The organism is Pseudomonas sp. ZL2, assembly GCF_054788455.1.
The window spans coordinates 1-57,050 of the sequence record NZ_JBGOGX010000055.1 but is presented as its reverse complement, the minus strand read 5'-3'; the positions used below and the strand labels follow the sequence as shown (position 1 = coordinate 57,050).

Below are 57,050 nucleotides of genomic sequence, written 5' to 3'. Positions count from 1 at the left end.
TTACTACGATCTATACCGGCGTTCGTACCGGTGGCTGGAAAGCCTGGGCTGACAACGCTGAACTCAAGCGCCGAGGTGAAAAACGCATTCTCAAGCGTTTTCCCATGGATCCGACGATCCGCTGGGCACAGTGGAAGGTGCAGCCAGGTGTCTACCGTTGACGCTTGTTGCCAATTGAGTAACCAGGCTGTAATAGAGACAGTCTTGACATCTGTATAAGAGTGAACCCATGCAGAAGCAGCAACTGACCCTAGACAACGTATTGACCGGCCGTGCCGTGCCCTTCACCCGACCGGGTTCAGCCAGCGCCATCGCCAAGCTACCGCGCGACGGTGAGGTAGCAGTGACCGCGCTGGGCCTGGCCGGCGACGAGCAGGGTGATTTGCGCGTGCATGGCGGGATCGAAAAGGCCATCCACCACTATCCGCGTGAGCACTATGCCGCCTGGGCTGCGGAGTTGGGCGAGCAACCGCTGCTGCAAGCACCGGGCGCTTTCGGCGAAAACCTCAGCACGAGTGGCTGGACCGAACAGACCGTCTGCCTGGGCGACCGTTTTCGCGCTGGCAGCGCCCTGCTGGAAATCTCCCAGGGTCGCATGCCGTGCTGGAAGCTCAATGACCGCTTTGGCGTGAAGGACATGTCGCTGCGGGTGCAGCAAAGCGGCCGCACCGGCTGGTACTACCGGGTGTTGGAGGAGGGCGTGCTGGCCGCCGGTATGGACATCGCGCTGATCGAGCGGCCGCATCCGCAGTGGTCGGTGGCACGCTTGTCGTCAGTGCTGTTCGACAAGCAGGTCGACCTTGAGGTCATTCGCCAGTGCCTGGAACTGCCGTTGGCTGCCTCCTGGCGCCGGACACTTTCGCGGCGTCTGGAAAAGTCCGAAGTCGAGGACTGGGCACCGCGTTTGCAGGGGCCTGTACAGGGATGACGTAGCAACTCACAGCTGCGTGGTTACATCCTTGGAATCTTTTCCGCGGCTGCGGTCTTTAGAGTGTGCCGCCAGTCGGCACCTCTCGATTCCACAGGATCTGGAATACCCCATGAAGAAAGTCATGCAATCGCTGCTGGGTGCAGTCGTGCTCGGCCTGGGCACTGCTGTGTTTGCGGCAGGTGGTTATGTTGGCGCTGGCGTGAGCCTTGGCAGTGGCTACGAGCCGGATGGGCGCGGCGGCTTCAAGGGCACCGGCAGCAATGCCGGTGGCGATTACGAGATGCAGGCGGACGGCTCGCTCAAGGGCACCGGACGCAACTGGGGCAGCGGTTACGAGCCTGACGGCAGGGGTGGCCTGAGCGGTACCGGGAGTAATCGCGGCAGCGGCTTCAGGGACGACGGCCAAGGCGGCTACGAAGGTACCGGCAGTAACTATGGTGAACACTACAAGCCAGATGACAGCACGCGCTATTCCGGCAGCCGCGAAGCATTCGGCGGTGGCTGGCAGGCCGACGGCAGGGGCGGTTACGAGGGCACCGGGTTGTATACCGGACGCGGTTACAAGCCGGATGGCAACGGCGGCTATGAAGGCACCGGCAGGAACAAAGGACGGGGCCTGGAGCCGGATGGCCGGGGTGGCTACATCGGTACCGGTGCCAATGAAGGCAGCGGCTGGCGCTCGGATGGCAAGGGCGGGTTCAAGGGGACTGGTGAGGCGAAGGGGGAGCGCTGGGGCTTGGGGAGTTAAGTCTGGGTTTATCACGGGTCAAGCCCGCTCCTACAGTGTAGGAGCGGGCTTGACCCGCGATTGCAATCAGGCAGCCGTACCCAGCTTCTTCACCGCCTGACCCTTGGCAGCCTGCTTGCGGCACGCTTCACCAAAGGCCTGGAACATCTTCACCGAGTCCGGGTTTTTCGCCGCTTGCCATTCCGGGTGCCATTGCACCGCGAAGAGGAAAGGCGACAGGCTCGGGGCATGGATGGCTTCGACCAGGCCGTCTTCGGCGCGGGCCAGGGGTTCGATGCCTTCGCCGAGGTTTTTCAGGCCCTGGCCGTGCAGCGAGTTGACGCGGATTTCATCGCTCTGCAGCAGCTTTTGCAGCCAGCTGCCTTGCTCCAGTTTGACGCTGTGAACAGCGCTGTACTGCACGTCGACCGGATCGTCCGGGTTTTCCCGGTGGTCGTTGAAGCCTGGCTCGGCGTAGACCTTCTGGTAGATGTCACCACCCAGGGCCACGTTGATTTCCTGCATGCCACGGCAGATGCCGAAGATCGGCAGGCCACGGGCGATGGCCAGTTGCACCAGCGGCAGGTCGAACAGGTCGCGGTCACGGTCCTGGGCCTTGCCTGGGGTTTCATTCTCCTGGCCATAAAGGGCCGGGTCGATGTTGCTGCCGGCGCCGGTCAGGTAAACACCGTCAGCCATGTCCAGGTAGGCTTCGAGGTCGTCTGTACCGCAGCAGGTCGGCACCAGCACAGGTACGCAACCGGCGTGCTCAACCAGCGGTACGATGTATTTGTGGGTCATTACCTGATAGTCGTGGCCTTTGCGCTCCTGGGAGCCCATGGTCATCAGCACGACGGGTTTGCGAGAGGTTTGATTCTTATTGCCAATGTTGCTGTTGGGCATATGTCACCTTGGGACAGGCGCAGCCTGTCATTATTGTGCAGGCGCGCCGCTGAAACCTTTGCGCTGCCTGAGGTTTCGAGCACTGCCGGTACGCCAAGCAAGGGGCTGTATCCGGTCGAAACCTGTCATATAGCTTGCCAGAGCCGTTTAATATGTCAAACGACTTCAGATTGCACGGGCGAAGCTTGAGATTGCCTGAATGCAATTATTGGCTGCAGGCCCCGGTAACCGGTGTGGCGCCTGCTGCGGCCAGTTAATTATATTTAACAAGCGTCCGGTGTATGGCCGAAGCAGCGCCCGTGCAGCTTTGCTGCATCGCGCAGTTTCTCTTAAGCTGGCTGTCACCGATGACTACCAGCCTGAACCATGCCCACTCCAAGACCGTCCCTGACCCTGACCCTGTTGCAAGCCCGCGAAGCCGCCATGGCCTTCTTCCGCCCCTCGCTCAATGCCCATGGCCTGACCGAACAACAATGGCGGGTAATCCGCATCCTGCGCCAGCAAGGCGAACTGGAAAGCCATCAACTGGCCGAGCAGGCCTGCATCCTCAAGCCGAGCATGACCGGCGTGCTGGCGCGTCTGGAACGCGATGGCCTGGTGCGGCGCAAGAAGTCGACCCAGGACCAGCGCCGGGTGTTCGTAGGCCTGACCGAACAGGGCCAGCAATGCTTCGTCGACATGAGCGAAGACATGGAGCACAACTACCAGCGCATCCTCGAACAGTTCGGCGAAGACAAACTGCAAGCACTGCTGGGGCTGCTCAATAGCCTGAAGAACATCAAGCCCTGAGCGCCGTTTTGGCGCGCTGGCCGCTTGCTACCTATACTGTGCCCATCCGCAACAGTGTGCCGTCGTTGACCGGAGCCAGGCGCCTCTGTTCCCGTGGTCGTGACTTTCTGTAGTAGCTGGACGCGAGTCGTCAATTCATAACGCTACAAAGGGGTTGGATCATGGATATTGTCAGTCTGATCATTCAGATTGTTGCCGGTGTGGTGGGCGGCAACGCAGCCGGTATGAGCAAGCAGAGCATGGGCCCGTTACTCAACTCGATTTTCGGTGGGGTTGGCGGGGTAATCGTCGGGCAGATACTCGCGGCCTTGACCGGTGAACCCGGCGCTGCAGTGGCGGCGGGCGGTTCACTCGATCTGCCGGCGCTGATCAGCAGTATCGTCGGCGGCGGTGTCGGCGGCGCGGTGCTGACCTTCATTGCCGGTTTTATAAAGTCGAAAATGCATACCCAGTAAGCGGTGACGGGGCTGCCCCTGCTTGCAGGGGCACGCCTTGGCTCAGAAGTATTTGAGCCAGCCGATATCCCGGCGCCGGGCCTTGAGCCTGGCGAACCAGCAAACCGGCGGATAGAGCGCAATGCTCAAGACAATTGCCGTCAGCCATATCGCCCAGACCCCGTCGAAACCAAAGTAACTGTCCTGGTTCAGGCCAAAGCAGGCGACGGCGATCAGGTACAGCAACTTCAGTACGTACAGGTGCAGCAGGTAGAAGAACATCGGTGCTGCGCCGAACACGCTCAGCACCTGTATCGCGCGGTTGCTTTGCAGGTGCTCGAACCTGCGCAGCAGCAACACTCCGACGCCCAGGGTCAGGGCCAGGAACAGTAGCGACGGCGGGTATTTGGTGATGTTGAAGACGCTCATCAGGGTGCGCAGCGTGGTTTCACCGACCTGCCACTGCGCTTCGCCGTAACCGTTTAGCAGGCGCAGCAGCACAAAGCCGACGAGGGCGCCCAGGCCGGTGACTAGCAATTTGCGCTGACGTGCCAGCGCGTCCGCACCCCTGGCAAACCAGGGGCCCATGGCATAGCCCAAGGCAATTACGCCGATCCACGGCAGCAGTGGGTACGAGGTGCGCAGGCGCAAGCTGTCCGACACTTCGATCCAGCCGCGGTCATGCAAGATCGCCCAAGGGATGTGCATCGCCGAACCTGCAGCGAAGTGCAGCGGATCGAGCAGGTTGTGCCCGGCGACGATCAGCGCGCCGAGCACCAGCAACAGCGATCGCGGCAGCCACACCAGGCCGGCCAGGGCGATCATGCTCAGGCCGATGGCCCAGATCACCTGCAGGTAGATCACCTTGGGTGGCAGCTCCAGGGTCCAGGCCAGGCTGACCAGGGTGAATTCCAGTAGCACCAGCACCAGTCCGCGCTTGAACAGGAAGGCCGAGAGCGTGGCCTTGCCCTGGTGCTTTTCACCATACAGATAAGCCGACAGGCCGGTGAGCAGGACGAACACCGGGGCGCACAGGTGGGCGAGGGTGCGGCTGAGGAACAGCCAGGGGTCGGTGTTGGCGACGTCCATCGGGTCGCTGACCTGACGGTGCAGGAAGAAGGTTTCGCGCACGTGGTCGAGCAGCATGAAGACAATGACCAGGCCGCGCAGGGCGTCGATGCAGAGCAGGCGTTGGTTGGCGGGTGGGGCGGTTGGCATGGGTGAGGTCGCTGGCGTGGAATTGCTAAGTTATGCGTTATAACATAACTAATATGCCAGACAATGAACAAGGGCTGCTGCGCAGCCCATCGCCGGCAAGGCCGGCTCCCACAGGATTGGCGCTGGCCTTGAGAGCTGCGCAGAACTTGTGGGAGCTGGCTTTGCCGGCGATGCAAGGCGAAGCCTTGCCCAAAGGCCTCAGTGCAGTATCTGCGCCAGAAACCCTTTGGCCCGCGCACTCTGCGGGTTGTTGAAGAACGCCTCGGGGCTGGCGTCTTCAATGATCTGCCCACCATCGAGAAACAGCACCCGTTCCGCCACCTGGCGGGCAAAGCCCATTTCATGGGTGACGCAGAGCATGGTCATGCCGGTATCGGCCAGTTTCACCAGCACATCCAGCACTTCGGCGACCATCTCCGGGTCCAGCGCCGAGGTCGGTTCGTCGAACAGCATGATCTTCGGTTTCATGCACAGCGCCCGGGCTATCGCCACCCGTTGCTGCTGGCCGCCGGACAGCTGGCTGGGGTATTTGCCGGCCTGGCTTTCGATCCCCACCTTGTTCAGGTAGAAACGCGCTCGATCTTCGGCTTCCTTGCGCGACAGGCCGCGTACGCTCATGGGGGCCAGGGTGCAGTTGTCGAGCACGCTCATGTGCGGGAACAGGTTGAAGTGCTGGAACACCATGCCGATTTCGCTGCGCACGTCGGCAGCCTGGCGAGTGGTCAGGGCAAGGTCGGTGTCGTTGACACGGATGTTGCCCTGTTCGGCAATTTCCAGGCGGTTGATGCAGCGGATCAGTGTCGATTTACCCGACCCGGAAGGCCCGCACAGGACGATGCGTTCGCCTTCACGCACGTTGAGGTTGATGTCGCGCAGCACATGGAAGGCGCCGTAGTGCTTGTTCAGGCCCTCAATGGTCACCACGATCTTGCGTGGATCAACCTGAGGGGCAGGGGAAGGGCTAGCAAGGCTCAGTGAAGCGGTCATGTTGTTATTCTCCCGCGATCAGTTGAAGCGGTCCGCGCGGTACGGCGCAGGATCGGTGAATGGGGTTTCGCCGGTCATCATTTCTGCCAGCAGGCGGCCGGTCACCGGGCCCAGGGTCAGCCCGTGGTGGGCATGGCCGAAGTTGAACCACAGGCCTTTGTGGCGAGCGGCCGGGCCGATCACCGGGCGCATGTCCGGCAGGCACGGGCGGCGGCCCAGCCAGGGCTCGGCATCGACCCGCTCACCCAGCGGGAAGACCTTGCGCGCCAAGGCTTCGCAGCGCTGCAGCTGGATCTGGTTGGCAGCATCGGTGCTGGCGGCGAACTCGATGCCGGTGGTCAGGCGGATGCCCATGGCCATCGGCGCGAGCACGTAACCGCCCTGGGCATCGCAGATCGAATGCTTGAGTTCGGCGCCGTCACGCGCCCGGTAGTGCATGTGATAACCGCGCTTGATCTCCAGCGGAATGCGATAACCCAGCGGCTTGAACAGCTCGGCCGACTGTGGCCCGAGGGCGACCACCACCTCGGGTGCGGTGATTGGCCCCTGGCGGCTGTCGACCTGCCACTCGCTGCCGATCTGGCGCAGGGTGCGGGCGTCGCCGTGGATGAACTGGCCGCCACGCTGCACGAACAGCGCCGCATAGCCGCGGGTCAGGCCGCCGGGGTTGCTGACGGTCTTGGGGTCGAGCCAGTGGATGCCGCCGACCGCATTGTCGCTCAGGTCGACCTCGCGCTCGTGCAGCTGCTGGCGGTCGAGGATTTCGTATTTCAAACCATATGACTTCAGCGCGTGGGCACCGGCCACGGCGTTGTTGTAGGCGTCCTCATTGCGGTACACCTCGATCCAGCCGTTGGCCTTGACCAGTTCGCCGAGGCCCGCTGCGTCGATCAGCGCGTCGTGTTCTTCGACGCAACGCTGCACCAGTGGCAGCATGGCCTGCGTGGCCACGGCCAGGCCCGCTGGCGAGGAGTTTTTCCAGTACTTGAACAGCCACGGGCCGATCTTCGGCAAGTGGGTGAAACTGTAGCGCACGTCGGGCTGGCGGTTCAGGCCATAGCGCAGCAAGCTCGACAGATCATGGGGGAAGGCATAGGGGATGACGCTGGAGCGCTCGATCAGCCCGGCGTTGCCGTGGCTGGTGCCGCTGCCGGGCTCTTCGCGGTCGATGAGGATCACCTTGCGCCCGCGTGCCTGCAGATGAAGGGCCGTGGAGACTCCGACGATGCCGGCGCCCAGAACAATGGTTTGGCAATGCATTGGAACGTTCCTCACAAGCAGGCGGTCAGCGCAGGTGGCGGCCCAGGCGGGCTTCTATGTGTTTGAGGCTGCGGCGCACGATCTCGACGATCAGCAGGTAGAGCACGGCGGCCCACAGGTAGATCTGGAAGTCGAAACTGCGCGAGAACGCCAGCTTGGTCACCCCCATCAGGTCGTAGATGGTCACCAGCGAGGCGATGGCGCTGGCCTTGATCATCAGGATCAGTTCGTTGCCCAGCGGGCCGATGGCGACGATCAGTGATTGCGGCAGGATCACCTTGAAGAACGTGGTCGAACGCTTCAGGCTGAGGGCCTTGGCTGCCTCGTACTGACCGGGAGCGACCGCCATCAGGCTGCCGCGGAAGATCTCGGCCTGGTAAGCGGCGGTGTTGAGGGTGAAGGCCAGCACCGTGCAGTACCAGGCATCCCGGAAGAACCACCACAGACCGACGTCCTGCCAGAAGCCCTTGAGCGAGCCCAGGCCGTAGTACAGCAAGAACAGCTGGGCGAGCAGCGGCGAGCCGCGGAAGAAGTAGATGTAACCTGCGCTCAGGCGTTGCAGCACCAGGTTGTTCGACAGCCTGGCCAGGGCCAGCAGCATGCCAAGCAGGGCGCCGAGGGTGAAGGACAGTGCCACCAGCTTGCCGGTCACCAGCAGGCCGTCGATAAAGCGCGGGCCGTAGCGTTCCAGCAGGTCGGGGTCGAGCACCAGGGCCAGCAGTTGATCGAAGCTCATGTACGTGCCCCCCGCAGATGACGGCTGAAGTACTGCTCGATGAAATTGAACACCCGGCCCGACAACGCCGAGAACAGCAGATAACCCAGGCAGGCAACGCCGTAGAAGAACATCGGCTCCTTGGTCACGCTGACCGCAAGGTTGGTCTGGCGCATCAGGTCGACCAGGGAGATGGTCGACACCAGCGAAGTGTCCTTGAGCAGCGACAGCCAGTTGTTCGACAGGCCCGGCAGGGCGATGCGCACCAGCTGTGGAAAGACCACCTTGCGAAAGGTAGTGGCCTTGCTCAGGCCCAGCGCCGCCGAGGCTTCGTACTGGCCTTTGGCGACAGTCTTGAACGCCGCCAGCCAGATCTCGCTGGAGAACGCGGCAAACACCAGGCTGAAGGCGATCATCGCCGCCAGGAAGGTGTTGATCAGCACTTCACCTTCGTAGCCCATGGCGGCAAGAATTTTCTGCGCGGCAATCTGGCAGCCGTAATAGATGATCAGCAGGGTCAGAAGCTCCGGCAGGCCACGAAACACGGTGGAGAACACCGTGGCGGCAGCACGCGGGAAGCGCTTGGAGGAACGGGCGGCGAGCGCGACGCCCAGGCCCAGCGGCAAGCCGATGGGCAGGCAGGCCAGGGCCAGGGAAATGGTCACCAGGGCGCCGGCCAGCAGAGCCTGGCCCCAGCCGCCGCTGGCGAAGGAAAGCAGTGACAGTTGTTCGAGCATGCTCAAACCCTCTCGCAAGACAGACACACAGCCCCGTGGGAGCCGGCCTTGCCGGCGATGGCATCGACACGCAGTCAGTCAGTGCGCGGCGTCTGCATCGCTGGCAAGGCCAGCGCCCACAGGTCCCTCACAGGACGTGAGATTTACTGGTAGATATCGAAGTCGAAGTAACGACTGGCGATCTTCTGGTAGGTGCCGTTGGCGACGATTGCGTCCAGGGCCTTGTTCAGGCGTTCGCGCAACGCTTCATCTTCCTTGCGCACGGCAATCGAGGCGTCGGCCTTGGTGCCGTTGACGTCGCCAAGGATCTTGCAGCAGTCCTTGCCGGCCTTGCCCAGCCATTCGGTCAGCGGGAACTTGTCGGCAATCACCCCGTCCAGGCGCCCGGCGGCGAGGTCGGCGTTGGCTTCATCGAGGGTCGGGTAGAGTTTGACGTCGGCACCGGCCTTGCCGTAGACGTCCTCGGCGTAGATGGCCTGGGTCGAGGAGGACTGCGCGCCGACCGTGTAGCCTTTGAAGTCAGTCTGCGCGTCGGTGATTTCGCTGTCTTTGGCCACGGCCACCGACAACGGGGTCTTGTAGTAGTGGTTGGTGAAGGCGATCTTCTTGCGCCGTTCTTCGGTATTGATCATCGACGCCACCACGGCGTCGTATTTCTTCGCCATCAAGGCCGGGATGATGCCTTCCCAGTCCTGGGCCACCAGGGTGCATTCGACCTTCATCTGCTCGCACAGGGCGTGGGTGATGTCGACGTCGAAGCCGTGCAGTTTGTTGTCTGAATCGACGTAGTTGAACGGAGGGTAAGCGCCTTCGGTGGCGATCTTCAGGGTTTCGGCCTGGGCCATGGTCGAGCCGGCGAGCAGCAGGGCGCAAGCCCCTGCGAAGCGGATAACGGGTTTCATGACACACCTCGATCTGTTGTTGTTTGCACTCTTGCTATTGTTTGCTCGTTGACGTGTAGCCAACGAATTCGTTGTGTAGAGCTGCAGTTGCTTCCAAGCGTTTTTCAACATCCGGTCCTAGCTTCTTGCAGACCTCGTTGACCATCAGGTGTACCCACGACAGCATCGTCGCGGTGGACTCCCAGAACAGATTGAATTCGGTGGGGATGCGAAACACCTCACTGGCGTTGGCATCGGCCCAGTCACAAAAAGTGTCGGTAACCAGGGTTACCGGAATGCCTGCCGCATGCGCCTTGCGACACAGGGTCAGGGCATGGCGGGAATAGCGGCGCGCCTCGAACACCACCAGGGCGCAATCGGCCGGAGCGCTGAGCAGTACCTCGCCAAAATGCCCGGCACTGCCATCGACCACCTGCACGCCATCGCGCAGGTACTGCAGCAGGTGGGCCATGCACTGGGCGATGCCGCGCTCGGTTTGAAAGCCGGCGACGAATACCTTGCGTCGCTGCGCCAGGCGCTGGCTGACGGTGTCCCACGCCGCGGTGCGGCTGTATTCGTAAACCCGCACCAGCGCGCCAACTTCCTGTTCAAGGCTGCGCGCAAGGCCGGCGGCGTCCTTGCCGTGCTGCTGGCGAAATTCTTGCAGACGATCACCGACCAGCCACGGGCCTTCACCCAGATCGTCCTTGAGGTCATGTTTGAGGGCCTTGAGGTGCTCGTAACCCAACGAGCGGCAGAAGCGCCCGACACTCGACTCGCTGACGCCGATTTTTGCCGCAAGGCTTGCGGAGGTTTCGAAGGGCAGGTCGGTGAGGTTGGCGAGCATGTGGCTGGCGATCTTGCGCCCGGACGCTGCTGCGTTGTGCAGGCTGTGTTCCAGGCGCTGTTTGATCGGTTGGCTCACAGGGCGATTCTCGAAGGCGGCGGCAGGTGAATCAGAAAATGAATGTTTTCTGTCATCAAGTCAATATTTGACAGTTTGCTGTCACTGGAGGAAAGTCTGGCCATTGCCCATCGCTGTCGCCCACTCCAAATCCAATAAGGGAGCTTCAGATGTCCGCACGTCCCGACACTGCTGTCGCGCAGATTGCTTTTGCCGACCTGCAGGCCTTGTTGCAGCGCATTTTCGTCCGTCATGGTTGCAGCGAAGCGGTGGCCCGGGTCCTGGCCTTCAACTGCGCCAGCGCCCAGCGCGATGGCGCGCACAGCCACGGTGTGTTCCGTATTCCCGGTTATGTCTCGACCCTGGCCAGCCATTGGGTCAATGGCCAGGCCGTACCCGAAGTCGAAGATGTTGCCAGCGGTTATGTGCGCGTCGACGCCAAGGGCGGTTTTGCCCAGCCGGCCCTGGCGGCAGCCCGCACGCTGCTGGTAGAGAAGGCTCGCAGTGCCGGGATTGCCGTGCTGGCGATCCACAATTCCCACCATTTCGCCGCCTTGTGGCCGGACGTCGAGCCCTTTGCCGATGAAGGCCTGGTGGCCCTGAGCGTGGTCAACAGCATGACTTGCGTGGTGCCCCATGGTGCCCAGCAACCGTTGTTCGGCACCAACCCGATCGCCTTTGCCGCGCCGTGCGCCGGCAGCGACCCGATCGTCTTCGACATGGCCACCAGCGCCATGGCTCACGGCGATGTGCAGATCGCCGCGCGCAAGGGTGAACTGCTGCCTGAAGGCATGGGCGTCGACAACAAAGGCGAGCCGACCCGCGACCCGCAGGCGATTCTCGACGGCGGTGCGCTGCTGCCGTTTGGCGGGCACAAGGGCTCGGCGCTGTCGATGATGGTCGAACTGCTGGCGGCGGCGCTGACCGGCGGCAATTTCTCGTTCGAGTTCGACTGGTCGCAGCACCCAGGGGCGAAGACGCCCTGGACCGGGCAACTGATCATCGTCATCGACCCGGCCAGGTCGGTGGGCAACCGCTTTGCCGAACGCAGCCGTGACCTGGTGCGGCAGATGCAGGCGGTGGGCTTGCAGCGCCTGCCGGGCGAGCGCCGCTTCCGTGAGCGTGAGCAGTCGGCAAAGCAGGGCGTGACGCTGACAGTGGCGGAGCTTGAGCAGTTGCAGGGCTTGGCCCAGTAGTGAACTTGAGCACGCTATCGCTGGCACGCCAGCTCCCACAGGGTTTTTGCTGATCATTGTGGGAGCTGGCTTGCCAGCGATAGCTGTGCACACCTGCACTGATCAGTTGCACCAGAGGTAATGTTCCTCGGCCTCAGGTACAGGTATCCTCGACACAGCTTTTAGTCCGAACTGTCCTGACCCAAGGAGCTGTGCGCTGTGTTCAAACATGTCGATGCCTATGCCGGCGATCCGATTCTCTCCCTGATGGAGACCTTCAAGGCCGATCCCCGCGCCGCCAAGGTCAACCTGAGTATCGGCCTGTATTACGATGCCGCAGGCGTGGTGCCACAGTTGGCCGCGGTGCGCGAAGCCGAGCAGCGCTTTGCCGCCCAGCCTCACGAAGCCTCGATGTACCTGCCGATGGAAGGCCTGAGCAGCTACCGCCAGGCGATCCAGGCGTTGTTGTTCGGTGCTGGCCATCCAGCCGTTGAAAGCGGCCGCGTCGCCACCGTGCAGACGGTCGGCGGTTCCGGCGCGCTGAAAGTCGGTGCCGACTTCCTCAAGCGCTACTTCCCCGAGTCGCAGGTGTGGGTCAGTGATCCGACCTGGGACAACCACCGGGCGATCTTCGAAGGCGCAGGTTTCAAGGTCAACAGCTACCCGTACTTCGACCCGGCCAGCCGCGGCGTCAACTTCGACGGCATGCTCGGCACCCTCAAGGGCTTGCCGGCCAACAGCGTCGTCCTGTTGCACCCGTGCTGCCACAACCCCACCGGGGTCGACCTGAGCCAGGCGCAATGGCAGCAAGTGATTGAAGTGGTCAAGGCGCGCAACCTGATCCCGTTCCTCGACATCGCCTACCAGGGCTTTGGCGAAGGCCTGGCTGAAGATGCCTATGCCATTCGCGAAGTGGCCCGCGCCGGCGTGCCGTGTCTGGTGAGCAACTCGTTCTCGAAGATCTTCTCGCTGTATGGCGAGCGGGTCGGCGGCCTGTCGGTGGTTTGTGATGATGCCGACACCGCGCAAAGCGTGCTCGGCCAGCTCAAGGCCACCGTGCGCCGCAACTACTCCAGCCCGCCAAGCTTCGGTGCCCAGTTGGTGGCCGCGGTGCTCGGTGATGCTGAGCTCAACGCCCAGTGGGAAGCGGAAGTGGAGAAGATGCGCCTGCGTATCCTCGACATGCGCCAGGCTCTGGTCGATACCCTGGCCGAGCTGCTGCCGGGGCAGGACTTCCAGTTCTTCCTGCGCCAGCGCGGCATGTTCAGCTACACCGGCTTCAGCGTCGAGCAGGTGCGGCGCCTGCGTGACGAGTTCGGGGTGTACCTGATCGACAGCGGCCGGGTGTGCATGGCCGGCTTGCGTCCGGACAACCTGCAGCAAGTGGCCAAGGCGTTCGCTGCGGTTCAGTAAGTCACTTCAATCGCGGGGCAAGCCCGCTCCCACCGCTACTCACCTGATTTCAAGGATGGAGTGGTTCCGGTGGGAGCGGGCTTGCCCCGCGATGCTTTCAGCCCAAGGTGCAACCACTCCTCGGCCAGGGCTTTGCAAGTGCAACCAAACGGCGCACAATCGCGCCCCTCTTTGTATGGCTAAGAGGGGTGAGGCGTCTGTTTCGCCACTCTCAGCCCTGTTGCAGTCTTGCGAGTGGAGTTGCACCCGGATGAATGAGCAGGCCCCAAGCGTTGAACAACGCTTCGAATCGACCCCCGCCGCCCTCGGCAGCTGGGCCCGTCAGGACACTACCTGGATGCTGGGCCTGTTTGGCACGGCGATTGGCGCGGGGACCCTGTTCCTGCCGATCAACGCCGGCCTCGGCGGCTTCTGGCCGCTGCTGATCCTGGCGCTGCTGGCGTTCCCGATGACCTTCTACGCGCACCGCGGCCTGACCCGCTTCGTGCTCTCCGGGCGCGACGGCACCGACATCACCGACGTGGTCGAGGAGCATTTCGGCCTCAGCGCCGGTGCCCTGATCACCCTGCTGTATTTCCTTGCCATCTTCCCGATCCTGCTGATCTATAGCGTGGCCCTGACCAACACCGTCGGCAGCTTCATGGAGCACCAGCTGCACATCGAGCCGCCACCGCGCGCGGTATTGTCCTTTGTGCTGATCCTCGGCCTGCTGGCCATCGTGCGCTGTGGCGAACAGGCCACGGTCAAGGTCATGAGCTGGCTGGTCTATCCGTTCATCGTCGCCCTGGCGTTCCTGGCGGTGTTCCTGATTCCGCACTGGAACGGCGGCATCCTCAGCACTGCTACCGAACTGCCATCGGGCTCGGCGTTCCTGCACACCCTGTGGCTGGCGATCCCGGTGATGGTCTTCTCGTTCAACCATTCGCCGATCATCTCGGCCTTTGCCGTTGATCAGAAGCGCCGTTATGGCGTGCACGCCGACGAACGCAGCGGGCAGATCCTGTGCCGTGCCCACCTGCTGATGGTGGCCATGGTGATGTTCTTCGTGTTCAGTTGCGTATTGACCCTGACCCCGGCGCAACTGGCCGAGGCCAAGGCGCAGAACCTGTCGATCCTGTCGTACCTGGCCAACCACTTCAGTAACCCGACCATCGCCTTCGCCGCGCCGCTGATTGCCTTCATCGCCATCGCCAAGTCGTTCCTGGGCCACTACATTGGCGCCAGCGAAGGCCTCAAGGGCCTGGTCGTCAAGACCGGCAAGCGCCCTGGCGCCAAGGCCCTGGATCGCATGACCGCGGCCTTCATGCTGGTCATCTGCTGGATCGTCGCCACCCTCAACCCGAGCATTCTCGGCATGATCGAAAGCTTCGGCGGCCCGGTCATTGCCGCGATCCTGTTCCTGATGCCGATGTACGCCATCCGCAAGGTGCCGGCCATGAGCAAGTACCGCGGGCAGATGTCCAACGTCTTCGTCGTCGCCGTGGGCCTGGTGGCCATTTCGGCGCTGGTTTACTCGCTGCTGAGTTAAACCGCTGGGTTCGGGAGCCGGCAATCGGCTCCCGAACAACTAAAGATTGTCCACAAAAGTTGTCTGGCAATTCAACAATTTAACACTGGCCCATAGGTAGACGGGCACTTTCATGGTTAACTCTGGTCCTTTACTCACCCCCGCATAAGGACTTCGTTCATGGCTCAAGTGACTCTCAAAGGCAACCCGGTTCAGGTCAAAGGCGAACTGCCGAAAGTAGGCGCCCAGGCACCTGCGTTTTCCCTGGTTGGTGCTGGCCTGGCCGACGTGACCCTGGCCTCCCTGGCCGGCAAGCGCAAAGTGCTGAACATCTTCCCAAGCGTCGATACCCCGACCTGCGCGACTTCCGTGCGCACCTTCAACAAGAAGGCTGGTGAACTGAACAACACCGTCGTGCTGTGCATCTCCGCTGACCTGCCATTCGCTCAAGCGCGCTTCTGCGGTGCTGAAGGCCTGGAGAACGTACAGAACCTGTCGCTGCTGCGCGGCCGTGAGTTCTTCGGCAACTACGGCGTTGAAATCGCCGACGGCCCGCTGGCCGGCCTGACTGCCCGTGCCGTGGTGGTGCTGGATGAGAACGACAAGGTGCTGCACAGCGAGCTGGTTGGCGAAATCGCCGAAGAACCAAACTATGAGGCTGCTTTGGCAGTCCTGAAGTAATAGCGACCCCGCCGGGGCTGCTGCGCAGCCCATCGCTGGCAAGGCCAGCTCCCACAATGCACCTGCGTACGCTGTTCCTGTGGGAGCCGGCCTTGCCGGCGATGAAGGCGACGCGATTATTGTTAATAATTGCTAAGAGTTGTTGCGGCCTGGCCCTCGTCCAGGCCGTTTTTATTTATAGTTCATTACTTTAGCAACGTAAGCTCAAGGTAAAGTGCCGGTAAAGGCGCTTTGCTTATCCGTCTTCAGTGCTTATCGTTCAGCCTCCTCAAAAGAATTCTTTCCCGCACAATGGTCGATCACCCGATGCTTTCTCGTTCCCGTTCCCCTCGTCGCTGGCTTGTCGGCCTGCTGATCCTGTTGCTGGTCGCCGGCCTGTGCTGGTGGCTGTGGCCGTCGCCGGCCGCGCAAAAGGCCGGCGCTGCGCCAGGCGGCAAGGGCGGACGGCCGGGCTTTGGCGCGTTCGGTGGGCCGGTGCCGGTACGGGTTGAATCGGCGACGGTGGGTGATTTCCCGGTGTACCTCAAGGCCCTGGGTACGGTGACCGCGACCAACACGGTGAATGTGCGCAGCCGGGTGGGCGGCGAGCTGGTCAAGGTCAATTTCCAGGAAGGGCAGAAGGTCAAGGCCGGTGACCTGCTGGCCGAGATCGACCCGCGCACTTACCAGATCGCCCTGCAACAGGCCGAAGGCACGCTGGCGCAGAACCAGGCGCAGTTGAAAAACGCCCAGATCGACCTGCAGCGTTATAAAGGCCTGTACGCCGAAGACAGCATCGCCAAGCAGACGCTGGACACCCAGGAAGCACTGGTCGGCCAGTACCAGGGCACGATCAAGACCAACCAGGCGGCGGTGGGTGACGCCAAGCTCAACCTCGACTTCACCCGTATCCGCGCGCCGATCAACGGCCGCCTGGGCTTGCGCCAGCTTGACGTCGGCAACCTGGTGGCGGCCAACGACACCACCGCCTTGGTGGTCATCACCCAGACCCAGCCGATCACCGTGGCCTTCACCTTGCCTGAAACGGAGCTGAACACGGTGCTGGCGCGTTATCGCAGCGGCGCTCAGCTGCCCGTTGAAGCATGGGACCGTGGCGATATCAAGCAACAGGCAGTCGGCGTGCTGCGCAGCCTCGACAACCAGATCGACACCACCACCGGCACCCTGAAGTTCAAGGCCTTCTTCGAGAACCAGGAGGAAGCGCTGTTCCCCAACCAGTTCGTCAACGTGCGGCTGCTGGCCGATACCCTGAAGGGCGTGGTGCTGGCACCGTCAGCGGCGATCCAGTTCGGCACCGACGGCTCGTTCGTCTATGTCATGGAAGGCGACAACAAGGTGCGTATCCGCAAACTTACCCTCGGCGCCAGCGATGGCGACCACACCGTAGTCAACGAGGGCCTGGCCCAGGGCGAGCGGGTAGTGCTCGAAGGCACCGACCGCCTGCGTGATGGCAGTGACGTCGAGGTGGTCAACGACAGCGCCGAAGTACCGGTCACCCCCGGCCAGCACCTGCAGGGCCAGGATAAAAAAGACGCCTCCGTCGCTCCCGCTGAACAGGGCAAGGCCGGCGCATGAACCTCTCGCGGCTGTTCATCCTGCGCCCGGTGGCGACCACCCTGAGCATGCTGGCCATCGTTCTGGCCGGCCTGATCGCCTACAAGATGCTGCCGGTGGCGGCACTGCCCCAGGTCGATTACCCGACCATCCGGGTCATGACCCTGTACCCCGGCGCCAGCCCGCAGGTGATGACCAGCGCGGTCACCGCGCCGCTTGAGCGCCAGTTCGGGCAGATGCCCGGGCTGACCCAGATGGCCTCGACCAGCTCCGGTGGCGCCTCGGTGCTGACCCTGCGCTTCAGCCTGGACATGAACATGGACGTTGCCGAGCAACAGGTGCAGGCGGCGATCAACGCTGCCAGCAACCTGCTGCCCAGCGACCTGCCGGCACCGCCGGTGTACAACAAGGTCAACCCGGCAGACACACCGGTGCTGACCCTGGCGATTTCGTCGAAAACCATGCCGTTGCCCAAGCTCAACGACCTGGTCGACACCCGGGTGGCACAGAAGATCGCCCAGATTGGCGGCGTCGGCATGGTCAGCATCGCCGGCGGCCAGCGCCAGGCGGTGCGGATCAAGGTCAACCCCGACGCCCTGGCTTCGGCCGGGCTGAACCTGGCTGACGTGCGCACCCTGATCGGCGCTTCCAACGTCAACCAGCCCAAAGGCAACTTCGATGGCCCGACCCGGGTATCGATGCTCGACGCCAACGACCAGCTGCGTTCGCCCGAGGAATACGCCAACCTGATCCTCGCCTACAACAACGGCGCGCCGCTGCGCCTGAAAGACGTCGCCGAGATCGTCGACGGCGCCGAGAACGAGCGCCTGGCGGCCTGGGCCAACCAGAACCAGGCAGTGCTGCTGAACATCCAGCGCCAACCCGGGGCCAATGTCATCGAGGTGGTCGACCGGATCAAGGCCATGCTGCCGTCGATCACCGACAACCTGCCGGCGGGCCTCGACGTCAGTGTGCTTACCGACCGCACCCAGACCATCCGCGCCTCGGTCAAGGACGTACGCCACGAGCTGTTGATCGCCATTGTCCTGGTGGTCATGGTCACTTTCGTGTTCCTGCGCCGCTTCAGTGCCACCCTCATTCCCTCGGTGGCCGTGCCGCTGTCGCTGATCGGCACCTTTGCGGTCATGCACCTGGCCGGCTTTTCGATCAACAACCTGACCCTGATGGCCCTGACCATTGCCACCGGCTTTGTGGTCGACGATGCCATCGTCATGCTGGAGAACATCTCGCGGCATATCGAAGAGGGCGAAACGCCGATGCAAGCCGCGCTCAAGGGCGCCCGGCAAATCGGTTTCACCCTGATTTCGCTGACCTTCTCATTGATCGCGGTACTGATCCCGCTGCTGTTCATGGCCGACGTGGTCGGCCGGCTGTTCCGCGAGTTCGCCATTACCCTGGCGGTGGCGATCCTGATTTCCCTGGTGGTGTCGCTGACCCTGACGCCGATGATGTGCGCGCGCTTGCTCAAGCGCGAGCCCAAGGAAGAAGAACAAGGGCGCTTCTACCGGGCCAGCGGTGCCTGGATCGACTGGATGATCGACTACTACGGCCGCGGCCTGCAGTGGGTGCTCAAGCACCAGCCGCTGACCCTGCTGGTGGCCGTGGCGACCCTGGGGCTGACCGTGCTGCTGTACCTGGTGGTGCCCAAGGGCTTTTTCCCGGTGCAGGACACCGGGGTGATCCAGGGTATTTCCGAGGCACCGCAGTCGGTGTCGTTCACCGCCATGAGCCAGCGCCAGCAGGAGCTCAGCGCAGTGATCCTCAAGGACCCGGCGGTGCAGAGCCTGTCGTCCTATATTGGCGTCGATGGTGACAACGCCACCCTCAACAGCGGCCGCCTGCTGATCAACCTCAAGCCCCATGGCGAGCGTGACCTCACTGCTACCCAGGTAATTGCCCGCTTGCAGGGGGAGGTCGACAAGCTGGTCGGCATCCGCCTGTTCATGCAGCCGGTGCAGGACTTGAGCATCGAAGACCGGGTCAGCCGCACCCAGTACCAGTTCAGTTTGTCATCGCCCGATGCCGAGCTGCTGGCGCAGTGGAGCGGCAAGCTGGTCGATGCCCTGCAGCAGCGTCCGGAGCTGACGGATGTCGCCAGCGACCTGCAGGACAAGGGCCTGCAGGTGTTCCTGGTGATCGACCGCGACGCTGCCAGCCGCCTGGGCATCAACGTCGCCGACATCACCAACGCCCTGTACGATGCCTTCGGTCAGCGGCAGATCTCGACCATTTACACCCAGGCCAGCCAGTACCGCGTGGTGCTGCAGGCCGAGGCCGCGTCCAGCATCGGTCCGCAGGTGCTGGAGCAGATTCACGTCAAGGCCAGCGACGGCGGCCAGGTGCGGCTGTCGAGCCTGGCGCGCATCGAGCAGCGCCAGGCGCAACTGGCGATTGCCCATATCGGCCAGTTCCCGGCGGTGATGATGTCGTTCAACCTGGGCGATGGCGTGGCCCTGGGTGAGGCGGTCAAGGTCATCGAGCAGGTGCAGCAGGACATCGGCATGCCGGTGGGCGTGCAAACCCGCTTCCAGGGCGCGGCGGAAGCCTTCCAGGCCTCGCTGTCGAGCACCTTGCTGCTGATCCTGGCGGCGGTGGTGACCATGTACATCGTGCTCGGTGTGCTGTACGAGAGCTACATCCACCCGGTGACCATCCTTTCGACCTTGCCGTCGGCGGCGGTGGGCGCCTTGCTGGCGTTGATCCTCTCGGGCAACGACCTGGGCATGATCGCCATCATCGGCATCATTTTGCTCATTGGTATCGTCAAGAAGAACGCGATCATGATGATCGACTTCGCCCTGGAGGCCGAGCGCAACCAGGGCATGGCGCCCGAGGCGGCGATCTACCAGGCGGCGCTGCTGCGCTTCCGGCCGATCCTGATGACCACCCTGGCAGCGTTGTTCGGCGCCATCCCGCTGATGCTCGCCACCGGTTCCGGCGCCGAACTGCGCCAGCCGCTGGGCCTGGTGATGGTCGGTGGGCTGCTGGTCAGCCAGGTGCTGACGCTGTTCACTACGCCTGTCATCTACTTGTACTTCGATCGGTTGTCGAGGCGCCTTCGCTCCCGTGGCTTGACCGGAGACTTGGTATGATCGGCGCCAGCTACAAGCCGCAAGCTGCAAGCTGCAAGCGGTCCGGTGTTCGATCTGTGCATCGAAGGTCACCTCAAGTTGCTTGCAGCTTGCAGCTTGCAGCTTGCAACTGGAGCCACCCATGAACCTCTCAGCTCCGTTCATCGCCCGCCCAGTGGCGACGATGCTGCTGAGCCTGGCAATCATGCTGCTGGGTGGCGTCAGCTTCGGCCTGTTGCCGGTGGCGCCGCTGCCGCAGATCGAGTTCCCGGTGATCGTGGTCCAGGCCAGCCTGCCGGGCGCCAGCCCCGAGGTCATGGCCTCGACCGTGGCCACGCCGCTGGAGCGCTCCATGGGCGCGATCTCCGGGGTCAACACCCTGACCAGCAGTTCCAGCCAGGGCTCGACCCGGGTAATCCTCGGCTTCGACCAGGGCCGTGACATCGACGCGGCGGCGCGCGAGGTGCAGGCTGCCATCAACGCCTCGCGCAACCTGTTGCCCAGCGGCATGCGCAGCATGCCCACCTACAAGAAATACAATCCGTCCCAGGCGCCGATCATGGTCCTGGCACTGACCTCCAGCGTGCTGCAGAAGGGCCAGTTGTACGACCTGGCCTCGACCATCCTGTCCCAGAGCCTGTCCCAGGTGCCGGGGGTAGGCGAGGTGCAGATCGGCGGCAGTTCGCTGCCGGCGGTGCGCGTCGAACTCGAGCCGCAGTTGCTCAACCAGTATGGCGTGGCCCTCGATGACGTGCGCCAGACCATCGCCAATGCCAACCAGCGCCGGCCCAAGGGCTTTATCGAAGATGGCCAGCGCAACTGGCAGGTGCAGGCCAACGACCAACTGGAGAAAGCCAAGGACTACGAGCCCCTGGTGATTCGCTACCAGGACGGCGCGGTGCTGCGCCTGAGCCACGTGGCCAAGCTCAGCGACGCGGTGGAGAACCGCTACAACAGCGGGTTCTTCAACGATCAGGACGCGGTGCTGCTGGTGATCAATCGCCAGACCGGCGCCAACATCATCGAGACCGTAAGCAAGATCAAGGAGCAGCTGCCGGCCCTGGAGTCGCTGATGCCCGCCAGCGTCAAGCTGGACGTGGCCATGGACCGCTCGCCGGTGATCAAGGCGACCCTCAAGGAAGCCGAGCACACCCTGATCATCGCCGTGGTGCTGGTGATCCTGGTGGTGTTCCTGTTCCTTGGCAACCTGCGCGCATCGTTGATCCCGACCCTGGCGGTGCCGGTGTCGCTGGTCGGCACGTTTGCGGCCATGTACCTGTGCGGATTCTCGCTGAACAACCTGTCGCTGATGGCCCTGATTCTCGCCACCGGCCTGGTGGTCGACGACGCCATCGTGGTGCTGGAGAACATCTCCCGGCATATCGACGAGGGCGTGCCGCCGATGCGCGCCGCGTACCTGGGCTCCAAGGAAGTCGGCTTCACCTTGCTGTCGATGAACCTGTCGCTGGTGGTGGTGTTCGTCTCGATCCTGTTCATGGGCGGTATCGTCGGTTCGCTGTTTCGCGAGTTCTCCATCACCCTGGCGGTGGCGATCCTGGTGTCGCTGCTGGTCTCCCTGACCCTCACGCCGATGCTCTGCGCACGCTGGCTCAAAGCCCAGCCAGAGGGCGAGCAGACTCGCCTGCAACGCTGGAGCGCGCAGCTCAACCAGCGCATGATGGCCGGTTACGGGCGCAGCCTGGACTGGGTGATGCGCCACCGGCGCCTGACCCTGCTGAGCCTGCTGGTGACCATCGCGGTCAACATTGCCTTGTACGTGGTGGTGCCCAAGACCTTCCTGCCGCAGCAGGACACCGGCCAGCTGATGGGCTTTGTCCGCGGCGACGACGGCCTGTCGTTCCAGGTGATGCAGCCGAAGATGGAAATCTACCGCCGCGCCTTGCTGGCCGACCCGGCGGTGGAAAGCGTCGCCGGCTTCATCGGCGGCAACAGCGGCACCAACAACGCCATGGTGATCGTGCGCCTCAAGCCACTCAGCGAGCGCAAGGTGTCGGCGCAGAAGATCATCGAGCGCCTGCGCAAAGAGATGCCCAAGGTGCCCGGCGGGCGGCTGTTCCTGATGGCCGACCAGGACCTGCAGTTCGGCGGCGGCCGCGACCAGAGCAGCTCGCAGTTCCTCTATACCCTGCAAAGCAGCGAACTGTCGGCCCTGCGCGAGTGGTACCCGAAGGTGGTCGCTGCGTTCAAGGCGCTGCCGGAGCTGACTGCCATCGACGCCCGCGAGGGGGGTGGCACCCAGCAGATAACCCTGGTGGTCGACCGCGAGCAGGCCAAGCGCCTGGGCATCGACATGAGCATGGTCACCTCGGTGCTCAACAACGCCTACAGCCAGCGGCAGATCTCGACCATCTACGACAGCCTCAACCAGTATCAGGTGGTGATGGAGATCAACCCCAGGTACGCCCAGGACCCGCGTACCCTGGAGCAGGTCCAGGTGATTACTGCCGATGGCGCAAGGGTGCCGCTGGCCACCTTCGCCCATTACGAGAACAGCCTGGCCGACGACCGCGTCAGCCACGAGGACCAGTTCGCCTCCGAGAGCATCAACTTCGACATCGCCGAAGGCTACAGCCAGGACCAGGCCCTGGCTGCGGTGGAGCGGGCGGTGGCCAAGGTCGGCCTGCCCGAGGACGTGATCGCCAAGCTCGGCGGTACCGGCGATGCCTTCGCCGAAAGCCAGAAGGGCCAGCCGTTCATGATCCTCGGCGCCTTGCTGGCGGTGTACCTGGTGCTGGGCATCCTCTACGAAAGCTACATTCACCCGCTGACCATCCTCTCGACGCTGCCATCGGCCGGGGTAGGGGCCTTGCTGACCCTTTACGTGGTCGGCAGCGAGTTCAGCCTGATCTCCCTGCTCGGCTTGTTCCTGCTGATCGGCGTGGTGAAGAAGAACGCGATCATGATGATCGACCTGGCCCTGCAACTGGAGCGTCACGAGCACCTGAGCCCGGAGGAGTCGATCCGCCGTGCCTGCCTGCTGCGCCTGCGGCCGATCCTGATGACTACCCTGGCGGCCATCCTCGGCGCCTTGCCGCTGCTGCTCAGCCACGCTGAAGGCGCCGAGATGCGCCAGCCACTGGGCCTGACCATCATCGGCGGGCTGGTCTTCAGCCAGATCCTCACGCTTTACACCACCCCGGTGGTCTACCTCTATCTGGACCGCCTGCGCCATCGCTTCAACCGCTGGCGCGGCGTGCGTACCGACGCTGCTTTGGAAACCCCGCTATGACCCGACGTCCGCTTTTTTCCGACCGTTCGCTGCAGCCGCTGCTGGCTGCCCGCGGCTCGCGCCTGCTGGCCTCGGCCCTGTGCCTGGCGATGCTCAGCGCTTGTACCCTGAGCCCGGATTACCACCGGCCCGAGACCCCGGCGCCGGTGGCGTTCAAGCACGCCGAAGGCTGGACCCAGGCCAACCCTTCGGACGCCATTGCCCGCGGCGCCTGGTGGGAGCTGTACGGCGACGCCCAGCTCAATGGCCTGGTCGAGCAGCTCAATGCCAGCAACCAGACCGTCGCCCAGTACGAAGCCCAGTACCGCCAGGCCCAGGCCCTGGTGCGCAGCGCCCGTGGCGCACTGTTCCCAAGCCTCGACCTGTCGGCCGGCAAGACCCGTTCCAGCCAGGGCACCGGCAGCTCAAGCTCGAGCCTGAGCAACAACAGCAGCGGCATCCGCAACACCTATAGCACCCAGCTGGGGGTGAGCTGGGAGGTCGACCTGTGGGGCAAGCTGCGTGACGGCCTGGCCGCCAACCAGGCCAGCGCCGAGGCCAGCCTTGCCGACATGGCGGCGATCCGCCTGAGCCTGCAGTCGGAGCTGGTGCAGAACTACCTGCAGCTGCGGGTGCTCGACGAGCAGAAGCGCCTGCTCGAGGCCACCGTCGAGGCCTATGAGCGTTCGCTGAAAATGACCGAGAACCAGTACCGTGCCGGCGTCTCGGGCAAGGACGCGGTAGCCCAGGCGCAAACCCAGCTGAAAAGCACCCAGGCCGACCTGATCGACCTGGTGTGGCAGCGCGCGCAACTGGAAAACGCTATCGCCGTGCTGCTGGGCAAGGCCCCGGCCGAGTTCGCCCTGGCCGACAGCAAGGACATCCCGGCACTGCCGCAGGTACCGCTGGCCTTGCCCTCGCAACTGCTGGAACGCCGCCCCGACATCGCCAAGGCCGAGCGCAACGTGATGTCGGCCAACGCCAGCATCGGCGTGGCCCGCGCCGCCTACTTCCCGGACCTGACCCTGAGCATGAGCGGTGGCTACAGCAGTAGCAGCTTCAGCGACTGGATCAGCCTGCCGAATCGCTTCTGGTCGGTCGGCCCGCAGTTGGCCATGACCCTGTTCGACGCCGGCCAGCGCGCCGCCGAAGTGGACCGCAGCGAAGCGGTCTACGACCAGACCGTGGCCCAGTACCGCCAGACCGTGCTCGACGGCTTCAAGGAAGTGGAAAACTACCTGGTGCAGCTCAAGGTCTACGAAGACGAAGCCCGGGTGCGCAGCGAAGCCCTGGACTCGGCCCGCGAATCCCTGCGCCTGACCAACAACCAGTACAAGGCCGGGCTGATCGCCTACCTGGACGTGGTCAACGTGCAGACCACCGCCCTGAGCAACGAGCGCAGCGTGCTCAACCTGCTGCAGGGGCGGCTGGTGGCCAGCGTGCAGTTGATTGCGGCGCTGGGCGGTGGCTGGGACTCGCAGGCGGCGTTTGTTGAGCAGGAAGATGAAGATAAATCCTTATAAAACAAGTGAATAGATAAACTTGTTAAAGTCATATGTTCGGTATGGCGGCTTTCGATGCAGATTGCATTGAATTCTGCCATATGGCTTTAATTTTTGATCTTAACTTACTGTTTTATATGATAAATATATTCTAGAAATCATCTGAAGAGGCGATGATTCGTTATTGCCATCTTCCACCGAAACTCCGTGCGTTTCGCCAAAGGTTGAGTACAATCATCGGCTTTTATCCGGGCCTTGCCAGTGCCCGGTCTACGGGTTGTGGAAGGCCTCATGCTGATCGGTAGTTACTCTTCTTCGCTGGTATTGATTTCGCTGTGTGTGGCCATCCTTGCTTCGTATACCGCCCTTGACCTGACCGGCCGGATCACCACCGCCAAGGGCCGTGCGGTGTACCTGTGGATCGCTGGCGGGGCGCTGGCCATGGGCACCGGGATCTGGTCGATGCACTTTATCGGCATGCTCGCCCTGAGCCTGCCGATCGAGCTGGGCTATGACATTACCCTGACCTTGCTGTCGCTGCTGATCGCCGGGCTGTCGTCGGGCTTTGCCCTGTGGCTGGTCAGCCAGCCGACCTTGCCCTGGTTGCAGCTGGGTTTTGGCGCACTGATCATGGGCACCGGCATCAGCAGCATGCATTACACCGGCATGGCCGCGCTGCGCATGGCGCCGGGCATCGACTACGACCCAACGTTGTTCAGCGCCTCGTTGCTGATCGCCGTCGGCGCTTCGGCGGCGGCCTTGTGGATCGCCTTCCGCCTGCGCCAGCAGACCCTCTACGTGCGGCAGATCCGTGGCGGCGCGGCGATCGTCATGGGCGTGGCAATCGTCGGCATGCATTACACCGGCATGGCCGCGGCGAACTTCCCTGAAGGCAGTTACTGCGGCGCCCTGGGTAATGGCCTGAGCGGCAACGGCCTGGATTACCTGGTGCTGATTACCACCCTGGCGGTGCTGGCCGCGGCCTTGCTGACCTCGGTGCTGGATGCTCGCCTGGAAGCCCGGACCGCCGAACTTGCCCGTTCGCTGACCCTGGCCAATCAGGAACTCACCCAACTGGCCCTGCACGACACGCTCACCGGCCTGCCCAACCGCACGCTGCTGGCCGACCGAATCGACCAGGCGATCAGCAAGGTGGCCGAGCAGGGTGGCTGTTTCGCCCTGATGTTCATCGACCTGGATGGCTTCAAGCCGGTCAACGATGCCTTCGGCCACCATATGGGCGACCAGTTGCTCAAGGAAGTCGCCCTGCGCCTGCGCGGACATCTGCATAGCCAGGACACCCTGGCGCGGATCGGCGGCGATGAGTTCGTGCTGCTGGTGGACCTGCAGGAAGCCGATGACGCCGTGGGCGTGGCGGCCAAGCAGGTCAACCTGATCTCGCGCAGCTTTCGCGTTGCCGAGCAGAACCTGCAGATCTCGGCGAGCATCGGTATCGTCCTGTACCCGGGTAATGGCATCGACCAGCACGAGCTGCTGCGCAACGCCGATGCCGCCATGTACCACGCCAAGAGCGCCGGCAAGAACGGCTACAGCTTCTTCGACGTGTCAATGAACAGCAACGCGCGCCTGCAGTTGCAACTGCTGCAGGATTTGCGCGTGGCCCTGGAGCAGGGCCAGTTCCGCCTGTATTACCAGCCCAAGTTCGATGCCCACAACTGCCAGCCGATCGGTGCCGAAGCGCTGCTGCGCTGGGAACACCCGCAGCACGGCCTGCTGCTGCCGGACCGCTTTATCGTCCAGGCGGAGAAAACCGGGTTGATCATCCCCATTGGCGAGTGGGTACTGGACGAGGCCTGTCGGCAGATGCGCATCTGGATCGACCAGGGCCACAGCGACTGGCGCATCGCCGTGAACCTCTCGGCCATCCAGTTCTGCCACAGCGGGCTGGTCGAGAGCGTGGCCAAGGTCCTGGAGCGCCATCAGTTGCCGGCCAACAGCCTGACCCTGGAGATCACCGAAACCACCGCCATGCGCGATGCCGACGCCAGCATGCAAGTGTTGCAACAGCTTGCAGACATGGGGGTGGACCTGTCCATCGACGACTTCGGCACCGGCTATTCGAGCCTGATGTACCTCAAGCGTCTGCCGGCCAACGAGCTGAAGATCGACCGTGGCTTTGTTCGCGACCTGGAGCAGGACAGCGACGATGCCGCCATCGTCTCGGCGATTGTCGCGCTAGGGCAGGCATTGGGGTTGCGGATTGTTGCCGAAGGCGTAGAGACCGATCGCCAGCAGAGCTTCCTGACCCGGCTGGGTTGTGATTCCTTGCAAGGGTACCTGCTCGGCCAGCCACAGCCGGCCGAGCGCTTCATTGCCGATATCGAGCGAGGGCGCGAGCCCCTGGCCGCCAGCTGATCAGCCGACGGCGCGCAGGTTGCAGGAGGGTTCGAAGGCGTCGAGTTCCGCCTCCACCGCTTCGATGATGCGTTCGACGTCAGCCGCCTGCATCAGCGTGGCACAGGGAATGCCGGCAATCGCCAGCAGGGTTTCGCCGGTGGCCCGGTCGAACAGGCGCGCAACCATGCTTCGCGGAGCGTCCATGCTGGCCTCGAAGCCCAGCGGATGAAAATGCCAGCGCATCATCTGGCAGGCGTTGGGGAACGTCAGCTTGTTCATGCCGGCCTCCTTGTACGGTGAACCTCACGCAAGAGTGGGCGGGCCGAGGTGACCCGGACAGAAACCTAAACATAGCATCACCGGCATCAGTGTCCGCCGCCGATCATGACGGTTTTTCGTTTGTTTGACCCAGGTCACGCGCGGTGCAGGGCAGGGCGAACACATTTGTTTGCCAGGCAAACGTTTGCACGGAATATTTCCCCGCGTCGGGCAATACCGTTCTGCTATTTTTACCGGCAGTCGGCTGGGATGCTTGCCAGGGAGTTTCAGACCAATGGCGCGTCCAGGTTCAGTCAAGGAGACCGTCCATGCGTTATTCCGCGCTCACCCAACGTATCGCCGGTGACGGTGCTGCAGCCTGGAACATTCACTACCGCGCCGTCGAACTGCAAGGCCAGGGCCGGGATATCATCCTGCTATCGATCGGTGACCCGGATTTCGATACGCCACAACCCATCGTCGACGCCGCCATCGACAGCCTGCGTGCCGGCCATACCCATTATTCCGACGTGCGCGGCAGCGAGGCTTTGCGCAGCGCCATCGCCGCTCACCACACCCGCCGCAGTGGGCAGCCGGTCGACCCGCTGGAAGTCGTGGTGCTGGCCGGTGCGCAATGCGCGCTGTATGGCGTGGCCCAGTGCCTGTTCGACCCGGGTGATGAAGTCATCGTCGCCGAGCCGATGTACGTCACCTATGAGGCCGTGTTCGGCGCCTGCGCCGCGAGGGTGGTACCGGTGCCGGTGCACCCGGAGCAGGGCTTTCGGGTCGACCCCGACGATGTCGCCCGGCTGATCACCGCACGCACGCGCGCCTTGCTGCTCAACAGTCCGCACAACCCCTCCGGCGCGAGCCTGCCCAAGGCCACCTGGCAGCGCCTGGCGCAGTTGTGCATCGACCACGACCTGTGGCTGATCTCCGATGAGGTGTACAGCGAGCTGCTGTTTGAGGGCGAGCATTTCAGCCCGGCCAGCCTGCCGGGCATGGCCGCACGCAGCGCGACCATCAACAGCCTGTCGAAGTCCCACGCGATGTCCGGTTGGCGGGTAGGCTGGGTGATTGGTCCGCAGGTATTGGCCGAGCACCTGGGCAACCTGGCCCTGTGCATGCTCTATGGCTTGCCGGACTTTATCCAGAACGCCGCCCAGGTGGCGCTGGAGCAGGATCTGCCCGAGGTGCGGCAGATGCGCGAAACCTACCGCGAGCGGCGCGACCGGGTTTGCGCCAGCCTCGAAGGCTGCCCGGGTATCCGCGTGCACAAGCCCGATGGCGGCATGTTCGTGATGATTGATATCCGCGAGACCGGAATCGGCGCCCAGGCCTTTGCCGAGCGCCTGCTGGAGGAACATGGGGTGTCGGTGCTGGCCGGTGATGCTTTCGGCCCCAGCGCCGCTGGGCACCTGCGCTTTGGCCTGGTGCTTGATAGCGAACGCCTGGAGCAGGCCTGCCAGCGCATTGCCCGCTGCGCCGTACAAGTCCTTGAAGGCTTGCCGTCAGTTCAGCAAACCGGCCGCGATGTTGATGGTAAAGCCCAGAATCGCGGTATTGAACACGAAGCCTACCAGGGAGTGGGCCAGGACGATGCGGCGCATCTGCCGATCGGCAACCCCCACGTCCGCAGTCTGCACCGCGACGTTGAGGGTGAACGAGAAATAATGAAAGTCCCAGTAATCGGGGTTCAGCTCGCCGTCGGCAAAGCGCAGTAAAGGCTCCTTGCTGCCGGCGGTGTAGAACAGCCTGGCGTAGTGCAGGCTGAAGATCATGCCGATCATCAGCCAGGAGCCCGCGACGGTGAAGCCGGTGTAGGCGTAGTGCAGCAGTTGCGGGCCACCGGCCAGCCCTCGGCTGGCGGCCAGTTGCAGGGTCACTGCGGCGAGGCTGGCGATCGCCGCGATGCTGACGGTGAACAGCACCAGGCCGGCGTTTTCATCCTCGATGCAGGCGACTTCGCGAACCTTCTCGGGGCTGGCGCGCAAGGTCAGCCACAGCACCAGCAGCAGGTACAGCCAGACGCCGATGTTCCAGCCGGTAAGAATATGCTGGACCAGGTTGTCGGCGGGAATCAGCCAGCCCCCCAGGCAACCGGCGACGGCAGAAAAGCTCAGGCGCGGGTGGGTGCGGGTCAGTCGATGGAAAGCCATGGTGTCTCAGGTCGGGGGGTACCTGGGCAACTGTAGCCCATTGCTGCGGCCACCGGACACGGAAATGCTTGCTGGCAGGCGTGGCCTTGGGCATCCTTGCGCGCCTTGTATGCTCATGGATGACGCCGCCTTTGTTTGCCCCTTCTTTTCGCCTGGCCGCTTGTGCCCTGGGCGCTGCACTGTCGCTCGGCGGTTGCAGCCACGGTATCGAATCGATGCCGCTGGAGTTCAGCTCCTTCACCTATCACGACGGCTCCTATTACCTGCGCTTTCGCAGCGACGAAGAGATTGTCAGCCTGTTCAAACGGCACACCGGCGATGGCCAGATCGGTGAGTGGCTCAAGTGCGCCCTGGGTGACGACCAGGACTTCACTGTCGGTCATGCAATGATCTACAACCTGGGTGGCGGGGTGGACTTCGAGGGCATTTCTGAAATTCGGGGCTACAACTATGTGGTCTGGGCACGTTTCAACAAGACCACCCCGGACCGTTCTACCGAGACGGCGCTGCTCAAGCCGGCAATCCATCGCCTGCTGGAGGGCAAGACCAGCATCCCCTGCAAGCTGAGCATTACCGCCTTCGCCTACAACGCCTACTACTCGAAAACCATGCAACTGCCGGTCGCCCAGGTGCTCAGCGAAGTGGCCAAGCACCGCGACCGGCTGCCGGAGTGGGTGCCCGACCCGATAGTGGTCGGTCGTGCGCCCCTGGTGCCGCTGATCGACCCGTTGCCGCTCTACAGTGACCGGATGCAGATCATCGACACCGACACCGGCAAACCGCGCGGCTATGTGCCGTACGTGGTCAAACGCAGTGACGGCTACCTGGAGCATGGCGAGAGCGATTTCGACGGCCTGACCCATGAAGTGCTGTCGCTGACCCGGGAGACGGTAAAGCTGTACGTGGAAGATCCGGTGCCATGAAATTGCCCTCAATCGATTCCGGGGGCATCGATGAGGTACTATCGGGATTCTTGCCGTGGCTAAAAAGACTTGCCAATCAATGACCTGATTGTGATGCAGGTCAGTTGCCGCGGCGTTGTGACGAGTCAGACTGGCCCGTTGCAGGCCCCTGACCTCTGTTGCGCTCTACAGGATTCCCGGTTTGTCCGATTCACTGCAAAACCCCTTGCTGCAATACCTCGCCCGCCTGGCGCCCTCCAGCCAGCTGACCATGAAGTACATCCTCCAGGATGCCGCCGACCGCCTGGGTTTCGAGGATTGCGATATTGCCGAGGTGCCCTGGCACCAGCTTGAACCCGGGCATGTCACCGCGTTGGTGGCGGCCTTGCGCGCCGACGGCTATGCGCCGAACACCTCGTCGCTGTACGTCAACGCGGTGCGTGGGGTAATGAACGAGGCGTGGCGCCTGAGCCTGATCAGCCAGGAGCAGTTGCTCAAGATTCGCACGGTCAAGCCGACCCAGGGCACGCGCCTGCCGGCCGGGCGCAACCTCAAGCGCAGCCTGATCCGCGAACTGATGGATGCCTGCGCCGCCGACCCGCGGCCCCAGGGCCTGCGTGATGCGGCGGTAATCGCCTTGCTGTACGGCACCGGCATGCGCAAGTCGGAGTCGGTCAACCTGACGTTAAGCCAGGTGGATTTCGACGAACGTAGCCTGCAGGTGCTGGGCAAAGGCAACAAGCAACTGATCAAGTACGCACCGCCCTGGGCCTTCGAGAAGCTCAATGCCTGGCTGGCGTTTCGCCGCGAGCAGTTGCCTGAAGGGCAGGCTGACGATGAGTTCCTGTTCAACCGCATCCGCCGCGGCAGCCATATCACCCGCGAGCGCATCACCAAGCACGCGATCTACTACATTGCCCGTCAGCGCGGCACCCAGGTCGGCGTGAAGATCATGCCCCATGATTTTCGCCGCTCGTTCATCACCCGGGTGATCGAGGAACATGACCTGTCGATCGCGCAAAAGCTTGCCCACCACACCAACATCCAGACCACCGCCAACTACGACATGCGCGATGACAACGAGCGGCGGCGGGCGGTGGATCGCTACGATTACTGACCGGTGGGCCCTGCAGCCTACGCCCCCTGTGGGAGCTGGCTTGCCAGCGATTAGGCCGGTACAGTCAGTGCACCATGTACTGACTGGAATGCGAGCGCTTTGCACTCGATCGCTGGCAAGCCAGCTCCCACCGGGGCTGGTGCAGTATTACGGCCTCGCGGCCTCCAGCCCCATCTGCCAGAAGTCCGCTTCCAGCCGCGAGGCCTGGGCGAAGACCTTGACCAGTTCCTCGAAACGCCGTTCGGTCATGGTCCGTGAAGCCAGGTCATCCAGGTGCGCGCGGGCAGCGGTGGCCACGCCCTGGTAACCGGCGCCGGCGTATTCGCCAATCCACTCGCGATAAGGATGATCGCCCAGCGCCTCAACGCCATTGGGGGTCAGGTTGCGGCCGATCTCGGCGTAACCGATCACGCACGGCGCCAGGGCCACGTGCAGGTCCAGCAGGTCACCGGCGGCGCCGCAGTCCAGCACGAAACGGGTGTAGGCCACGGTGGCCTGGTGCTCTGGCGTCGCCGCGAGGTCTTCGGGCGACAGGCCCCAGCGTTGGCACAGGCGCACGTGCAGCTCGGTTTCGTCGAGGATCGCCGCAAGCCCGGCCTGGGCGGCGCGAATATCGGCGAGGGTGCGGCTCTTGTAGGCGGCCAGGGCCCAGGAGCGGGCGAACTGGATCAGGAACAGGTAGTCCTGCACCAGGTACTTGCGAAACGCCGCTTGCGCCAGGTTGCCGGCGCCCATCTGGCGAACGAAATCGTGCTCTACATAGCTGTGCCAATCGGCGCTGGCGGCCTGTTTCAGGCGCTCGAAGATATCCATGGCTTACCCCTCGATGTCGTAGGCTGCGTCGAAAAACGCCTGCTCCAGCGCCACAGTGCGCAGGAAGAAGTCGCTGCTGATTTGCGGGTGATCGGGCCCGACCCGGTCCAGCTCGGCACGCAGGAAGGCGACGAAGTCCTGGAAGGCCGGGTTGTCGTGCAGGGTGATCCACTCGGCATGCTCGAAGCGCGGCGGCAGCTGCTGGTTGGCCCGCAGGGCCCAGTCCAGGTACAGGCCTTCGGCAACGTTGAGCACCGCCAGGGCGGCGGCGTAGGAGCGGGTGGCCGCGGCTTCGCGCATGATCGCCTTGAAGCCGGCAGTCGGTACTGAATCCGGCGCTTCGAGGCGCCGGGCCTCGCTGACGCCAAGGGCTTCGAAGGCCCGCAGGAAGTAGGTGTTCTCTTCACCGGCAATCACCCCGGTAAAGCGCCCCAGGCGAATGCGCGCCTCGAAGGTATCCGCCGTGGCGATGGCTGCACCGAGCAGGGTCAGGAAGGCATCGATGAAACGGTGGTCCTGGATCAGGTAGTTGACCAGTACCGGGTCGGCCAAACGGCCCTCGAGCAGTTCGTTGACGAAGCGGTGCTCGATGCACTGGGTCCAGCTTGGCTCGCTTTGCTGGCGAAGGCTGTCGGTGAAGCGCGCGCTCATGCTGCTGTCCTTTTTAGAGTGACGACAGCGGAGCCGGCAATGTCAGGCATGGTCGGCCCCGCAGTGAGGCCGGCAAAAAGGCAGGTGCACAATACCCATCCCTTCGCCGGCATGATCCGGATCAGGTTCGAAGGGTCACCGCGCTGCAAGTGCCAGCGGTTTCTCAGCCCGTTGCCGGGCTCCCCTTGGTGGCCGAATCTATACAGCAAGGGCCGATGATTGTCACGTCGCGTGCTAGTGGATGCTCGAGGCCAGTTCGAAGATCGGCATGTACATGAGGATCACGATCAGGCCGATCAGCAGGCCGATGAAGGTCATCAGCAGCGGCTCGAACAGGCGCACGAACCACTCGATCCAGCGGCTGATTTCCGCGTCGTAGAAGTCGGCACTGCGCTCCATCATCTGCCCGAGGTTGCCGGACTGCTCGCCAGCGCGCAGCAGGCGCAATGACACGGGCGTCACCAGTTGCCCGGCTTCCAGCGCCGCCGACAGCGACAGGCCCTCAGTGACTCGTTCACAGGCCTGTTCCAGGCGCTGCGCGCCGGCTGCACCGAGCAGGCCGCGAGCCATGGCCATGGCGGTGAGGATCGGGATGCCGCCTTGCAGGAGGATCCCCAGCGAGCGGTAGAAACGCGCCAGTTCGTACATCACCAGGCGCTTGTGCAGGGCCGGCAGGCGCTCCAGCTGGCGGTTCAGCCAGCGGCGTACCCGTGGCTCGCGGCGCATGACAAACAGCAGCACCATCAGCAGCACGAAACCGCTGCCCATGGCCATCTGATGGGCGTGCAGGAACATCCCGGCCTGCATCAGCCAGCGCGACATCCACGGCAGTTCGGTGCCCAGGCCTTCGAACACCAGGCTGAAGCGCGGTACCACATACCCCAGCAGAAACAGCACCACGCCACCACCGACCAGCAACAGCAGCAGCGGGTAGATCGAGGCGCTGATGATCTTCTGGCGCACTTCGTCCATGCTCTGGCGGTAGGCGACATAGCGGCCGAGGGCATCGCCCAGGGCGCCGGTCTTCTCGCTCGACTGCACCAGGGCCACGTACAGCGGCGGGAACACGCTGGGCAACTGCGCCAGGGCCTGGGACAACGACTTGCCTTCGTACAGCAGGCGCACCAGCTCACCGAGGGTCTTGCGCGCCTGGGGCGCGGTCTCTTTCTCGGCCAGGCTCTCGAGGGCGTCAATCAGCGGCAGGCCGGCGTTGATCAGGGTGGTCAGCTCCTGGCTGAACAGCACCAGGTCAAACACCTCGCCACGCCGCCAGCGCAAGCCGGCCAGGCGCTGGCAACTGCGCACGCTGACCACCCGCAAGCCCTGTTGCTCGACCTGCTCGCGGGCGAGGCCTGCGTCCTGGGCGTCGACCTGCAGCAAGACCACGCCGGCCTTGCCCAGTGCCTTGAGTTCGTAGCGCATGTGCAGCCCCTCCCGACTATTGCCAACTGGTGATCTCGGCGTTCTCGCCATCGCCGCCGGGTTGGCCGTCCTTGCCCATCGACAGCAGGTCGTACTCGCCGTTTTCACCGGGCTGGCGGTAGATGTAGTTACGCCCCCAGGGGTCTTGCGGGACCTTTTTCTGCAAGTACGGGCCTGACCAGCGCACCTCATCGCTGGGGGGGACCACCAGCGCCTGCAAGCCTTGTTCGGAGTTGGGGTAGTGCCCCACCTCCAGCCGGTACAGGTCCAGGGCCTTGCCCAGGCCTTCGATCTGGGCCCGGGCCACCTTGGCCTCCGAGCGCCCCAGCTGACTGAAGTACTTGGGTGCGACGATGCCGGCCAGCAGCCCCAGCACCACCAGGACCACCAACAGTTCAAGCAGGGTGAAGCCACGTTGCGCGCGATGGTTGTTGTTCATTGCCAGGCCCTCCGTAGGTGCGCTGCAAGGGCTTATGCAAATGCCGTGCGCGTCTGCGCCGGGCCTTTGCCGCACGGCCCTGGCAAGGCGGCACAGTGCTTGCGTCAGGAGGGTGAAGCCCTGGCAATCGGGGCATATGCCCCACTTTCTGGGGGACGCAACGGGGAGGGTGGCACGATGCGCTGGCTCACTGCGGGAATCCTGGCCTGGTTGGCCACAAGCAATCCGGCTCAGGCCGATGTGTACATCTCGGTCAAGGCCGATGGCAGCTATGTGTTGAGCAACGTCCACCGGCCGGGCCGAACGTACCAGCGGGTGGTCAGCGAGACAGCGCCGAGCCTGGCCGGCAATGGTCGGCAATTGATCACCGGCATGCCATACGCCGAAGTCGTGGCGGCCGCCGCTAGAACCCATGACCTGCCAGCCGCGTTGCTGCATGCAGTGATCCAGGCCGAATCGCGCTACGACCCCAATGCCCGCTCCACCAGTGGCGCGGCGGGGCTGATGCAGTTGATGCCGGACACCGCCAAGGAGATGGGGGTGAAGAATGTCCTCGACCCGGCCGCGAACGTGCAGGGTGGGGCGCGCTACCTCAAACGCATGCTCACCCTGTTCGACAACGACATCACCCTGGCAGTGGCCGCCTATAACGCCGGGCCCGACGCGGTGCTGCGCCGCGGCCGGGTGGTACCGCCGTTCGCCGAAACCCAGCGTTATGTGCCCAAGGTGTTGCGCCAGTACCGGCGGCTGCAGGGCCTGGCGGTGGATGCGCCTTTGTGAACGGCAAGGCTATGCCGGCTCCCACAGTAGTCCTGTCCCGTGGGAGCCGGCGTTGCCGGCGATCGAGCGCGCAGCGGTCGCAACCCAGAGGCAACCCCCGATTAGTGGGGAATACCGGGGAATCACCCCCAATCAGGATTCACTAATCTTTTTAAGTAACTGAAAAACAACAATAAAAAATATGGCATGGGCCTTGCTCCAGCCCCTCCAGAGTTCCCTTGCACCACAGAGGCACGCCATGATGACTCCAATCAAAGGCTCAGTCCTGACTTCACTGCTGATCGCCGCCGCCAGCTTGGGCTGGCAGCCGCTCAGCGAAGCCGCCGTGCGCTGCGAGCGCAACCTGGTGGCCAATGTGGTGGCGATCGATCAGCCACTGATGTTCAACCGCCTGGGTGCGCAGAATGCCAACGGCATGATGTTCGCCCTGCGCCGCGATGTGGTCGACGAGCATCAGGTGTCGCTGGCCAGTGGCGGAGCGGCAGTGCCGGGTAAAGTCAGCCTGCGCCCGGACAAGCGCCCGCGGCCGATCGTGCTGCGGGTGGCGGCGGGCGACTGCCTGACCATCAACCTGCAGAACCTGCTGGCCTACCAGGCCAACCCGAACAAGCACGGTATCGACCACGAAGAAGAGAACGAGGTCGAAGGCGAGGAAAACGAAGCTGAAGAGAACGAAGCCGCCGCAGGCAACGAGCCAGGCGGCGAGCATTTTGTCGCCGACGAACAGGTTACCGACCGCCATGTCGGCTTTCAGGTCAACGGCATGCAGGCGGTCAACAGCATCGCCGACATCGCCGCCAACACCGGGCGCAATGGCAACTTCCTGATCGCCCCCGGCGCCAGCCGCTCCTACACCTTGTATGCCGAACGCGAAGGCGCGTTTGCCGCCACCAGCCAGGGCGCGACCTTCGGCGGTGAAGGCGCTGCCGGTAACGTCGCCAACGGCCTGTTCGGCCAGGTCGTGGTGCTGCCCAAAGGTGGGCGCACCTTCCGCAATACCCTCACCGAAGAAGAAATGCGCCTGAGCAGCAGCGGCCGCACCCCCACTGGCCAGCCGATCGTCGACTACCAGGCGCGCTACCCGCAGCAGGAACCCTGGATCAGCGAGGGCAAGGCCGGCGCGCCGATCATTGCCATGACCGACGGCAACGAGATCATCTCCAGTGAGTCCGACGCCATCGTCATGGGGCCCAACGCCGATGGCAGCTTCCCGGCCTCGACCTACCCGCTGGAAAGCCTCGGCAAACGTAACCCGGCCATCCCCAACCGCCTGGAGCCGTTTCGCGATTTCGCCGCGCAGTTCACCGATGAAGCCGCCTCGACCCAGGCCTTTCCCGCTTACTGGGCCGACCCGGTGATGGGGCATGTTCTGGAGCCGACCCGCGATTCGTTCATGATCAACTACGGCTCCGGCGGCATGGGCGCCGAGGTGGTGGCCAACCGTCTGGGCGTGGGACCGATGCATGACTGCCTGTCCTGCGCCTACGAAGAGTTCTTCTTGAGTTCGCACACCGTCGGCGACGTGGCGATGCTGGTGGACGTACCGGCCAACGTCGGCCTTGAGAACATTCGCCCGGGCCAGACCCCGAGCGCCGAGCAGGTCGGGGTCAAGGCCACCATGGCCCTTTACCCGGCGGAACCGGCCAACGTCAACCACAGCTACATCGGCGACATGGTCAAGTTCCGCAACACCCATAACGGCCACGAGCAGCATATCTTCCACCTGCACGGTCACCAGTGGCTGTTCAACCCCAATGACGACAACTCCGACTATGTCGATGCCCAGGGCATCGGCCCGGGTGTCGGCTACACCTACGAAATCGCCAACGGCGGCTCGGGCAACCGCAACCGCGTGGCCGGCGACGCTATCTACCATTGCCACTTCTACCCGCACTTTGCCCAGGGCATGTGGAGCATGTGGCGGGTCCACGATGTGTTCGAGGAAGGCACCCGCCTGGAAGTGTCGGGCCAGAGCGAGAGCGGTTTTCACAGCGTGCCGTTCGCCTTGCGCAGCGGCAAGCCTGCCGCGGGCGCCCGGGCCTTGCCGGACGGTGAGATCATCGCCGGTACACCCATCCCGGCCATCGTACCGTTGCCAGGCAAGGCCATGGCGCCGATGCCGGGCAAGGTCGCGGTGATTCCGAAGCTGGCGCAAACCCTGGTCGCGGAAAACGATGACGACGAGCAAGAGGAGGGCGATGACGACTCCGGCCATCACGACGCCGCGCCACGCGCTGTCGGTTCCCTGGCCCTGGTCGATCGCAGCGAAGCCAACCGCAACGCTGACGGCAGCCTGAAGAACCCGGGCTTCCCGTTCTGGATCGGCGGCATGGAAAACACCGTCGGCCAACGCCCGCCAACTCCACCGCTGGACATGCTCGATCCGGCCAAGGCGCAACAGCTGAAGAACTCCGGCAACGCCCTGTGGGCCAACCTCGACCCGGCCCAGGTCGGTGGCTGGGACGGCGGCTTGCCACGGCATGCCCTGGATGGACTGTCTGCCGGTGGCGAAGCCGTGGTCACGACCACCGCACTGGACTTCACCAAGGCGATCACCAAGGCCAAGGCGGTGTTCCTGCCCGAGGAGGGCACCGACGTCGAACAGGCGGCGATGAGCTTCCATTCCAAGCTGGAACACCCAAGCTATGCCGTGCTGCCGGGCAAGCAGACCGTGGCGCGTAACTTTCGCACCAACGGCGCGGCGCCCACCGCCGGTGCACCGTACTACGAGCCGTGCATGGACGACCGCGCCAAGCGTCTGACCCAGTTCTCCGGGGCCGGTGAGTTCAACAGTGGCGAGCGCCTGGACGGCATGAGCTTTACCGGCAGCTCGACCTTTACCGCCGACCGCCCGCGCATCTACAAGGGCGCCAACATCCAGTTCGACGCGGTGTACAACAAGGTCGGCTACCACTTCCCGCAAGCGCGGATCATCAGCCTCTGGGAAGACGCCTGGCCGGTGATCAACAAGCAGCGCCCACCTGAGCCGCTGGTGATGCGCATGAACACCTTCGACTGCGTGATGTACCAGCACACCAACCTGATCCCCTCGTACTACGAGATGGACGACTACCAGGTGCGCACGCCGACCGACGTCATCGGCCAGCATATCCACCTGCCGAAATGGGACCTGACCGCCGCCGACGGCTCGGCCAACGGCTGGAACTACGAAGACGGCATTCTTTCCCCCGGCACCGTGGTCGAGCGCATTCATGCGATTCGCGAGTTCAATCAATGCCGCGCCGGCGACCCCCGCGAAGGCACGGCCGAGTGCCCGGTGGCCAAGGCTCACCCGTTCTTCGGCCGCTACGGGCGCGCCGACTGGCTGGGCGCACGTACCGCCATGCAGCGCTGGTTCGTCGACCCGGTGGTCAACGTGCATAACGTCGACCGTGGTCTGGGCACCATCTTCACCCACGACCACCTCGGCCCATCGACCCACCAGCAACTGGGCCTGTACGCCACCGTACTGGCGGAGCCGGCCGGTTCCACCTGGTACCACGCCGAAACCGGCGAGCTGCTGTACAACAGCGCCCTGCGCGAAGACGGCGGGCCGACGTCCTGGCAGGCGGTGGTGAAAACCGGCGACCTCGACGGTGACGGACGCAACGACAGCTACCGCGAGTTCTTCCTTGAGTACAGCGACTTCCAGCACGCTTATGAAGCCGGGGTGTATGTCGGTGCAGGCCCGGATGGCATCCCCAATGCCCAGGCGTACCCGGCCAGCGCCGACAGCTTCCGCTATGCGATCAACCCGCCGGTACGGCAGAAGGCCTCGAACCTGCTGGAGTCGGTGGTCGAATCGCGCGGCGGCCTGAACCCGGGCTGCCCGAGCCGGCCGTGCCCGCAGGCTATCTCGGTGGACGATCCAGGCATGTTCGTCGTCAACTACCGCAACGAACCGCTGGCCCTGCGCGTTTACGACCCCAACAAGGTGGCCCCGGACGGCAAGCGCGGCATGCAGGCCGATGGCCTCGCCGGTGACCTGGCCTACGCCATGCAAAGTCGCACCGACCGCGCCATCCCGGCGATGAACCTGTCGCCGGCGGCGATTACCTCGGCGGTCGGCCCGACCGGTGGCACCACGCGGTTCCCGCCGCACATCAATACCGCCGGGGCAGAGCCGGGCGACCCGTTCACGCCGATGCTGCGCACTTACTCCGGTGACAACGTGCGCCTGCGCATGCATGCCGGTGGCCATGAAGAGGAGCACAACGTGACCCTGCACGGCGTCAAGTGGCTGCAGAACGGCTCGGGCTTCGGCAACAGCTCGAACTCCGGCTGGAAAGCCTCGCAGATGGTGGGCATTTCCGAACAGCTGGGCTTCATGGCGCCGGTGTCGATGATCTCCAGCGCGTCTGCGCCCAACGGCGATTACCTGTACTCGCTCGATGCCGCCCACGAAGGCTACTGGAACGGTATCTGGGGGGTAATGCGCAACTACACCAGCAGCCGCAACGACCTGTTTGCCTTGCCCAACAACCCGCTGCCGATGGCGGCGCGCAACACCGTGGCGTTTGACGGGATCTGCCCACGCTTTACCGCCAACAGCAACGGCATCGGCACCCGGCCGACGGTGCAGCGCAGCTATGAAATCGTCGCCGCCCTGGCCAACGACATCCTCGGCAACGCGTTGGGTGTGAGCATCAACGACCCGGCCGGTGTCGGCCAGCATGTCGGCGGCCCGCTCAAGGCCAACGGCGGTACCCTGGTGTACAACAGCCGGCGTACCAGCATCCCGCAGGTGACGGTGACCGACCCGGAAGATGGCGAGACCTTCACCATCGGCGGCCATAGCGGGCCACTGCATGACCCGACCGCGATCCTCTATGTGCGCAAGGCCGACCTCGACCCCGGCACCGGCAAACTCAAGCCCGGTGTGCCGGTGGAACCGCTGGTGCTGCGCGCCGCTGCCGGCGAGTGCCTGAAGGTCACCCTGGAGAACCGCCTGCCGCTGGTCATGCCGGACCTGGCCAGCACCGCCGTGATGCAGAACGTGGTCAAGCGCGACCGCAATGGCAGTGAAGGCTCCACCGCCTTCAACAACAACCTGATGCGTCCTTCCAGCCATGTCGGCCTGCATACCCAATTGCTGGCCTACGACATCACCAAGTCGGACGGCGCCAACGTCGGCCAGAACCCGGTACAGACCGTGCCGCCCCGCGCAGGCAACAGCGGCGCGTACCCGAACAAGGTCTACCAGTTCTACGCCGGGCATCTGGAGCGCGAAGGCAAGCCGGTGCTGCAGATGGGCCGCGCGGTGGACAACATCAACACCACCGCCATCGAGTTCGGCGGCCTGAACATCACCCCGGCCGATGTCATCAAGCAGGGGCAGAAGGGCCTGATCGGCGCCATGAGCATCCTGCCGCTCAACGCCACCTGGAGCGAAGACACGGCAAGCCGGGCCTCGGCCACGGTGCAGGTACCGGGGCAAACCGCCTACCGCGACTTCGCCACGCTGTGGCAGCGCTCGCTGAACATGCGCTGGGCCGATGGCCGGCCGGTGGAAGGCATTGCCACTGAAGGCAACGGCGTGCCGGGTGATCCGAAGGACAACTCGAACATGGCCATCAACTACAAGACCGAGCCGTTGTGGTTCCGCTTCGGCCTGGCCCCGGATGCGCCGTTCGGCCATGCCGATGGCAATGGCTGGGCCGACGTGCCCAACGCCCACATGGCCTACAGCAATGCCCTGGTCGGCGGCGACCCACAAACCCCGGTGCTCTGGGCCAAGCCTGGCCAGCCGTTGCGCAACCATGTGCTGATGCCCACCGGCGGCAGCCGCGGCATCACCTACCAGCTCGACGGGCACCTGTGGCCGCTGCATGCCTACCAGCCGGAGAAGGCCGACCCGGGCGGCTACCCGATGTACCTGCCGGGTATCGGTTCGGTGCGCTTTGGCTACAACCCGCAGGCCATGTACATCGGCGCCCAGGAGAGCGTGCTGCCGGCCGCGCACTTCAGCTTCATGCTGCCCAGCGCCGGCGGCAGCAACGCGGTGCCGGGCGACTACCTGTTCCGCGACTACGCCGCCTACGGCAACGTGTCCGGCTTGTGGGGGATCCTGCGGGTGACCAACGAAACACCACCGGCCACGCCGCCAGCACAGTGAGTGAGGGGAAGGGTCATGACCAAGAAGAATCGACCGCTGTACCTGGGCCTGCTGGCGGGCCTGACCCTGATGGGCCTGGGGGTGAGTTACGAAAGCCTGTGGTGCGACCCGCGCAGCGAGCTGGCCGAGAGTGACCCGCAGGGCTTGCATAGCCTCAGCCGCGACGGTGTCACCGTCGAGTTCGAGGCGCGGCCGCTGGGCTCGGGCGGGACGCTGACCGAAGGCAGCTTCGCCAATGTGCGCTTCACCATCACCGAGCAGAACAGCGGTCAGCCATTGTCGGGGCTTTCCCCCGGCGCGTGGCTGGACCCGGCGCTGACCGGGGATGCCGCCAAGGACCGCAGCAACAGCTGCAAGGCGCGGGTGGCGCTGTTCCTCAAAAGCAGCATCGGCGCGCGGCCGTTGCTGGACCTCAACAGCTACTTCCTGCTGGTGCTGAACAAGGATGCCAGCCTCACCGTGATCGACCCGTCGGTGTCGGTGGGCGGCGTCACCAGCACCCTGGCGCGCATCGAGCTGCCAGGCACGCCGATGGACTGGGTGGCGAGCAAGGATGACAAGCAGGTCTACGTGTCTATCCCCGAGCGCGGTGAAGTGGCGCTGATCGACACCGAGACCTTCCAGCGCGTCGCCAACCTGCCGGCCGGCAAGCAACCGCTGCGCCTGGCCATGCAGCCCGACCAGCGCCTGCTGTGGGTCGGCAACAACGCCAGCGATCCTGAGAACAGCGGGGTGACGGTCATCGATGTGCCCAGCCGCACGACCTTGAAGTTTTTCGCCACGGGCGCCGGCCACCATGAAATCGCCTTCAGCGCCGACTCGCGCTACGCCTTTGTCAGCAACCGCGACAGCGCCACCCTGAGCGTGATCGACGCCAGCGAGATGCGCCTGGTGAAAACCCTCAAGGTGGGCTCGCACCCCTTGTCGGTGGCTTATTCGCCGCTGTCCCAGGCGGTGTATGTGGCCGATGGGCGTGACGGCAGCATCAGCGTCATCGATGCCCGCAGCCACACCCAGCGTCACCTGATCGCAGGCCAGCAGGGCCTGGGGCCGATGCGCTTCAGCAATGACGGGCGCTTCGGCATCGTCCTCAACACCCTGGAAAGCCAGGCCATGGTCATCGACGCCAGTACCGACCGGTTGATCCACAGCCTGCCGGTGGCCGCCGAACCCTACCAGCTGACCTTCACCCAGGCCTACGCCTACATCCGTGGCCTGGCGTCGCCCAAGGTCAGCATGATCAACCTCGGCAGCCTGGGCGAAGGCCGCCAGCCGATTGTCCAGGGCTTTGAAGCCGGGCCTGCGGCGCCGCGCCAGGCCGGTGACCTGCCGCTGGCCCAGGGCCTGACCGTGGCCCGTGACGAGAACTCGGTGTTCGTGGTCAACCCGGTGGACAACACCACCTACTTCTACGCCGAAGGCATGAACGCGCCGATGTCCGGCTACCCCAACCGTGGCCACAGCGCCCGCGCCGCGCTGGTCATCGACCGCAGCCTGCGCGAGGTGGCGCCGGGGGTGTACAGCTCGACGGTCAAGCTGCCGGCCGCCGGTACCTTCGATGTTGCCTTCCTGCTCAACCAGCCACAGATCATCCACTGCTTCAGCACCGAAGTGGCGGCCTCCAGCAGCGCACCGCACCGGCAGACGCCGCAGGTGGAATTCCTCATCGGCGCCTCGGTGGTGGACCAGGGCCGGCCCGTTGTCGCGCGCTTTCGCATCAGCGAGGGCAACGGCACGCCGCGTACCGGAATCAAGGACCTGAGCCTGCGCTACTTCCTCGCACCCACCTCGCGGGCCCGCACCAGTGTGGTCAGGGAAGTGGGCGAGGGCATCTACGAGGCGCCCCTGGAGCAACTGGAAGCGGGCGCCTGGTACCTGCATGTGCAGGCGCCCTCGCTGGGCAAGCGCTTTGCCGCGAACAACTACACCAGCTTGCGGGTACTGCCCGCTGGCGCACAGCAAGCATCCGACGCCGGACCAAGGAGTGTGCAATGAAACTGCTCGATCGCTGCAGACTGTTCAGCCTCTGCCTGCTCGCCGCCAGCTGCGGCCTCGCCCAGGCCCATAACGGTGTCGACCACAGTGCCCACGGGGCGCCCGCCGCCCATCAGGAAAAGACCTCGGTGCGCTTTGCCGATGTCTCGCTGCTCGATCAGAACGGCATGCCGGTGCGCCTGGAACAGGACCTGGTAGCCGATCACCTGGTGGTCATGGGCTTTATCTACACCAGCTGCACCACGGTGTGCCCGGTGGTCTCGTCGATCATGGCCAAGGTGCAGAAGCAGCTGGGTGGCCGGGTCGGCACCGAGGTGCAACTGGTGTCGATCAGCGTTGACCCGCAGCGCGATGATCCCAAACGCTTGCTCGGCTACGCACAGACCTTCCAGAACGGGCCGGGCTGGAGCTGGCTGACCGGCACCCCGTATGCGATCAACGAAACCCTCAAGGGCCTGGGCAGCTTCAGTGCCGACCTGGGCCAGCACCCGCCGTTGATCCTCGTCGGCGATGGCCACAGCGGCCACTGGACCCGTTTCTACGGCTTCACCGACCCGCAACTGCTGATCAGCGAGATCGACCGCCTCAGCGCTCGCCGGGTGCATGCCAAGCACACCGCCATTGCCCAGGAGGTGCAACCATGAGCGCCGCCAGCCGTGGCATGCGCAGCACCGACTGGTTGGCCCTGGCGCTGTGCCTGTGGATCCTCAGCTCCGTGGCCCTGGCCCATGAAGGCCACGCTTCGCCGACCCCGAGCGCCACCCCGGTAACCACCGAGGGCGGTACCCGCGACGCCCGCAGCTACTTCACCGACACCGTGCTGCAGGACCAGAACGGCCGCAGCCTGCGCTTCTACGAAGATGTCCTGAAAGACCGGGTGGTGCTGCTCAATGTGATCTTCACCCACTGCAACGATGCCTGCCCGCTGATCACCCGCAAGTTGCGTGAAGTGCGCGAAGCCCTGGGCGAGGAGGCGGCCAGCAAGGTCACGTTCATTTCGTTGAGCAGCGACCCGCAGAACGACACCCCGGCGGTGCTCAAGGCCTTCGCCGAAAAACAGGGAGTAGATGGCCCCAACTGGCTGTTCCTCACCGGCGACAAAGCGCAGATGGATCGGGTGCTGGCACGCCTGGGCCACCTGATTCCCAGCCCCGAGCAGCACTCGACCCAGTTGATTGCCGGCGACGTGGCCAACAAGCGCTGGAGCAAGATTCGCCCTGACGCGCCGGCGCCAGCCATCGCCCAGCGCCTGCAGTTGCTGTCGCAACCTTTGGCGGGGCGCTGAGTCATGTCCGCGCGCCTGCGCATCGGCCTGCTGTTGAGCGTGCTGCTGGTCAGCCCGCTGGCCAGCGCCCTCGCTCTCAACCCGCAGGAGCAGGCCGGCAAGCGCCTGTACCGCGAAGGCCTGTCGGGCAGCGATGCCCAGGTCTCGGCACGGGTCGGCGCCGCCGACATGCGGGTGCCGGCCAGTGTCGTGCCCTGTGCCAGTTGTCACGGCAACGATGGCCTCGGCCGGGCCGAGGGCGGGGTACGCCCGCCGTCGCTGAACTGGCAGCGCCTGGCCGGCGGGCAGGGCGCGCGGCAGGCCAACGGGCGCAGCTATCCGGCCTATTCCCAGGCCAGCCTTGCCCGGGCCATCCAGGAGGGCCGCGACCCTGCCGGTAACCGCCTCGACCCGGCGATGCCGCGCTTCGTCCTGAGCATGGCCGACCAGCGCAACCTCAGCGCCTACCTCAAGCGCCTGGCCGATGACCGCGACCCGGGGCTTGAGGAGCAGACCCTGCGCCTGGGCACCTTGCTGCCGACCCGCGGCGCCCTGGCGGAGCCGGCGCGGGTGGTGGCGGCGGTATTGAATGACCGCATCGCCCAGATCAACCGCCAGGGCGGTATTCATGGTCGCGCCTTGCAGTTGATCAACCTCGATCCCGGCCCCGATCAGGCCAGTGCCGAGCAGGCGCTGGGGCAACTGATCGGGCAGGAGCGGGTGTTTGCTTTGATCGCGCCCATGGCGCCGGGGCTGGAGGCCACGCTGGTCTCCCGCCTGGAACAGGCGCGCCTGCCCTTGATCGGCGCAGCGCCGCAGTTGGCCAGCAGCCGCCAGGTGTTCGACCCGTTGCCCGGTTTGCGCGAACAACTGCTGAGCCTGGCCGACTACGCCCAGGGCAGCCTGTCGTTGCAGGGGGCCGAGGTCAACATCGTATATGCCGACGCAAGTTTTGCCGCCCTGGCGGCCAACCTGCGTCAGGCATTGCTTGAGCGTGGCTGGCGCAACGTCAGCGCCGAGCCATTCGAGCAGCAGGCACCGGCGGCGCAGGCGCTGTTTTACCTGGGCAAGGCTTCGGGCTTCAGCCGGTTGACCGAAGCCCTGCAACAGGCGGGGCGCACGCCTTACCTGTTCGCGTCTTCAAACCAGGTCGCCAGTGAGCTGCTGCTGGTGCCGCCAGCCTGGTCGCGGCGCGTGTTTCTCGCCTATCCGTTTATTCCCGGCGACTGGACAGCGCAAGGCCGCGCGGCGCTCACCGCCATGCGCCAGCGCCAGGGCCTGGATGGCCGCCAGGGCTTGTTGCAGGTCAGCACCTGGTGCGCCATGCAACTGCTGGAAGAAGCGCTCAAGCGCGCCGGGCGCGATGCCAGCCGCGAGAAACTCACCCAGGCTTTGGAAGGCCTGCACGACGTGCAGACCGGCCTGACCCCGGCCCTGGGCTTTGGCCCGGGCCGGCGCCAGGGCCTTAACGGGGCCCATGTGGTAACGGTTGAAATGCCCGGCCCGGTGTTCTACCCGGTCGCCGCCTACCAGAGTGTCCTTGAGACGAGGTCGCCATGAACCGCCTGATGCCGTTGCTGCTGTGCCTGTTGGCCCTTTCGCTGCACGCCGCAGACGCTCCGCCCGCGGCGCGGGTCAACGGCGTGGAAATCAGCCAGCTGCGCCTGGAGCGCTATTTTGCCGAATACCTGCAAGACCAGGGCAGGGCGCTGACCAGCATCCGCAACCCCAGCGTGTACAAACGCCTGCGCGAACAGGCGCTGAACGACCTGATCGACCGCGAGCTGCTGTGGCAGGAAGCCCAGCGCCAGGGCGTGACGGTCAGCAATGACGAAGTCCAGGCGCGTATCGGCCACCTGCGCCAGGCCTTCGGCTCAAATGAAGTGTTCGAACGGCGCCTGGCCGAAGCCGGCTTCGATGTACAGAGCTTTGCCGCCTATACCCGTCAGGAGCTGGCGGCGCAGCAGGTGTTCCTTGCCGCCAGCCGCGTGCCAGAGCCCAGCCAGGCTCAGGTCCTGGCCTTCTATGCGGCCAATGGCAAAACCTTTGCCGGCGCGCAGAACCAAAGCCAGCAAGGCCCTGTCCAACGCGAGCAGGGACTTGCACTGGCTAAAACCCTTCTTATCGATCAGCTGCAGGCGCAGGCGCGTCAGGCGTTGTTGCAACGCCTGCGCGACAGCGGCCAACTGCAGCGTATCGACTGAGCGCCAGGCCGCCCCCCAATGTTGGGGCAGGCCAAGGGGCAAAACGCCATCTACCCCCCGGGATTGGGGAAGGGGCTAGCGCCCGTTTGCGTCTATGCTTACAGAATCAACGACATAGCACAGCGATTTGCGCGGTATCACGCCTGGCACGAAGCATGCGTAAGCCTCTACAAGGCCGCACTTCTGCCGGGTCGGGAAACCGGGCCAGCAATGCTTCAGGGAGTGGACCTTGGTGAACACAGTATTGGTAGTCGATGACGAACAGACCCTTGCCGGCAATATCCAGGCGTACCTGGAAGCCCAAGGCCTGAACGTCCATGTTGCCCACGACGGAGCAAGTGCCATCGGCCTGGCCGAGCGCACCACCCCTGACGTGATCGTGCTGGATTATCGCTTGCCCGATATGGAGGGTTTTCAGGTTCTGGACGCTGTGCGCAAACGCAGGGACTGTCATTTCGTGCTGATCACCGCCCACCCGACCGCCGAGGTCCGTGAGCGGGCCGGCCAACTGGGTGTCAGTCATATCCTGTTCAAGCCGTTTCCCCTGGCGGAACTGGCCCGCGCAGTCCTCGACCTGATGGGCATCAAGCGAGAAAACCGACGCGTAGCCGACACGGACACAGGGTTCGTCGAACGACGCCAAAGCAGGAGTGAGAGTTTCCCCCTGCAGCTGTTCGACGGTAGCTGGGTCCTGGCCGATCGCCGACGTAATGGCGCACGGCCGCCGGGGCCCGACGACGACCAGCTGCTCACCGGGGAATGACGCGCGAGCAGGGCTGAACCAGGCTCTCCGCGCCCCGCGTTGGAGAGCAAGCCATGGAACCGTTGTCGCTCGTTCCTCCCGTTGTTGCCAGCACCCCGGCGCCCCTTGGCCGCGCGTTGCTGGCCCAGGCCAGGGCCAGTGCCGAACTCAGCGGCGAGCGCCTGCTCGATACCCTGCAAGCACTCAGCGGTCTTGAACCTGCCGATTTCGTCCAGTGCCTGGGCGCCACCCTGCATTACCCGGTGCTCGATGGCCCGTCGCTGTTTGCCGCCATGCCCTTGTTCGAACGGGTCAGCCTGGCGCAGTGCCTGAAACGCGAATTCATCCTCCTGCAACATGCCGGCATGACCCTCGGAGTGTTCGCCGACCCCTTCGACAACGCCCGCCTGGCCTGGATCGACGAGTGCCTGCAAGGTGCGCCGCTGTACCTGGTGCAAGCCGCCGAACTCAAGGGCTTTCTCGCCCGCCACGAAGAAAGCTTTCACGCCGTCGATTCACTGGACACCGAAAACGAAACGGTCAACGAGCTCGACAGCCTGCAGAGCCTGTCGTTGGCCAGCATCAGCGAAGACCAGAGCCGGGTGGTCAAGCTGGTCAACTCGACCCTGTACGACGCCCTGAAGATGCACGCCAGCGACATCCACCTGGGCGTGACCGGCAGCGGCCTGGTGATCAAGTACCGCATCGATGGCGTGCTCAACAGCATCAGCAAGGTCAGCGGCAGTGAGTTCGCCGATCAGGTGATCTCGCGGATCAAGGTCATGGCCGAGCTGGACATCGGCGAAAAACGCGTGCCCCAGGACGGCCGCTTCAAGATCGGCATCAGCGCCCGGCAGATCGACTTCCGGGTCTCGATCATGCCGAGCATCTTCGGTGAAGACGCGGTGCTGCGGGTGCTCGACAAACAGGACCTGGCCGACCGCGTCAGCGGCGTGCAACTGCAGGCTCTGGGCTTTGAAGAGCAGACCCTGCGCAGCCTGCGCCGCCTGGCCAGCGAACCCTACGGCATGATCCTGGTCACCGGCCCCACCGGCAGCGGCAAGACCACCACCCTCTACGCCATGATCAGCGAGATCAACCATGGCGTGGACAAGATCATCACCATCGAAGACCCGGTCGAATACCAGTTGCCGGGGGTGCTGCAGATCCCGGTCAACGAGAAGAAGGGCCTGACCTTCGCCCGCGGGCTGCGCTCGATCCTGCGCCACGACCCGGACAAGATCATGGTCGGTGAGATCCGCGACCCGGACACCGCGCAGATCGCCGTGCAGTCGGCGCTGACCGGGCACCTGGTGTTCACCACCATTCATGCCAACAACGTCTTCGATGTGATCGGCCGCTTCAGCCAGATGCAGGTCGACCCCTACAGCTTCGTCTCGGCGCTCAACGCGGTGCTGGCCCAGCGCCTGATTCGCCTGGTCTGCCCGCACTGCGCCGCCCCTCAGCAACCCACGGATGACGAACTCGGCGCCTCGGGCCTGGAGCCCGGCCAGGTCGGCCATTACCGCTTCGTTCACGGCAGCGGCTGCGGCCAGTGCCGGGGCAGCGGTTACCGCGGGCGCACGGCGATTGCCGAGCTGCTGCACCTGGACGACGACCTGCGCCAGATGATCGTCGAGCGCAAGCCCCTGGCCCAGATCAAGACCCTGGCCTGTCAACGCGGCCTGCGCCTGCTGCGCAGCTCGGCGCTGGAACTGGTGCGTGATGGCCGGACCACCCTGGAGGAGATCAATCGTGTCACTTTTATCGCCTGATCGCTTTATCGCCGTGCTCGGCGCCCAGGGTGTGGGTTTGGGCCAACGCCAGGGCACCCGGCAACAGTGGCTCGGCAGCCTGGACTTTAGCGCCGAACGCAGCCAGGCCTGGGCGGTTGCCCTGGAGTCGCTGCAGCACCTGCTGGCTGAACAACCGTGCAAAGGCGCACAGTTGCAAGTGTTGCTCTCGGCCCAGTACAGCCGCTTCTGCCTGGTGCCCTGGAGCGCCGCCATCAGCCGTCCGGACGAGCTCCAACAGTACGCCCGCGCCTGCTTCGAGGCGCATTACGGGCAGAGCCTGGAAGGCTGGCGCATCGTCGTCTCGCCCGAAGCCGCCGGTTGCCCGCGCATCGCCAGCGCCACGCCGCAGGCCTTGCTCGATCAGCTCGATGCCCTGTGCCGCAGCCTGGGGCTGCGCCTGCGCTCGGCACGGCCTTACCTGATGGCGGCCTATAACCACTTTGCCGAGCAACTGGGGCAGGGAGACTTTCTCTTCGTCCTGGCCGAGCCGCAACGCAGTGTCTGCCTGCTGGCACAGAACGGCGCCTGGCAACAGGTCAGCGCCCGTGGCTGTACTGACAGCGACCAGGCCCTGCACGCCTTGATTGCCCGCCAGGCCGAGCTGCACCAGGGCCAAGGGCAGTTGCCGGTGTACCTGCATGCGCCCGGTCGCCTGGAACAACCGCCAGCGCTGCAGGGTGTGCAGCTGTGCGAGCTGGCGCCCACCCCGTTAGCGGTACGCGACGTGCTGTGCAGCATGTCCCGGGCGGTAGCCTGAGATGCGCCGCCTGATGCTGGATTTGCAGCCCGCCCGCACCGGCCTGCACGCCTGGGCGCTGCTGGCTTGTGGGCTGAGCCTGCTGCTCGGCGCCGTGCTACTGCAGCACGGCCTCGATCAACAACAGGCCGACCTTGAGCAGCACCTCGAACAGCTCGACCGCCAACTGGGTAAACGTCCGCAGGCCGGGCAACCGCTCAATGCCGCGCAAAGCCGCGAGCAGGCCGAGAAACTGGCGCAGATGCGTAGCGTCTCGCAGCAACTGCAACGGCCTTGGGAGCGGCTGTTCGGCATGCTCGAAGGTCTGCCGCAAGACGACATCGCCTTGCTCACCCTGACCCCCGACGCGCGCAAGGGCCAGCTGCGCATCAGCGCCGAGGCCCGCGACCTGGAAGCCATGCTGGCCTTCCACAAGCGCCTGGAAGCCAGTGCCGAGCTGCGCGATGTGTCGCTGCTCAACCACGAAATCATCGCCAAGCAGGCCGAGCATCCGGTGCAGTTCAACCTGTCGGCCACCTGGGAGAACGGCAATGCGCATCCCTAGCCTGATCCTGCATGAACGCGCCCGCCAGCTCGGTGTAGTCGGCCTGGCCGGTGCCGGGCTGCTGGTCCTGGCGCTGCTGTACGGCGTTACCGTGCTGCTGGCGCAATGGCAACAGCTGCAACAGCTGGAGCAACAACGCGATCAGGCCCTGGCGCAGGTCGCGCAGTTCAAGCAGGGCACGCGGAAGCTGCCGCAGGTGCCACAGCACGAGCTGGAAGATTTCCACAAGCAGCTGCCGGCCCAGCCCCAGGCCACCGTGGCCATCGACCGCATCTACGCCCTGGCCAAGGCCGAGCAGATCACCCTGGCCCGCGGCGAGTACGCCCTGGGTGTCGACCCCAAGACCCAGCTGGCGCGTTACCAGATCCTCCTGCCGGTGCGCGGCAGCTACCCGCAGATCCGCCGCTACGTGCATGCCTTGCTCGGCCAGCTGCCGGCGCTGGTGCTGGAAGACATCGACCTGCAACGCAAGAAGATCGGCGACCGCGAATTGACCGGGCGCCTGCGTATGACCCTTTACCTGTCGAGGTCATGATGAACACTCAACGCAGCCTGGCCTGGCTGGTTTTTCTCGGCACCGCCGCGGTGCTGGCCTGGGGGCCAGGGTACTTCTTCGAAGAGGCGGCTGAAGACGGCGAGGCAGGTGTTGTCGTTACCAGCAAGGCCGTAGCAACCGAGACAGCGCTGGCGCAGAAAGACGCCAAACCCGCAGCCCTCAAGCCTCGCGACCTGTTCCCGAGCAAAAGCTGGAAGCCGGCGGTGCAGATGACCACGGTCACCGAGCAACCCGTCGCCATGGCCCCGGTGGCCTTGGCGCCTGCCGTGCCAGCCCTGCCATTCCAGTTCGTTGGCCGCCTGGATGATCGCGACGATCAGCAGGTGTTCCTGCAAAGCGGCGAAAAACTCTACGTCGTGCGTCGCGGCGACGTGATCGATGACACCTACCGGATCGAGCAGATCTCCGCCACGGAGCTGAGCCTGGTCTACCTGCCGTTGCACCTGTCCCAGACTTTGTCTGTAGGGAGCGCACCATGAATTTGCCAAGGCTCAGCCACAAAGCGCCGTACCTGATGCTTGCCCTGTGTGTCGCCCTGGCCGGTTGCGGCACCGCCGGTGTGCGCAAGGACGCCCAGGCCCTGATCGGTGAAGGGCAATATGAGGCCGGGATCGCTCAGCTCGAAGAAGCGCTCAAGCAACACCCGCGCGACACCGAGCTGAACATCGCCCTGATCCAGGGCCGGCGCCAGGCAATCGAAGCGCTGCTGACCCAGGCCGACAGCGACCGCAGCCGCCATGATTTCGGCGGTGCGCGCAGCGGCTACGGCCGGGTGCTGACGCTGGAGCCGAACAACCGCCGGGCCCTGGATGCGGTACGCCAGATCGAACAGATGCGCAATCTTGGCGAGCGCATCGCCCTGGGCCAGGCGGCGCTGCGTGGGGGCGACCTGTTCGGCGCCGAGCGGCACATGCGCGAAGTGCTGCTGCTCGACCCGCAGAACGAAGGCGGCCTGGCCCTGCGCAAGGACATCGAGCTGGTGCAAAGCCGCACCGCCCAGCCCAACCCGCAACTGCGCAGCAAGCTCGAACGGCCGGTGACCCTGGAATTTCGCGACGCCAACCTGAAGACCATCTTCGAGGTGCTGTCGCAGGTGGCGGGGCTGAACTTCATCTTCGACAAGGACCTGCGCCCGGACATGAAGGCGACCATCTTCGTCCGTGACGTGCGTATCGAAGACGCCGTGGCCCTGCTGCTGGAGCAGAACCAGTTGCACCAGAAGGTGGTGAACGACAACACCCTGCTGATCTACCCGGACTCGCCACAGAAGACCAAGGATTACCAGGAACTGGTGATGCGTACCTTCTACCTGACCAGCATCGATTCCAACACTGCACTGAACCTGGTCAAGACCATGCTCAAGACCCGCGACGTATTCGTCGACGAGCGTCTCAATACCCTGACCATGCGCGACACCCCCGATGCCGTGCGCATGGCCGAGAAACTGTTGCAGTCCCAGGATCAGTCCAACCCGGAAGTGGTGCTGGAAGTGCAGGTGATGGAAGTGGCCCGCTCGCGGATCCTCGAGCTCGGCCTGCAATGGCCCAACACCTTCGGCTTGCTCAACGCCGACGGCAACCCGGTGGGCATTCTCGACCAGCTGCGCGGCATCAACTCCTCGCGCATCAGCATCGCGCCGGCACCGCAAGCCAAGATCAACGCCCAGGACAACGACATCAACACCCTGGCAAGCCCGGTGATCCGCGTCAGCAACCGCGAGCAGGCGCGCATCCACATCGGCCAGCGGGTACCGATCATCAGTGCCACCTCGGTGCCCTCGACCCAGGGCCCGGTGATCACCGAAAGCGTCACCTACCTGGATGTCGGCCTCAAGCTCGAAGTGACCCCGGTGGTGCACCTGAACAACGAAGTGGCGATCAAGGTGGCCCTGGAAGTCAGCAACGCCAAGCCGCTGGAGCCGACCCGCCAGGGCACCATCCCGGTCCAGGTCGACACCCGCAACGCCCAGACCAGCCTGCGCCTGCACGACGGCGAAACCCAGGTGCTGGCGGGCCTGGTGCGTAACGACCAGGGCGCCAGCGGCAACAAGATCCCCGGCCTTGGCGACATTCCCGGCCTGGGCCGGCTGTTCGGCAGCAACCGCAGCGACAACAGCCAGTCGGAGCTGGTGCTGTCGATCACCCCGCGAATCATCCGCAACCTGCCGTACCAGAGCCCGTCGGACATGGAATTTGCCACCGGTACCGAAACCAGCATGCAGATCCGCAACCTCAACCGCAGCGTCGAGGTGGAGGACGAACAGACGCTGGTGGCGGTTCCTGGCGCGGTGAGGCCCTGAATCATGAAACGGCCGATGGCAGGTTTCAGCCTGATCGAAGTGATGCTGACCCTGGCGCTGCTCGGGTTGCTGGCCTCGATTGCCGCGCCGCTGACCGAGACCCTGGTGCGGCGCAACAAGGAGCAGGCGCTGCGCACCGCGCTGTACCAGCTGCGCGATGCCATCGATGCCTACAAGCGTGCCTTCGACGCCGGCTACATCGAGAAATCCCTCGATGCCAGCGGCTATCCGCCGAACCTGCAGGTACTGGTCGATGGCGTGCGCGATGTGCGTAGCGCCAAAGGTGCGAAGTTCTACTTCCTGCGCCGGATTCCCCAGGACCCGCTGGTGGCAGCGCGCAAGGACGATGAGCAGGGCGGCTGGGGGCTACGCGCCTACGACAGCTCGGCGCAGAACCCGCGCGACGGCCAGGATGTTTTCGACGTGTATTCCAGGGCCCGTGGCAAGGGCCTCAACGGCATCGCCTACGGGCAGTGGTGAGCATGATGAAACGCAGCCAGGGCTTTACCTTGATCGAGTTGCTGGTGGTGATGGCGATCATCGCCACCCTGATGACCATCGCCATGCCGCGCTACTTCAACAGCCTCGAAACCTCGCGCGAGACCACCCTGCGCCAGAGCCTGGCGGTGATGCGCGAGGCGCTGGACCACTACTACGGCGACTCCGGCCGCTACCCCGAGTCGCTTGAACAGTTGGTGGAGCAACGCTACCTGCGCAGCGCACCGCTGGACCCGATCACCGAACGCCGCGACCTCTGGCAGGTGGTGGCGCCGCCCGAAGGCGTTGCCGGTTCCGTCGCCGACATCAAGAGCGGTTCAACCGGGAGGGCCCGTGATGGCAGCCTTTATGCCGAGTGGTAATGCCGGGCAGGCAGGCTTCACCTACCTGGGCGTGCTGCTGCTGATCGCCGTCACCGGCATGGCCCTGGCGGCCACCGGCACGCTGTGGTCGACCGTCGCCCAGCGCGAGCGCGAACGCGAGCTGCTATGGGTCGGCGGCCAGTATGCCCAGGCCCTGCGCAGCTACTTTCGCAGTTCCCCGGGCCTGGCCCAGTACCCGCAGAGCCTTGAGGAACTGCTGGAAGATGCCCGCTATCCCGAGCCCAAGCGGCACTTGCGCAGGCTGTACCTGGACCCGATCACCGTCAGCGACGACTGGGGCCTGCTGCGTTCGATCGACGGGCGCATCACCGGCGTCTACAGCCGCTCACAGGCCATGCCGCTCAAGCAAACCGGCTTTGCCGCCCAGTGGTCGGAGTTCGAGGGCCTGGAGCACTACAGCGACTGGCAGTTCGTTGCCGAGAAGGCCTTTGCCGAGACCGCCGCCGGCGCACGCAAGGGCCTGGCCCAGGGAGCCGGGCAATGAACCGCCGCCTGAGTGCCTTGGCCCTGGTCCTGGTGCTGCTGGCCGGCAGCGCCCGGGGCGGCGCCGAGGACGAGATGATGGGCTTTATCGTCGACAACACCATTTCGCATATCGGCCACGACTTCTATTACAGCTTCGCCGAGCGGCTGCGTGCCACCAGCCGCCTGGATTTCAACCTGGTGGTACGCGAACGGCCCGACCCGCGCTGGGGCAGCCTGGTGACGGTCGAGTACGAGCAACGGGTGGTGTACCGGCGTTTTCTGCCACCCAACACAACTGAGCTCAAGGACGCCGCCTATGAGGCTGCGGACCTGGTCAAGGCGCAGATTATCCAGCGCAAGCTGCAGATGCTGCTGCAGGACACCACTGATCTGGAGAGGGATGAGTTATGAACAACAACAAAACCTGCAGCCTGGCCTCCCTGGTATTGCTGGCGGCCCTCGCCAGCCAGGCCAGTGCCACCGAACTGGTCTACACCCCGGTCAACCCGGCGTTTGGCGGCAACCCGCTGAACGGCACCTGGCTGCTCAACAACGCCCAGGCGCAGAACGATCATGAAGACCCGGCCATCAAGGACCGCGCCTCGGCGTTCGCCAGCACCTCGGCGCTGGAGCGCTTCACCAGCCAGCTGGAGTCGCGCCTGCTGTCGCAGCTGCTGACCAACATCAACAACGGCAACACCGGCAGCCTGCAGACCGACGCCTTCATCATCAACGTCATCGACGACTCCGGGGCCCTGAGCATTCAGGTGACCGATCGGGTGACCGGTGAGATTTCGGAAATTCAGGTCAACGGCCTGAACCCTTGAAGGGCACAGGACAACGGGGAGAAACAGCCATGAAACGATTTCTGAGCACACTGCTGATCCTGGCCGCCTTGCAAGGCTGCAGCCTGCGCGAACCGATGCCGGCCGAACAGGACAGCGAAAGCCCGACCCTGACGCCGCGGGCCTCGACCTACTACGACCTGCTCAACATGCCGCGGCCCAAGGGCCGGCTGATGGCAGTGGTGTATGGCTTTCGCGACCAGACCGGGCAATACAAGCCGACCCCGGCCAGTTCGTTTTCCACCAGCGTCACCCAGGGGGCGGCGAGCATGCTGATGGATGCCCTGCAGGCCAGCGGCTGGTTCGTGGTGCTCGAACGCGAAGGGCTGCAGAACCTGCTGACCGAACGCAAGATCATTCGCGCCTCGCAGAAAAAGCCCGATACGCCGGTGAATATCCTGGGTGAACTGCCGCCCCTGCAGGCGGCCAACCTGATGCTCGAAGGCGGTATCATCGCCTACGACACCAACGTGCGCAGCGGCGGCGAGGGCGCACGTTACCTGGGCATCGACCTGTCGCGTGAGTACCGGGTCGACCAGGTCTCGGTCAACCTGCGGGCGGTGGATGTGCGCAGCGGCCAGGTGCTGGCCAACGTCATGACCAGCAAGACCATCTACTCGGTCGGGCGCAGCGCCGGGGTGTTCAAGTTCATCGAGTTCAAGAAGCTGCTGGAAGCCGAGGTCGGCTACACCACCAACGAGCCCGCGCAGCTCTGCGTGCTGTCGGCGATCGAGGCGGCGGTCGGGCACTTGCTGGCCCAGGGCATTGAACGGCGCTTGTGGCAGGTGGCCGGGGATGGTGCGGGGGACAAGGCGGTGCTGGATAAATACCTGAGCCAGTACCAGAGCCCATGAAACCCATCGCTGGCAAGCCAGCTCCCACAGGTTCGGCGGCGTACACAGATCAATTGTGGGAGCCGGCCTTGCCGGCGATGCAAGGCAAAGCCTTGCCAGTCAGGTTTACCTCAATGGGTGGGGCAGCCCTGTTCCTTGACGAAACCCATCGCTGGCAAGCCAGCTCCCACAGGTTCGGCGGCGTACACAGATCAA

50 protein-coding genes, 1 pseudogene and 1 riboswitch (1 of these 52 running past the window's edge) are annotated in these 57,050 nt (G+C 64.4%); of the genes and pseudogenes, 37 read left to right on the top strand and 14 right to left on the bottom strand.

What is annotated here, in order from left to right:
• The 3 genes from ABM562_RS25240 to ABM562_RS25230 form a co-directional block, all read left to right on the top strand.
• Positions 1-161 carry the final stretch of a DUF1353 domain-containing protein gene (locus ABM562_RS25240; RefSeq protein ID WP_208644376.1) on the top strand. Its footprint begins 484 nt before the window's first position, so 161 of the gene's 645 nt are visible here — the last part of the coding sequence; the start codon falls outside the window, past its left edge; its stop codon occupies positions 159-161.
• A gap of 68 nt (positions 162-229) precedes the next feature.
• Entirely contained in the window at positions 230-928 is a 699-nt protein-coding gene (locus ABM562_RS25235) for an MOSC domain-containing protein (protein WP_460423733.1), read from the top strand.
• A 112-nt stretch (positions 929-1,040) separates the two neighbouring features.
• A complete protein-coding gene (locus tag ABM562_RS25230) occupies positions 1,041-1,679 on the top strand; it encodes a hypothetical protein (RefSeq protein ID WP_460423731.1) in 639 nt (212 codons plus the stop codon).
• Positions 1,680-1,745: 66 nt separating this feature from the next.
• On the opposite strand, the gene ABM562_RS25225 is transcribed toward ABM562_RS25230, so the two are convergent.
• Positions 1,746-2,561, bottom strand: coding sequence for a gamma-glutamyl-gamma-aminobutyrate hydrolase family protein (locus tag ABM562_RS25225; RefSeq protein ID WP_115086822.1), 816 nt, complete (start codon positions 2,559-2,561; stop codon positions 1,746-1,748).
• A 366-nt stretch (positions 2,562-2,927) separates the two neighbouring features.
• On the opposite strand from ABM562_RS25225, the gene hpaR reads away from it, so the two are divergent.
• On the top strand, positions 2,928-3,350 hold the full coding sequence (gene hpaR, locus ABM562_RS25220) for a homoprotocatechuate degradation operon regulator HpaR (protein ID WP_010222002.1): 423 nt from the start codon (positions 2,928-2,930) through the stop codon (positions 3,348-3,350).
• Positions 3,351-3,511: 161 nt separating this feature from the next.
• Entirely contained in the window at positions 3,512-3,805 is a 294-nt protein-coding gene (locus ABM562_RS25215; protein ID WP_115086821.1) for a hypothetical protein, read from the top strand.
• A gap of 42 nt (positions 3,806-3,847) precedes the next feature.
• Here the strand turns inward: ABM562_RS25215 and ABM562_RS25210 are convergent, their stop codons facing one another.
• The 7 genes from ABM562_RS25210 to ABM562_RS25180 form a co-directional block, all read right to left on the bottom strand.
• Positions 3,848-5,002 (bottom strand): DUF1624 domain-containing protein, encoded by a 1,155-nt coding sequence (locus tag ABM562_RS25210; RefSeq protein WP_460423728.1) that lies wholly within the window; start codon positions 5,000-5,002, stop codon positions 3,848-3,850.
• 198 nt (positions 5,003-5,200) lie between these two features.
• Positions 5,201-5,989, bottom strand: a complete 789-nt coding sequence (locus ABM562_RS25205; RefSeq protein WP_115086819.1) for an amino acid ABC transporter ATP-binding protein — start codon at positions 5,987-5,989, stop codon at positions 5,201-5,203.
• An 18-nt stretch (positions 5,990-6,007) separates the two neighbouring features.
• Positions 6,008-7,249 (bottom strand): NAD(P)/FAD-dependent oxidoreductase, encoded by a 1,242-nt coding sequence (locus ABM562_RS25200; protein WP_134065067.1) that lies wholly within the window; start codon positions 7,247-7,249, stop codon positions 6,008-6,010.
• 25 nt (positions 7,250-7,274) lie between these two features.
• Positions 7,275-7,985, bottom strand: coding sequence for an ABC transporter permease (locus tag ABM562_RS25195; RefSeq protein WP_115086817.1), 711 nt, complete (start codon positions 7,983-7,985; stop codon positions 7,275-7,277).
• Positions 7,982-8,701 carry an ABC transporter permease gene (locus tag ABM562_RS25190; protein WP_115086816.1) on the bottom strand — a complete coding sequence of 240 codons (720 nt, stop codon included), beginning with the start codon at positions 8,699-8,701 and terminating at the stop codon, positions 7,982-7,984. Before ABM562_RS25190 ends, ABM562_RS25195 begins: the two co-directional genes overlap by 4 nt.
• Positions 8,702-8,844: 143 nt before the next feature.
• Complete coding sequence (locus ABM562_RS25185; RefSeq protein ID WP_010222010.1) at positions 8,845-9,603, bottom strand: transporter substrate-binding domain-containing protein; 759 nt, start codon at positions 9,601-9,603, stop codon at positions 8,845-8,847.
• A 34-nt stretch (positions 9,604-9,637) separates the two neighbouring features.
• On the bottom strand, positions 9,638-10,507 hold the full coding sequence (locus ABM562_RS25180) for a MurR/RpiR family transcriptional regulator (RefSeq protein WP_115086815.1): 870 nt from the start codon (positions 10,505-10,507) through the stop codon (positions 9,638-9,640).
• Positions 10,508-10,656: 149 nt separating this feature from the next.
• Between ABM562_RS25180 and ABM562_RS25175 the strand changes: the two genes are divergently transcribed.
• From ABM562_RS25175 to ABM562_RS25135, 9 genes are all read left to right on the top strand, one after another.
• Positions 10,657-11,682 (top strand): Ldh family oxidoreductase, encoded by a 1,026-nt coding sequence (locus ABM562_RS25175; RefSeq protein WP_233674137.1) that lies wholly within the window; start codon positions 10,657-10,659, stop codon positions 11,680-11,682.
• 198 nt (positions 11,683-11,880) lie between these two features.
• Positions 11,881-13,074 (top strand): amino acid aminotransferase, encoded by a 1,194-nt coding sequence (locus ABM562_RS25170; RefSeq protein WP_115086813.1) that lies wholly within the window; start codon positions 11,881-11,883, stop codon positions 13,072-13,074.
• 250 nt (positions 13,075-13,324) lie between these two features.
• On the top strand, positions 13,325-14,602 hold the full coding sequence (locus ABM562_RS25165; RefSeq protein ID WP_115086812.1) for a serine/threonine transporter: 1,278 nt from the start codon (positions 13,325-13,327) through the stop codon (positions 14,600-14,602).
• 159 nt (positions 14,603-14,761) lie between these two features.
• The gene (gene tpx, locus ABM562_RS25160) at positions 14,762-15,262 is read left to right on the top strand and encodes a thiol peroxidase (protein WP_115086811.1); all 501 of its coding nucleotides are present in this window, start codon (positions 14,762-14,764) and stop codon (positions 15,260-15,262) included.
• Positions 15,263-15,553: 291 nt separating this feature from the next.
• Complete coding sequence (locus ABM562_RS25155; RefSeq protein ID WP_460423723.1) at positions 15,554-16,837, top strand: MdtA/MuxA family multidrug efflux RND transporter periplasmic adaptor subunit; 1,284 nt, start codon at positions 15,554-15,556, stop codon at positions 16,835-16,837.
• A complete protein-coding gene (locus tag ABM562_RS25150) occupies positions 16,834-19,929 on the top strand; it encodes an MdtB/MuxB family multidrug efflux RND transporter permease subunit (RefSeq protein ID WP_115086809.1) in 3,096 nt (1,031 codons plus the stop codon). Before ABM562_RS25155 ends, ABM562_RS25150 begins: the two co-directional genes overlap by 4 nt.
• A gap of 121 nt (positions 19,930-20,050) precedes the next feature.
• The gene (locus tag ABM562_RS25145) at positions 20,051-23,158 is read left to right on the top strand and encodes an efflux RND transporter permease subunit (protein WP_115086808.1); all 3,108 of its coding nucleotides are present in this window, start codon (positions 20,051-20,053) and stop codon (positions 23,156-23,158) included.
• Positions 23,155-24,660 (top strand): efflux transporter outer membrane subunit, encoded by a 1,506-nt coding sequence (locus tag ABM562_RS25140; protein WP_460423721.1) that lies wholly within the window; start codon positions 23,155-23,157, stop codon positions 24,658-24,660. Before ABM562_RS25145 ends, ABM562_RS25140 begins: the two co-directional genes overlap by 4 nt.
• A 270-nt stretch (positions 24,661-24,930) precedes the next feature.
• Positions 24,931-27,015, top strand: coding sequence for a putative bifunctional diguanylate cyclase/phosphodiesterase (locus ABM562_RS25135; protein WP_115086806.1), 2,085 nt, complete (start codon positions 24,931-24,933; stop codon positions 27,013-27,015).
• Here the strand turns inward: ABM562_RS25135 and ABM562_RS25130 are convergent, their stop codons facing one another.
• Positions 27,016-27,276 carry a DUF1652 domain-containing protein gene (locus tag ABM562_RS25130; protein ID WP_115086805.1) on the bottom strand — a complete coding sequence of 87 codons (261 nt, stop codon included), beginning with the start codon at positions 27,274-27,276 and terminating at the stop codon, positions 27,016-27,018. It abuts the gene before it with no gap.
• A 308-nt stretch (positions 27,277-27,584) separates the two neighbouring features.
• On the opposite strand from ABM562_RS25130, the pseudogene ABM562_RS25125 reads away from it, so the two are divergent.
• Positions 27,585-28,757: pseudogene (locus ABM562_RS25125) on the top strand (pyridoxal phosphate-dependent aminotransferase); the annotation flags it as partial.
• 9 nt (positions 28,758-28,766) lie between these two features.
• Here ABM562_RS25125 and ABM562_RS25120 read toward each other — a convergent pair.
• Positions 28,767-29,414 carry a DUF1345 domain-containing protein gene (locus ABM562_RS25120; RefSeq protein WP_460423719.1) on the bottom strand — a complete coding sequence of 216 codons (648 nt, stop codon included), beginning with the start codon at positions 29,412-29,414 and terminating at the stop codon, positions 28,767-28,769.
• Positions 29,415-29,545: 131 nt separating this feature from the next.
• Here ABM562_RS25120 and ABM562_RS25115 point away from each other — a divergent pair, with 131 nt between their 5' ends.
• Positions 29,546-30,337 (top strand): hypothetical protein, encoded by a 792-nt coding sequence (locus ABM562_RS25115; RefSeq protein WP_115086803.1) that lies wholly within the window; start codon positions 29,546-29,548, stop codon positions 30,335-30,337.
• A gap of 181 nt (positions 30,338-30,518) precedes the next feature.
• Positions 30,519-31,433: a site-specific integrase gene (locus ABM562_RS25110; protein WP_115086802.1), complete on the top strand. Its 915-nt coding sequence runs from the start codon at positions 30,519-30,521 to the stop codon at positions 31,431-31,433.
• 147 nt (positions 31,434-31,580) lie between these two features.
• Here the strand turns inward: ABM562_RS25110 and ABM562_RS25105 are convergent, their stop codons facing one another.
• The 4 genes from ABM562_RS25105 to gspG form a co-directional block, all read right to left on the bottom strand.
• Entirely contained in the window at positions 31,581-32,246 is a 666-nt protein-coding gene (locus ABM562_RS25105) for a TenA family protein (protein ID WP_115086801.1), read from the bottom strand.
• 3 nt (positions 32,247-32,249) lie between these two features.
• Positions 32,250-32,897 carry a TenA family protein gene (locus ABM562_RS25100; RefSeq protein ID WP_115086800.1) on the bottom strand — a complete coding sequence of 216 codons (648 nt, stop codon included), beginning with the start codon at positions 32,895-32,897 and terminating at the stop codon, positions 32,250-32,252.
• Between the two features lie 81 nt (positions 32,898-32,978).
• Positions 32,979-33,093, bottom strand: a riboswitch (TPP riboswitch).
• A 38-nt stretch (positions 33,094-33,131) separates the two neighbouring features.
• Positions 33,132-34,319 (bottom strand): type II secretion system F family protein, encoded by a 1,188-nt coding sequence (locus tag ABM562_RS25095; protein WP_460423716.1) that lies wholly within the window; start codon positions 34,317-34,319, stop codon positions 33,132-33,134.
• Between the two features lie 16 nt (positions 34,320-34,335).
• Positions 34,336-34,758, bottom strand: a complete 423-nt coding sequence (gene gspG, locus ABM562_RS25090; protein WP_115086798.1) for a type II secretion system major pseudopilin GspG — start codon at positions 34,756-34,758, stop codon at positions 34,336-34,338.
• 177 nt (positions 34,759-34,935) lie between these two features.
• On the opposite strand from gspG, the gene ABM562_RS25085 reads away from it, so the two are divergent.
• From ABM562_RS25085 to ABM562_RS24990, 20 genes are all read left to right on the top strand, one after another.
• Positions 34,936-35,538 carry a lytic transglycosylase domain-containing protein gene (locus ABM562_RS25085; RefSeq protein WP_115086797.1) on the top strand — a complete coding sequence of 201 codons (603 nt, stop codon included), beginning with the start codon at positions 34,936-34,938 and terminating at the stop codon, positions 35,536-35,538.
• A gap of 238 nt (positions 35,539-35,776) precedes the next feature.
• Positions 35,777-41,653, top strand: coding sequence for a manganese-oxidizing multicopper oxidase MnxG (mnxG, locus tag ABM562_RS25080; RefSeq protein WP_460423714.1), 5,877 nt, complete (start codon positions 35,777-35,779; stop codon positions 41,651-41,653).
• 15 nt (positions 41,654-41,668) lie between these two features.
• Positions 41,669-43,648, top strand: a complete 1,980-nt coding sequence (locus ABM562_RS25075; protein WP_460423712.1) for a cytochrome D1 domain-containing protein — start codon at positions 41,669-41,671, stop codon at positions 43,646-43,648.
• Entirely contained in the window at positions 43,645-44,292 is a 648-nt protein-coding gene (locus ABM562_RS25070; RefSeq protein WP_134065043.1) for an SCO family protein, read from the top strand. The genes ABM562_RS25075 and ABM562_RS25070 overlap by 4 nt, the downstream gene beginning before the upstream one ends.
• Positions 44,289-44,933 carry an SCO family protein gene (locus tag ABM562_RS25065; protein WP_415842496.1) on the top strand — a complete coding sequence of 215 codons (645 nt, stop codon included), beginning with the start codon at positions 44,289-44,291 and terminating at the stop codon, positions 44,931-44,933. Before ABM562_RS25070 ends, ABM562_RS25065 begins: the two co-directional genes overlap by 4 nt.
• A 3-nt stretch (positions 44,934-44,936) precedes the next feature.
• The gene (locus tag ABM562_RS25060; protein ID WP_460423710.1) at positions 44,937-46,472 is read left to right on the top strand and encodes a cytochrome c/ABC transporter substrate-binding protein; all 1,536 of its coding nucleotides are present in this window, start codon (positions 44,937-44,939) and stop codon (positions 46,470-46,472) included.
• Positions 46,469-47,116 carry a SurA N-terminal domain-containing protein gene (locus ABM562_RS25055; RefSeq protein ID WP_115086792.1) on the top strand — a complete coding sequence of 216 codons (648 nt, stop codon included), beginning with the start codon at positions 46,469-46,471 and terminating at the stop codon, positions 47,114-47,116. Before ABM562_RS25060 ends, ABM562_RS25055 begins: the two co-directional genes overlap by 4 nt.
• 229 nt (positions 47,117-47,345) lie before the next feature.
• The gene (locus tag ABM562_RS25050; RefSeq protein ID WP_115086791.1) at positions 47,346-47,879 is read left to right on the top strand and encodes a response regulator; all 534 of its coding nucleotides are present in this window, start codon (positions 47,346-47,348) and stop codon (positions 47,877-47,879) included.
• Between the two features lie 53 nt (positions 47,880-47,932).
• Positions 47,933-49,633: a GspE/PulE family protein gene (locus ABM562_RS25045; RefSeq protein WP_460423707.1), complete on the top strand. Its 1,701-nt coding sequence runs from the start codon at positions 47,933-47,935 to the stop codon at positions 49,631-49,633.
• Entirely contained in the window at positions 49,584-50,411 is an 828-nt protein-coding gene (locus ABM562_RS25040) for a hypothetical protein (protein ID WP_460423705.1), read from the top strand. Before ABM562_RS25045 ends, ABM562_RS25040 begins: the two co-directional genes overlap by 50 nt.
• A 1-nt stretch (position 50,412) precedes the next feature.
• A complete protein-coding gene (locus tag ABM562_RS25035; RefSeq protein WP_233674126.1) occupies positions 50,413-50,955 on the top strand; it encodes a pilus assembly protein in 543 nt (180 codons plus the stop codon).
• Positions 50,942-51,490, top strand: a complete 549-nt coding sequence (pilO, locus tag ABM562_RS25030) for a type 4a pilus biogenesis protein PilO (protein ID WP_460423703.1) — start codon at positions 50,942-50,944, stop codon at positions 51,488-51,490. The genes ABM562_RS25035 and pilO overlap by 14 nt, the downstream gene beginning before the upstream one ends.
• Complete coding sequence (locus tag ABM562_RS25025) at positions 51,490-51,990, top strand: hypothetical protein (protein WP_460423702.1); 501 nt, start codon at positions 51,490-51,492, stop codon at positions 51,988-51,990. Before pilO ends, ABM562_RS25025 begins: the two co-directional genes overlap by 1 nt.
• Positions 51,987-53,810 (top strand): secretin N-terminal domain-containing protein, encoded by a 1,824-nt coding sequence (locus tag ABM562_RS25020; protein WP_134065031.1) that lies wholly within the window; start codon positions 51,987-51,989, stop codon positions 53,808-53,810. Before ABM562_RS25025 ends, ABM562_RS25020 begins: the two co-directional genes overlap by 4 nt.
• Positions 53,811-53,813: 3 nt before the next feature.
• Positions 53,814-54,290, top strand: a complete 477-nt coding sequence (locus ABM562_RS25015) for a prepilin-type N-terminal cleavage/methylation domain-containing protein (RefSeq protein WP_115086784.1) — start codon at positions 53,814-53,816, stop codon at positions 54,288-54,290.
• A gap of 5 nt (positions 54,291-54,295) precedes the next feature.
• The gene (locus ABM562_RS25010; RefSeq protein WP_115087115.1) at positions 54,296-54,670 is read left to right on the top strand and encodes a type II secretion system protein; all 375 of its coding nucleotides are present in this window, start codon (positions 54,296-54,298) and stop codon (positions 54,668-54,670) included.
• Positions 54,645-55,175 carry a type II secretion system protein gene (locus ABM562_RS25005; protein ID WP_115086783.1) on the top strand — a complete coding sequence of 177 codons (531 nt, stop codon included), beginning with the start codon at positions 54,645-54,647 and terminating at the stop codon, positions 55,173-55,175. Before ABM562_RS25010 ends, ABM562_RS25005 begins: the two co-directional genes overlap by 26 nt.
• Positions 55,172-55,567, top strand: coding sequence for a curli production assembly/transport protein CsgE (gene csgE / locus ABM562_RS25000; protein ID WP_460423699.1), 396 nt, complete (start codon positions 55,172-55,174; stop codon positions 55,565-55,567). The genes ABM562_RS25005 and csgE overlap by 4 nt, the downstream gene beginning before the upstream one ends.
• Positions 55,564-55,983: a curli assembly protein CsgF gene (locus ABM562_RS24995; RefSeq protein WP_115086781.1), complete on the top strand. Its 420-nt coding sequence runs from the start codon at positions 55,564-55,566 to the stop codon at positions 55,981-55,983. Before csgE ends, ABM562_RS24995 begins: the two co-directional genes overlap by 4 nt.
• A gap of 29 nt (positions 55,984-56,012) precedes the next feature.
• On the top strand, positions 56,013-56,855 hold the full coding sequence (locus ABM562_RS24990) for a CsgG/HfaB family protein (protein WP_115086780.1): 843 nt from the start codon (positions 56,013-56,015) through the stop codon (positions 56,853-56,855).
• The last annotated feature ends 195 nt before the right edge of the window (positions 56,856-57,050 follow it).

Excerpts from the sequence above, each read along its gene's own strand:
- ABM562_RS25235 (WP_460423733.1), top strand. The coding sequence starts at position 230 with ATGCAGAAGCAGCAACTGACCCTAGACAACGTATTGACCGGCCGTGCC.
- ABM562_RS25230 (WP_460423731.1), top strand. The coding sequence starts at position 1,041 with ATGAAGAAAGTCATGCAATCGCTGCTGGGTGCAGTCGTGCTCGGCCTG.
- ABM562_RS25225 (WP_115086822.1), bottom strand. The coding sequence starts at position 2,561 with ATGCCCAACAGCAACATTGGCAATAAGAATCAAACCTCTCGCAAACCC.
- hpaR (WP_010222002.1), top strand. The coding sequence starts at position 2,928 with ATGCCCACTCCAAGACCGTCCCTGACCCTGACCCTGTTGCAAGCCCGC.
- ABM562_RS25215 (WP_115086821.1), top strand. The coding sequence starts at position 3,512 with ATGGATATTGTCAGTCTGATCATTCAGATTGTTGCCGGTGTGGTGGGC.
- ABM562_RS25210 (WP_460423728.1), bottom strand. The coding sequence starts at position 5,002 with ATGCCAACCGCCCCACCCGCCAACCAACGCCTGCTCTGCATCGACGCC.
- ABM562_RS25205 (WP_115086819.1), bottom strand. The coding sequence starts at position 5,989 with ATGACCGCTTCACTGAGCCTTGCTAGCCCTTCCCCTGCCCCTCAGGTT.
- ABM562_RS25200 (WP_134065067.1), bottom strand. The coding sequence starts at position 7,249 with ATGCATTGCCAAACCATTGTTCTGGGCGCCGGCATCGTCGGAGTCTCC.
- ABM562_RS25195 (WP_115086817.1), bottom strand. The coding sequence starts at position 7,985 with ATGAGCTTCGATCAACTGCTGGCCCTGGTGCTCGACCCCGACCTGCTG.
- ABM562_RS25190 (WP_115086816.1), bottom strand. The coding sequence starts at position 8,701 with ATGCTCGAACAACTGTCACTGCTTTCCTTCGCCAGCGGCGGCTGGGGC.
- ABM562_RS25185 (WP_010222010.1), bottom strand. The coding sequence starts at position 9,603 with ATGAAACCCGTTATCCGCTTCGCAGGGGCTTGCGCCCTGCTGCTCGCC.
- ABM562_RS25175 (WP_233674137.1), top strand. The coding sequence starts at position 10,657 with ATGTCCGCACGTCCCGACACTGCTGTCGCGCAGATTGCTTTTGCCGAC.
- ABM562_RS25165 (WP_115086812.1), top strand. The coding sequence starts at position 13,325 with ATGAATGAGCAGGCCCCAAGCGTTGAACAACGCTTCGAATCGACCCCC.
- tpx (WP_115086811.1), top strand. The coding sequence starts at position 14,762 with ATGGCTCAAGTGACTCTCAAAGGCAACCCGGTTCAGGTCAAAGGCGAA.
- ABM562_RS25155 (WP_460423723.1), top strand. The coding sequence starts at position 15,554 with ATGGTCGATCACCCGATGCTTTCTCGTTCCCGTTCCCCTCGTCGCTGG.
- ABM562_RS25150 (WP_115086809.1), top strand. The coding sequence starts at position 16,834 with ATGAACCTCTCGCGGCTGTTCATCCTGCGCCCGGTGGCGACCACCCTG.
- ABM562_RS25145 (WP_115086808.1), top strand. The coding sequence starts at position 20,051 with ATGAACCTCTCAGCTCCGTTCATCGCCCGCCCAGTGGCGACGATGCTG.
- ABM562_RS25140 (WP_460423721.1), top strand. The coding sequence starts at position 23,155 with ATGACCCGACGTCCGCTTTTTTCCGACCGTTCGCTGCAGCCGCTGCTG.
- ABM562_RS25135 (WP_115086806.1), top strand. The coding sequence starts at position 24,931 with ATGCTGATCGGTAGTTACTCTTCTTCGCTGGTATTGATTTCGCTGTGT.
- ABM562_RS25130 (WP_115086805.1), bottom strand. The coding sequence starts at position 27,276 with ATGAACAAGCTGACGTTCCCCAACGCCTGCCAGATGATGCGCTGGCAT.
- ABM562_RS25120 (WP_460423719.1), bottom strand. The coding sequence starts at position 29,414 with ATGGCTTTCCATCGACTGACCCGCACCCACCCGCGCCTGAGCTTTTCT.
- ABM562_RS25105 (WP_115086801.1), bottom strand. The coding sequence starts at position 32,246 with ATGGATATCTTCGAGCGCCTGAAACAGGCCGCCAGCGCCGATTGGCAC.
- ABM562_RS25100 (WP_115086800.1), bottom strand. The coding sequence starts at position 32,897 with ATGAGCGCGCGCTTCACCGACAGCCTTCGCCAGCAAAGCGAGCCAAGC.
- ABM562_RS25095 (WP_460423716.1), bottom strand. The coding sequence starts at position 34,319 with ATGCGCTACGAACTCAAGGCACTGGGCAAGGCCGGCGTGGTCTTGCTG.
- gspG (WP_115086798.1), bottom strand. The coding sequence starts at position 34,758 with ATGAACAACAACCATCGCGCGCAACGTGGCTTCACCCTGCTTGAACTG.
- ABM562_RS25085 (WP_115086797.1), top strand. The coding sequence starts at position 34,936 with ATGCGCTGGCTCACTGCGGGAATCCTGGCCTGGTTGGCCACAAGCAAT.
- mnxG (WP_460423714.1), top strand. The coding sequence starts at position 35,777 with ATGATGACTCCAATCAAAGGCTCAGTCCTGACTTCACTGCTGATCGCC.
- ABM562_RS25075 (WP_460423712.1), top strand. The coding sequence starts at position 41,669 with ATGACCAAGAAGAATCGACCGCTGTACCTGGGCCTGCTGGCGGGCCTG.
- ABM562_RS25070 (WP_134065043.1), top strand. The coding sequence starts at position 43,645 with ATGAAACTGCTCGATCGCTGCAGACTGTTCAGCCTCTGCCTGCTCGCC.
- ABM562_RS25065 (WP_415842496.1), top strand. The coding sequence starts at position 44,289 with ATGAGCGCCGCCAGCCGTGGCATGCGCAGCACCGACTGGTTGGCCCTG.
- ABM562_RS25060 (WP_460423710.1), top strand. The coding sequence starts at position 44,937 with ATGTCCGCGCGCCTGCGCATCGGCCTGCTGTTGAGCGTGCTGCTGGTC.
- ABM562_RS25055 (WP_115086792.1), top strand. The coding sequence starts at position 46,469 with ATGAACCGCCTGATGCCGTTGCTGCTGTGCCTGTTGGCCCTTTCGCTG.
- ABM562_RS25045 (WP_460423707.1), top strand. The coding sequence starts at position 47,933 with ATGGAACCGTTGTCGCTCGTTCCTCCCGTTGTTGCCAGCACCCCGGCG.
- ABM562_RS25040 (WP_460423705.1), top strand. The coding sequence starts at position 49,584 with ATGGCCGGACCACCCTGGAGGAGATCAATCGTGTCACTTTTATCGCCT.
- ABM562_RS25035 (WP_233674126.1), top strand. The coding sequence starts at position 50,413 with ATGCGCCGCCTGATGCTGGATTTGCAGCCCGCCCGCACCGGCCTGCAC.
- pilO (WP_460423703.1), top strand. The coding sequence starts at position 50,942 with ATGCGCATCCCTAGCCTGATCCTGCATGAACGCGCCCGCCAGCTCGGT.
- ABM562_RS25025 (WP_460423702.1), top strand. The coding sequence starts at position 51,490 with ATGAACACTCAACGCAGCCTGGCCTGGCTGGTTTTTCTCGGCACCGCC.
- ABM562_RS25020 (WP_134065031.1), top strand. The coding sequence starts at position 51,987 with ATGAATTTGCCAAGGCTCAGCCACAAAGCGCCGTACCTGATGCTTGCC.
- ABM562_RS25015 (WP_115086784.1), top strand. The coding sequence starts at position 53,814 with ATGAAACGGCCGATGGCAGGTTTCAGCCTGATCGAAGTGATGCTGACC.
- ABM562_RS25010 (WP_115087115.1), top strand. The coding sequence starts at position 54,296 with ATGAAACGCAGCCAGGGCTTTACCTTGATCGAGTTGCTGGTGGTGATG.
- ABM562_RS25005 (WP_115086783.1), top strand. The coding sequence starts at position 54,645 with ATGGCAGCCTTTATGCCGAGTGGTAATGCCGGGCAGGCAGGCTTCACC.
- csgE (WP_460423699.1), top strand. The coding sequence starts at position 55,172 with ATGAACCGCCGCCTGAGTGCCTTGGCCCTGGTCCTGGTGCTGCTGGCC.
- ABM562_RS24995 (WP_115086781.1), top strand. The coding sequence starts at position 55,564 with ATGAACAACAACAAAACCTGCAGCCTGGCCTCCCTGGTATTGCTGGCG.
- ABM562_RS24990 (WP_115086780.1), top strand. The coding sequence starts at position 56,013 with ATGAAACGATTTCTGAGCACACTGCTGATCCTGGCCGCCTTGCAAGGC.